General features: G+C 40.9%; 45 protein-coding genes and 1 riboswitch. Of the genes, 6 read left to right on the top strand and 39 right to left on the bottom strand.

The genetic code is table 11. The features are described from left to right. Positions 1-156: 156 nt before the first annotated feature. From K6V48_RS07410 to miaA, 14 genes are all read right to left on the bottom strand, one after another. Positions 157-981 (bottom strand): ZIP family metal transporter, encoded by an 825-nt coding sequence (locus tag K6V48_RS07410; RefSeq protein WP_105126640.1) that lies wholly within the window; start codon positions 979-981, stop codon positions 157-159. A gap of 148 nt (positions 982-1,129) precedes the next feature. Beyond that, positions 1,130-1,924, bottom strand: coding sequence for a Nif3-like dinuclear metal center hexameric protein (locus tag K6V48_RS07405; protein ID WP_105126641.1), 795 nt, complete (start codon positions 1,922-1,924; stop codon positions 1,130-1,132). Further along, complete coding sequence (locus K6V48_RS07400) at positions 1,914-2,597, bottom strand: tRNA (adenine(22)-N(1))-methyltransferase (protein WP_105126642.1); 684 nt, start codon at positions 2,595-2,597, stop codon at positions 1,914-1,916. Before K6V48_RS07400 ends, K6V48_RS07405 begins: the two co-directional genes overlap by 11 nt. Position 2,598: 1 nt before the next feature. Further along, positions 2,599-3,273, bottom strand: coding sequence for a DnaD domain-containing protein (locus K6V48_RS07395; protein WP_105126643.1), 675 nt, complete (start codon positions 3,271-3,273; stop codon positions 2,599-2,601). 9 nt (positions 3,274-3,282) lie between these two features. Beyond that, positions 3,283-4,224 (bottom strand): homoserine O-acetyltransferase MetA, encoded by a 942-nt coding sequence (gene metA, locus K6V48_RS07390; protein ID WP_222368814.1) that lies wholly within the window; start codon positions 4,222-4,224, stop codon positions 3,283-3,285. Between the two features lie 134 nt (positions 4,225-4,358). Continuing rightward, on the bottom strand, positions 4,359-4,871 hold the full coding sequence (locus K6V48_RS07385; RefSeq protein WP_024392061.1) for an adenine phosphoribosyltransferase: 513 nt from the start codon (positions 4,869-4,871) through the stop codon (positions 4,359-4,361). Between the two features lie 184 nt (positions 4,872-5,055). Beyond that, positions 5,056-6,177, bottom strand: a complete 1,122-nt coding sequence (locus K6V48_RS07380) for a DUF3114 domain-containing protein (protein WP_261311075.1) — start codon at positions 6,175-6,177, stop codon at positions 5,056-5,058. Further along, positions 6,162-8,375 carry a single-stranded-DNA-specific exonuclease RecJ gene (gene recJ / locus K6V48_RS07375; RefSeq protein ID WP_222368809.1) on the bottom strand — a complete coding sequence of 738 codons (2,214 nt, stop codon included), beginning with the start codon at positions 8,373-8,375 and terminating at the stop codon, positions 6,162-6,164. Before recJ ends, K6V48_RS07380 begins: the two co-directional genes overlap by 16 nt. Positions 8,376-8,827: 452 nt before the next feature. Beyond that, on the bottom strand, positions 8,828-10,375 hold the full coding sequence (gene cls / locus K6V48_RS07370) for a cardiolipin synthase (protein WP_222368807.1): 1,548 nt from the start codon (positions 10,373-10,375) through the stop codon (positions 8,828-8,830). Positions 10,376-10,651: 276 nt separating this feature from the next. After that, on the bottom strand, positions 10,652-11,407 hold the full coding sequence (locus tag K6V48_RS07365) for an SDR family NAD(P)-dependent oxidoreductase (protein ID WP_222368806.1): 756 nt from the start codon (positions 11,405-11,407) through the stop codon (positions 10,652-10,654). After that, positions 11,404-12,333 carry a ribonuclease Z gene (gene rnz, locus K6V48_RS07360; protein WP_172006601.1) on the bottom strand — a complete coding sequence of 310 codons (930 nt, stop codon included), beginning with the start codon at positions 12,331-12,333 and terminating at the stop codon, positions 11,404-11,406. Before rnz ends, K6V48_RS07365 begins: the two co-directional genes overlap by 4 nt. Beyond that, positions 12,333-12,968, bottom strand: coding sequence for a cystathionine beta-lyase (locus K6V48_RS07355; protein WP_024392632.1), 636 nt, complete (start codon positions 12,966-12,968; stop codon positions 12,333-12,335). The genes rnz and K6V48_RS07355 overlap by 1 nt, the downstream gene beginning before the upstream one ends. Beyond that, positions 12,952-14,202, bottom strand: coding sequence for a GTPase HflX (hflX, locus tag K6V48_RS07350; protein WP_024392633.1), 1,251 nt, complete (start codon positions 14,200-14,202; stop codon positions 12,952-12,954). The genes K6V48_RS07355 and hflX overlap by 17 nt, the downstream gene beginning before the upstream one ends. Further along, positions 14,195-15,079, bottom strand: a complete 885-nt coding sequence (miaA, locus tag K6V48_RS07345; RefSeq protein WP_222368805.1) for a tRNA (adenosine(37)-N6)-dimethylallyltransferase MiaA — start codon at positions 15,077-15,079, stop codon at positions 14,195-14,197. The genes hflX and miaA overlap by 8 nt, the downstream gene beginning before the upstream one ends. A gap of 68 nt (positions 15,080-15,147) precedes the next feature. Between miaA and K6V48_RS07340 the strand changes: the two genes are divergently transcribed. Beyond that, positions 15,148-15,318, top strand: a complete 171-nt coding sequence (locus K6V48_RS07340; protein ID WP_002941416.1) for a DUF3042 family protein — start codon at positions 15,148-15,150, stop codon at positions 15,316-15,318. A 75-nt stretch (positions 15,319-15,393) separates the two neighbouring features. Here K6V48_RS07340 and K6V48_RS07335 read toward each other — a convergent pair whose 3' ends face one another. Next, positions 15,394-16,560 carry an MFS transporter gene (locus K6V48_RS07335; protein ID WP_172084225.1) on the bottom strand — a complete coding sequence of 389 codons (1,167 nt, stop codon included), beginning with the start codon at positions 16,558-16,560 and terminating at the stop codon, positions 15,394-15,396. A 202-nt stretch (positions 16,561-16,762) separates the two neighbouring features. Between K6V48_RS07335 and K6V48_RS07330 the strand changes: the two genes are divergently transcribed. Continuing rightward, a complete protein-coding gene (locus K6V48_RS07330; RefSeq protein WP_024392636.1) occupies positions 16,763-17,911 on the top strand; it encodes a cobalamin-independent methionine synthase II family protein in 1,149 nt (382 codons plus the stop codon). 62 nt (positions 17,912-17,973) lie between these two features. On the opposite strand, the gene K6V48_RS07325 is transcribed toward K6V48_RS07330, so the two are convergent. From K6V48_RS07325 to K6V48_RS07280, 10 genes are all read right to left on the bottom strand, one after another. Continuing rightward, positions 17,974-19,544, bottom strand: a protein-coding gene (locus tag K6V48_RS07325) for an IS3 family transposase (RefSeq protein ID WP_222368804.1) whose coding sequence is annotated in 2 segments (ribosomal slippage) — positions 17,974-18,899 and positions 18,899-19,544 — 1,572 coding nt in all. Because the reading frame shifts where the segments join, the coding sequence is not laid out codon by codon here. A gap of 279 nt (positions 19,545-19,823) precedes the next feature. Continuing rightward, on the bottom strand, positions 19,824-20,585 hold the full coding sequence (locus K6V48_RS07320) for a CPBP family intramembrane glutamic endopeptidase (RefSeq protein WP_222368803.1): 762 nt from the start codon (positions 20,583-20,585) through the stop codon (positions 19,824-19,826). Between the two features lie 52 nt (positions 20,586-20,637). Further along, on the bottom strand, positions 20,638-21,321 hold the full coding sequence (gene pynA, locus K6V48_RS07315; protein WP_222368802.1) for a pyrimidine 5'-nucleotidase PynA: 684 nt from the start codon (positions 21,319-21,321) through the stop codon (positions 20,638-20,640). A gap of 370 nt (positions 21,322-21,691) precedes the next feature. Continuing rightward, on the bottom strand, positions 21,692-22,336 hold the full coding sequence (gene thiE, locus K6V48_RS07310; RefSeq protein ID WP_222368801.1) for a thiamine phosphate synthase: 645 nt from the start codon (positions 22,334-22,336) through the stop codon (positions 21,692-21,694). Continuing rightward, positions 22,329-23,114 carry a hydroxyethylthiazole kinase gene (gene thiM, locus K6V48_RS07305; RefSeq protein WP_222368799.1) on the bottom strand — a complete coding sequence of 262 codons (786 nt, stop codon included), beginning with the start codon at positions 23,112-23,114 and terminating at the stop codon, positions 22,329-22,331. The genes thiE and thiM overlap by 8 nt, the downstream gene beginning before the upstream one ends. A 4-nt stretch (positions 23,115-23,118) precedes the next feature. Beyond that, complete coding sequence (gene thiD, locus K6V48_RS07300) at positions 23,119-23,916, bottom strand: bifunctional hydroxymethylpyrimidine kinase/phosphomethylpyrimidine kinase (protein ID WP_222368795.1); 798 nt, start codon at positions 23,914-23,916, stop codon at positions 23,119-23,121. Beyond that, a complete protein-coding gene (locus tag K6V48_RS07295) occupies positions 23,913-24,560 on the bottom strand; it encodes an HAD family hydrolase (RefSeq protein WP_222368792.1) in 648 nt (215 codons plus the stop codon). The genes thiD and K6V48_RS07295 overlap by 4 nt, the downstream gene beginning before the upstream one ends. A gap of 333 nt (positions 24,561-24,893) precedes the next feature. Then, positions 24,894-24,983, bottom strand: a riboswitch (TPP riboswitch). A 62-nt stretch (positions 24,984-25,045) separates the two neighbouring features. Continuing rightward, the gene (pcrA, locus tag K6V48_RS07290) at positions 25,046-27,325 is read right to left on the bottom strand and encodes a DNA helicase PcrA (RefSeq protein WP_222368789.1); all 2,280 of its coding nucleotides are present in this window, start codon (positions 27,323-27,325) and stop codon (positions 25,046-25,048) included. A gap of 296 nt (positions 27,326-27,621) precedes the next feature. After that, a complete protein-coding gene (gene nox / locus K6V48_RS07285) occupies positions 27,622-28,989 on the bottom strand; it encodes a H2O-forming NADH oxidase (RefSeq protein ID WP_172084191.1) in 1,368 nt (455 codons plus the stop codon). A gap of 172 nt (positions 28,990-29,161) precedes the next feature. Continuing rightward, a complete protein-coding gene (locus K6V48_RS07280; RefSeq protein ID WP_024391680.1) occupies positions 29,162-29,500 on the bottom strand; it encodes an ATP cone domain-containing protein in 339 nt (112 codons plus the stop codon). A 127-nt stretch (positions 29,501-29,627) separates the two neighbouring features. Here K6V48_RS07280 and pepF point away from each other — a divergent pair, with 127 nt between their 5' ends. Next, positions 29,628-31,418 (top strand): oligoendopeptidase F, encoded by a 1,791-nt coding sequence (gene pepF / locus K6V48_RS07275; RefSeq protein ID WP_222368787.1) that lies wholly within the window; start codon positions 29,628-29,630, stop codon positions 31,416-31,418. 26 nt (positions 31,419-31,444) lie between these two features. On the opposite strand, the gene K6V48_RS07270 is transcribed toward pepF, so the two are convergent. From K6V48_RS07270 to K6V48_RS07210, 13 genes are all read right to left on the bottom strand, one after another. Further along, positions 31,445-32,047, bottom strand: a complete 603-nt coding sequence (locus K6V48_RS07270; RefSeq protein WP_261311073.1) for an alpha/beta hydrolase — start codon at positions 32,045-32,047, stop codon at positions 31,445-31,447. Positions 32,048-32,059: 12 nt separating this feature from the next. Then, positions 32,060-33,010 (bottom strand): VOC family protein, encoded by a 951-nt coding sequence (locus K6V48_RS07265; RefSeq protein WP_222368785.1) that lies wholly within the window; start codon positions 33,008-33,010, stop codon positions 32,060-32,062. 131 nt (positions 33,011-33,141) lie between these two features. Then, positions 33,142-33,849, bottom strand: coding sequence for an MIP/aquaporin family protein (locus K6V48_RS07260; protein ID WP_222368783.1), 708 nt, complete (start codon positions 33,847-33,849; stop codon positions 33,142-33,144). A 13-nt stretch (positions 33,850-33,862) separates the two neighbouring features. Then, entirely contained in the window at positions 33,863-35,692 is a 1,830-nt protein-coding gene (glpO, locus tag K6V48_RS07255) for a type 1 glycerol-3-phosphate oxidase (protein ID WP_222368781.1), read from the bottom strand. A 75-nt stretch (positions 35,693-35,767) separates the two neighbouring features. Further along, positions 35,768-37,282 (bottom strand): glycerol kinase GlpK, encoded by a 1,515-nt coding sequence (gene glpK, locus K6V48_RS07250; protein WP_222368779.1) that lies wholly within the window; start codon positions 37,280-37,282, stop codon positions 35,768-35,770. Between the two features lie 210 nt (positions 37,283-37,492). Beyond that, a complete protein-coding gene (locus tag K6V48_RS07245; protein ID WP_222368777.1) occupies positions 37,493-38,959 on the bottom strand; it encodes a helix-turn-helix domain-containing protein in 1,467 nt (488 codons plus the stop codon). Then, on the bottom strand, positions 38,949-40,298 hold the full coding sequence (locus K6V48_RS07240; protein ID WP_222368774.1) for an NAD(P)/FAD-dependent oxidoreductase: 1,350 nt from the start codon (positions 40,296-40,298) through the stop codon (positions 38,949-38,951). Before K6V48_RS07240 ends, K6V48_RS07245 begins: the two co-directional genes overlap by 11 nt. Before the next feature lie 743 nt (positions 40,299-41,041). Continuing rightward, positions 41,042-41,977: a 4-hydroxy-tetrahydrodipicolinate synthase gene (gene dapA / locus K6V48_RS07235; RefSeq protein ID WP_024392817.1), complete on the bottom strand. Its 936-nt coding sequence runs from the start codon at positions 41,975-41,977 to the stop codon at positions 41,042-41,044. Between the two features lie 70 nt (positions 41,978-42,047). After that, entirely contained in the window at positions 42,048-43,124 is a 1,077-nt protein-coding gene (locus tag K6V48_RS07230) for an aspartate-semialdehyde dehydrogenase (protein WP_172016173.1), read from the bottom strand. A 287-nt stretch (positions 43,125-43,411) separates the two neighbouring features. Next, on the bottom strand, positions 43,412-43,699 hold the full coding sequence (locus tag K6V48_RS07225; protein WP_172039649.1) for a DUF1905 domain-containing protein: 288 nt from the start codon (positions 43,697-43,699) through the stop codon (positions 43,412-43,414). Between the two features lie 8 nt (positions 43,700-43,707). Further along, a complete protein-coding gene (locus K6V48_RS07220; protein ID WP_222368771.1) occupies positions 43,708-44,361 on the bottom strand; it encodes a DNA alkylation repair protein in 654 nt (217 codons plus the stop codon). 1 nt (position 44,362) lies between these two features. Further along, a complete protein-coding gene (locus K6V48_RS07215; RefSeq protein ID WP_222368768.1) occupies positions 44,363-44,860 on the bottom strand; it encodes a GNAT family N-acetyltransferase in 498 nt (165 codons plus the stop codon). Continuing rightward, positions 44,861-45,478, bottom strand: a complete 618-nt coding sequence (locus K6V48_RS07210) for a DUF5052 family protein (RefSeq protein ID WP_222368765.1) — start codon at positions 45,476-45,478, stop codon at positions 44,861-44,863. Positions 45,479-45,769: 291 nt separating this feature from the next. Here K6V48_RS07210 and K6V48_RS07205 point away from each other — a divergent pair, with 291 nt between their 5' ends. Continuing rightward, the gene (locus K6V48_RS07205) at positions 45,770-46,735 is read left to right on the top strand and encodes a peptidoglycan recognition protein family protein (protein WP_261311072.1); all 966 of its coding nucleotides are present in this window, start codon (positions 45,770-45,772) and stop codon (positions 46,733-46,735) included. Between the two features lie 113 nt (positions 46,736-46,848). On the opposite strand, the gene K6V48_RS07200 is transcribed toward K6V48_RS07205, so the two are convergent. Beyond that, a complete protein-coding gene (locus K6V48_RS07200) occupies positions 46,849-48,165 on the bottom strand; it encodes an FAD-containing oxidoreductase (protein WP_222368762.1) in 1,317 nt (438 codons plus the stop codon). Positions 48,166-48,357: 192 nt separating this feature from the next. Here K6V48_RS07200 and K6V48_RS07195 point away from each other — a divergent pair, with 192 nt between their 5' ends. Together K6V48_RS07195 and K6V48_RS07190 are read left to right on the top strand one after the other, a co-directional pair. Next, entirely contained in the window at positions 48,358-49,182 is an 825-nt protein-coding gene (locus K6V48_RS07195; RefSeq protein ID WP_222368760.1) for a PrsW family glutamic-type intramembrane protease, read from the top strand. Between the two features lie 387 nt (positions 49,183-49,569). Continuing rightward, positions 49,570-50,975: IS1182 family transposase (locus K6V48_RS07190; protein ID WP_222368816.1), on the top strand; the 1,406-nt coding region annotated here is incomplete at its 3' end.

The raw sequence follows: 50,975 nt of genomic DNA, 5'->3' as shown, positions 1-50,975 counted from the left end.
TGTTACAATAGTCATAGGTTCTATATCCTTCTAGGTTATTTACGCATTTCCTAGGATATAGGACTTTTTTTGTTTTGAAAACCTGTAAACGTTTTTCCGAGAATTATTTTACACTAACAAAGCCTGATAGCCAGACTCTTCTCAAATATATTTTATTCACCCCAACGCAACATCTAAAATCATCATGATAATAAATCCAGCCATGAGTCCTAGAGTAGCAATATCCGTATTGCCATTTGTCTGCGATTCTGGAATAAGCTCCTCTACGACAACGAAGATCATTGCACCGGCTGCAAAGGAAAGGGCGTAAGGTAAAATAGGGGTCATAAAGGTAACTGCAAAGGCGCCAAGTACAGCTGCGATTGGTTCAACAATAGCAGACATTGAACCCCAATAAAAGGCCTTCCAACGAGATGCACCGTCTGTACGAATCGGAATAGCCAAAGCTGCTCCCTCCGGAATATTTTGTATACCAATACCAAGAGCCAATCCCAAAGCTCCAATAAATGCTGCTGAGCTATTATTAGCTGCGAGGGCACCAAAAGTGACACCAACTGCTAAGCCTTCTGGGATATTGTGAATGGTAATGGCCAAAAATAAGAGGGCAGTCTTTGATAATTTTTTCCGCTCACGCTCATCTCCACCCTCAGCTTCCTCTTTGTCATTACCTAAATGCAAATGTGGAACACCTGCGTCAATCAAACGTAAAAAGATTCCACCTGCTGCAAATCCAACTGCTGCAGGAATCCATGCGAGATTGCCATAAGACTGCTCGGCATAACTAATTGAGGGAGCAAGCAAAGACCAAAATGAGGCAGCAATCATAACACCTGCTGCAAAGCCTAGCATGGTATCCAACAAGCGCCGACTGACCGTTCTAAAGAAAAAGACAACAGCAGAGCCGACAATGGTGCAAAACCAAGTAAATAAACCTGCCAAGAGAGCCTGTAGAACCACAGGCTGGTGTGTAAACCAATTCATAATTAAATTCCATTCTAAATTAACCTAACATATTACAATAATTAGGATACCCTAATTTTCAAAAAAACACAAGCTTTTTTCAAAAAAAGCCACGTAAAAACGTAGCTTGGCTGTCTATTTTGGATATGAGCCAATGTCAGGACACTGATTACAAATGTCTGAATGGATTGGTCGACACTGTCGATGCAAAGATATCCACTTCCCAACCTTCTTCCTTTTTCCAAGTTTCCAATAAATCAGCAACTCGCTTGATAAATAAGGCTTCGATATGATGCCCTGGATCAATAGCCAGCAACCCTTTTGTTAACATGTCTTGACCTGTGTGGTAGTAGATATCACCGGTGATGTAGACCTCAGCACCCTTATCAAGAGCTGTCTGATAATAAGAGCCTCCGCTCCCACCACAGATTGCAACTCGACTGACATATTGTTGTGCCTGATGGCCATAAGTCACTAGACGTACAGCATCAAGACCAAAGACAGATTTTACTTTCAAGGCCAATTCTTCTAGTGTCTGCTCTGCTATTGTTCCAACACGACCAATCCCTTGACCCTCTGATGTCTCCAGTAAATAGGTTGTATCATGGATACCTAACAACTCGCAAAACCAATCGTTAAGCCCACCATTCACTACATCAATATCAGTGTGGCTAACATAGACCGCAATATCATGTTTAATCAAGTCCAGATACATCTTGGTCTGTGGATTGTCAGCCACTAAATCCTTTATTGGTCGAAAAATTGGAGCATGCTTGACGATAATCAGGTCTATCTGTTTATCGATAGCCTCTGCCACAGTCGTCTCACGGATATCCAAGGTGACCATTACTCGCTGGATTTCCTTGTTCAATGTTCCAATCTGCAAACCAGTTACGTCACCCTCCATGGCCAAAGATGGCGGACAAAAGGATTGGTAACGCTCAATGACGTGCTTAGCTAACATGAAGAACCTCCTTTATTTGATCCATTTTTTGGGAAATAGCGGAGCGATCACCTTGGCGTTCAAAAGGTACTTGTTCAAAAGCTAAACTCAGCTTATCCAACTCCTTAAGCCACTTTTTCTGAAAAGCAGGGGAATGTTTGGTTGATAAGAAAGGACCAAAGCGCAATTGAGTAGCTGTCAAGTCCATTGAACCTTTTTCTGCTACCAGAATCTCATAAATCTTATCGTTCTCTTCTACAATCTCCTCAGCGATGAGCTTAAATTGATTCTGAACCAACCAATTCCGAACATCATCTTCTCGATTGTTCGGTTGTAAAATGAGCCGTTCAACCGAACCCAACTTTTCTTTTCCAGCTTCTAAAATATCGGCAATTAAACGCCCTCCCATACCAGCTATTGTCACCGCTGAAATCTGGTCTTGTTCTTCTACGGCAGCAAGTCCATTAGCCAGTCGTACCTGAATCACATCAGATTGACCTGCCAGCTCGACATTCTGGAGCGCTGACTGGTAGGGACCTTGAACGACCTCGCCAGCAATGGCAAAATCAATGCGCTTCTGCTCTACCAAAAAAAGAGGGAGATAAGCATGGTCACTCCCTACATCAACTAATCGTGCCCCTTGTGGCACAAAATCTGCGACTGTTTCCAGTCTTTTTGACAATTTTGTTTCCATATTACTCTTTCCAGAGGTTCATTGCATCAAGAAAATCACTGGAGACAGTTACATTCTTAGGATTCTGGATGTCTCTTTCTATATTTTTAGCTTCAACCTGTGCCACTGTGGTTATTCCTTCACGTCGCCAGTTTCGCAAAATAGCCTGGATATATTTCCAATTGGTTTTGTTGTTAAAAACAGCTTCTTTCAAAGCAGCTCGAACCAAGTCAACAGAAGTTTTATCATCTTCAACCGTCTTTTGTAAATCTTCAATTTCAAATGGGGATAGGAATCGACCCAACTCCCTTTCAAAATCTCCAACCAAGGTTTTCAAATCATTTTCAGTCCGAACTATTTCAACAGCTTGTTTTGGTTCTAATAGCACATCTAGTTTCTCGAGTGCAGGTAGTGCATCAAAAATCATTTCGATTTCTCCTGCGATACTGATCGTTTTAAATTCTAATAGCCCAGCTTCTTGCAGGTTTTCAATTGCTTGATTGACTTGTGCCACTGTTTTTCCTGTGGCCTGAGCAACTTCACTAGGGGCTAAAGATTCCAAATGTGAGGTATTTTGATAAAAGAAAAACTGCCAGATGAGAAAATCATCTGCTGATGAAAATAATTCTTTGTAGTGTAATAAAAGAGCTGCAGGAATGACTACATTCCCTTGTCGAAATTGCTGTGAATAATTCATATATCCTCTTTATAGACTCGCTGAAAGGGCAGAATCTTCAAATAGTTTCCAGTCATACGGTGTTTCTTGATAGACCGCGTAGTTTATCCAGTTAGTAAAAAATTGAGCAGCAGGCAAATTCCATGAAAGGGCAGGTCTGGTTGATGGGTCATCATTTCTGAAATAATTCTCAGGGATATGTGGATTTTTTCCAGCTAAACAGTCTCGCTGGTATTCTTTTGCAAGGGTATCGCGATCATATTCCAGATGACCAAAACTATAGACTTCACGCAAGTTCTTACTTGCCAAAATCGATAAGCCGACTTCCTCACCACATGAAAGAATTTCAAGGTCATTCAAATGAGAAATATCAGCAGCTTTCACCTCTGTGTATCGCGAATGCGGCGATTGAAAATCATCGTCAAATCCACGCATCAATGGATTTGTATTGTTGACAACATCCTGTCTATAAACCCCTGAAAGCTTGCGATTCATACTATGTTTTTGTACTCCGTATCGAGCATAGAGTCCAGCCTGCGCTCCCCAACAGATATGCAAGGTTGAAAAAACATGATTTTTCGACCATTCTAATACAGATACAAGTTCAGACCAATAATCAACCGCTTCGAATGGCATATTTTCTACTGGTGCTCCAGTTACAATCAAGCCATCAAAATAGGAATCTTTGACCTGATCAAACGTTTTGTAAAATTGTTCTAAATGGTCTGAATGTGTATTTTTCGACTCATGACTTGCCATGTAGAGGAATTCAACTTCCAATTGCAATGGCGTATTAGCCAAAAGACGGAGCAACTGAGTCTCCGTCACAATTTTCTGAGGCATGAGATTTAGAATCAATATCTTTATGGGACGGATATCCTGATGGCTAGCACGGTCGCTATCCATTACAAAAATATTCTCTTTCCTTAAAATATCTACTGCCGGTAATGATTTTTCGATTTTAATTGGCATACTCAAACCTCCTGAACGATCTTATCTCTATTATAGAACAGGAAGAACAGCATTTCAATTAGAATAAAACTAGGCTTAGTTATAAGTTTTAACTATAAGGTCTTAAAAATATTCAATCAATCTACGTTTATGACTTAATAGTGCATCAAGACCTTGTAGTCGTAATTTCCGATGGCTTCACGACCTTTAAGATCATCAAGTTCAATCAAGAAGGCACAACCAGCAACAATCCCACCAAGTCTTTCAATCATTTCAATCGTCGCTTTAACAGTACCACCAGTAGCCAACAAATCATCTACGATCAACACGCGCTGACCTGGTTTGATGGCGTCAGCATGCATGGTCAATGTATCTACACCATACTCTTTTTCATAATCCGCTGAGATAACTTCGCGTGGTAATTTACCTGGTTTACGAACCGGTGCAAAACCAATTCCCAATTCAAAGGCAACTGGACAACCAACGATAAAGCCACGCGCCTCTGGACCAACAATCATATCAATCTGTTTATCAGTTGCGTATTGAACGATTTCACGTACAGCATAGCTGTAAGCATTTCCATCCGCCATCAATGGGCTAATATCACGAAATTCAATCCCCTCTTTTGGATAATCAGGAATGGTTGCGATGTAATCTTTTAAGTTCATTTCTTTCTCTCTTTAAAAAAATAATTTTTACTCTTCATTATACCATGAAATTGTCATTTGGTATATTTTCTGCCCTGACTAAGACCCTTGCTTTACTCATTGCGAATCTTTCTTTGAGCTAGACTCGTTTTTCTAAGAAACTGTTTTCAGTGTCAATGGCTTTTAATCCGGTTAATAGTACAGACTAGGAATCCAGCTTATGAATATCTGCCCTTAGTTGTCTACTCAACTGAGACACCAATCTCGCTCTGCTATTTCCAGCAAAAGAAAAATCGCCATCTGGATTAAAATAAGATGTTTCCCAGCCGGCAGGTGTCTTTCCTCGCTGATAATGTCGAAAACGGGTGGGAGATAGATAGCTGGCTGTCTTTGCGCGTAGGACTTTCTTCCGAAACTGTGGATCGTGAGGACCAACTGGTGCAATATCGAGCTGAGTATGACGCTTATTATTAGCATTGGCGTAGTTAAATGATGCCCCATTTACTATGCCATTTCGATGAGATGTCTTATCCAAAATCAAGGCGAACTGCCCCTGCTGACTGAGGATAAACTCACTGTGAAAACCAATGAGTACCTTTATGTTGACTGGTAATGGTTCCACCTTATGGTTGCCAAAGCCCCGTTTATTATGCAAACGTGCAGACTCATTTAGACGATACGACCAGCGAGGTAAATGATTCAAATAAGCCACCATAGCCTGCCAATCCGTATGTCCCTGTCCAAAATGCTTTCGAACCCAACAAGCCTGCTGATAGGAAATTAAATAGCGCAATTGATGAACTTGCTTGTTTAATAACTCAGTTCGCGAAAGCTGTTGACCTGGAAAAGCTCGGTCAACCATTCTAGCAAAGTATCGCCAAAAGGGATGGTGGGGAGGGCAATCACAATCCATTTTTTCCACCAAATCTGACAAATGGCTCTGGTGTAATTCCTCAGGAAAGTCTAACATCCTCACACTCTGGGCAATAATCTTTACTGCCCTCTCTCGGTCAAACGTGCGACTTTCAGCCCTCAGCAAACTATAGTAGCTTTTGGAAGCAAAGAGAGCCGATTCTGTTACGAACTGTTGAACATATTCAGGAATTTCTGCTTGGGGTAACTGAAGGATGGGCTTTAAAAAAGCAGTTGCCAAAGCCTTTTCCGACCACCCTCTTCCGCTCAATTCCATCAATCCAGCGTGGACTTGCTCCAATTGCTTTATACGATGTAACAAGCGATTTCGCCTATTATTCCATGCAACAAAAGTCAGTATCCCTATCAGACTGATGATCAACAGTATCCAAATAGTGATTAATTCTGTCCACATAGCCACTCATAGATTTCCTGAACAGTACCAAGCGCCATCAACTCTTGCTGCATCACGGTTTGTTTTAAGTCTTGATAAATCTGACTTTCTGAAATTTCCCGTTTCTGTGCCTCTTTGTTGACCCGCATGACCCCATCCGTAATGGTAACGAATTCTAATTCTTGGAAAATCTGAATCATTTTGACCAAGAGACTGTCCTTAATTTTTAAGTAACCAGCCAAATCTTTCAGTTTGTAGCGAACATCAAACTCATCAAATTGGTAAATGGTCTTATACAATTTAGCGAATTGTTCTCGGTTACCATACCCATCTAAATAGTATGGTTTGGCAATTTCATTTTTAAAATAAATGGCTTCAAATTCTCTTTCCTGAAAATAGCTACGCAGACTACTGATATCTTCTGGCAAAGTCGCAAGGACAATAGCAGATTCACTAGTCACAGGATGATTAATGTCCAAAATTGGGACTCCTGCAGGAATGGGATGTTGCTTACCACGAATATTATAAAGTTGAACACCATTGACCCGAGCATCAACCAACATGAGCTGAAGACTAGTATTGCCATTCCATTGATTGACAGACAAGGTAACAGCTAGTTCTAATTCCTTAGCCTGTGAAAATTCCAAGGCTTGATTGCCTTTACCAAACGCAACCACATCAAATCCAGCAGCCCCTTTTGTAATCCGTACTTTCAGGTGAGCATTATTTTGCCCCATGGTTCTTGCTGATTCCACCTGAAAATCCTTGAGATAGAAGACGGGCTTTTTATTGTCCATGCCATAAGGCGCAAGCTTCTCGAAAGATTTTAGGGTATCTAAGGTTAATTCCTCTAAATCCAATTCTTCATCCAAAACCAGCGAAGACTTGCTAGATAGATCCAACTTATTTTTGATAATGTAGTCAGCCAAGGTTTGAGCAAGCTCTTCAAGTTTGTCAACTTCCAAGGTCATCCCTGCTGCACCAGCATGGCCACCAAAGGCGATAAATAGGTCCTGATGATCTTTAAGGGCCTTGAAAATATCAACCGCTTCAACCGAACGAGCCGAACCCTTTGCCTTACCATCTTCAATCGACAAAACAATAACAGGCTGGTGCAATTCTTCTAGTAGGCGTCCTGCCACAATCCCTAAAACACCTGGGTTCCAACCTTCTTTAGCCAGAACTTGAACAGGTCTATCTCGGCGCAACATGGTTTTTGCTTCATCGTAAATTGCTTGGACGACGTCTTTGCGTTCTACATTTTTACTGTCAATCATGAGGGCAATTTGATGAGCCTCTTCGTCATCAAAACCAGTCAGTAATTCGATGGCTGGATTTGGATCATCGAGTCGACCAAGGGCATTCAACCTCGGAGCAAGTTGGAATCCAACTGTTTCTTCATCAAGGTTATCCATATCAATGCCAGCTATTTTCATCAATTCTTGGAGGCCTGCACGTTCGGTCTGTTTGAGAAGCGAGAGACCATATTTGACCATGACACGATTCTCATCGGTCAAGCTAACCATATCAGCGATGGTGCCAATTGCGACCAAATCCAGCAAGTCTGCATGAATAGTTTCAAGAAGAGCACAGGCCAATTTAAAAGCCACGCCGCAGCCCGCCAAATGTTTGAAAGGATAATTTCCCTCTGGATGCTCTGGATGTACAATCGCGTAGGCATTGGGAAGGGTTTCCTGCATGGAATGGTGGTCAGTCACGACTACATCGACACCCATCTCCTGGGCATAGGCAATCGCTTCATGACCCGCTACGCCATTGTCCACCGTCACAATAAGAGAAATCCCCTGCTGCTCGATAAAATACTTGTAAACTGACTGATTCGGCCCATAGCCATCTGTGAAACGATTGGGAAGATAAACTTGGACTTCTGCCCCCATTTCCTCCAGAGTTTCTTTCAGAATCGATGCTGAGGTCATACCATCAGCATCATAATCTCCATAAATCAAAATCTGTTCGTAATCTTCGATTGCTCGGCGAATCCGCTCTACCGCCTTGTCCATATCGTGAAGCAGGTATGGGTCATGGAGATCTTCTAAACTTGGTTGGATAAAGGAATGCAGTTCTTCTTGCGAATGAATACCCCGCTCATACAACAATTTGGCCGCTACTGGATCCAGCCCTTCTTTTTTAGCTAATTTGATAAAGTGTTCATCAGAAAAACCGGTCAATAATTGCCAGTCATAATTGGGTTTGATCACGTTATTAACTCCTTTAATACTCATACTCAATGAAAATCAAAGTAACCTAGCTTTAACAATCTTGGGGAAAGTTGAAAACTAGAAAAATAAAAAACTGAGTTCGCATCATAAAGCCGAAGATAGAACTCTATCACAATCACATTTCAAGGTAACAGGCTAAAAGCTCTTGAAAAGGGACAATTTTGATTTTCGAAGAATATAGTCATTTGAATTAGCTTTGATACATCGTCACTTTCGCCTTGCCGTACTCTAGTACAGCCTGCGTCTCAGTTCCTTGTCTGAAAGCTAATTCATTCGACTATATCTAATAATTGCAACAATGTCCACACTGGTAAACATTGATTTTTTCGAGTATAAACTATCTTACTATTATACCATTTCCCAAGAAAAAAAGGAGCAGAGGAACTCAACGATTGATTTGAGTCGCCCTGCTTCTTTCTTTGAAACAATTATTATAGTAAAGGTGACAAGATATTTAACAACGCTCCTGCCAAACGCTTATACCACGGGTAATTATTTTCAAAACCAAGGAAAGTAATCCGTTCAGATTGTTCAAAAGAATGCATGAAATCTTTGTGAATATCTTCTAAAACTTGGCGATGGTTATATACATAAAGCCCGCATTCAAAATTGAGATAAAAAGATCGAAAATCCATGTTTACTGTACCAACTGTCGCCTTTTTATCGTCAACTAAAACCACTTTCGAATGAACAAACCCAGGAGTAAATTCATAGATTTCAATACCGGATTCTAAATAGGTTCTAAAATCTGTTCGTGCTGCCAGATAAGCCGTCTGCTTATCGTAAATATGAGGAAGAAGGATACGAACATTGACCCCACGTTTCGCTGCATAGGTGAGATTATCAATCATTTCATCATCTAGAACCAAATAAGGAGTCATAATATAGATGTAGTCAGTTGCAGACTGGATCATATCCAAGTAAACCCGTTTCGCAACCTCATCCCCATCATATGGACTTTCACCGTAAGCTAAGAAATAGCCTTCTGTATCTGTAGTCTCTGTCTCAGCATCATGCGCTTCCTTCAAGTATTTCAAATCATCATTTGACTTTTTCTCATCATGATTCCACATTTGCAAAAACATCAAGGTAAAGTTTGAGACGGCCTCACCTCGTATCATAATCGCTGCATCTTTCCAGTAGCCAAATCGTTCCTTTTTATTGATGTATTCATCAGCAATATTGACACCACCTGTAAAAGCAACTTTTCCATCGATTACTGCAATCTTTCTGTGATCACGATTATTCTGAATAGTTGACAGAGCAGGGATTATTTGAGAGAAGACCTTTGTCTTGATACCAAATTGACGTAGGGATTTATAATAATTATAAGGTAGAGTGCTTAGCGAGTTCATTCCATCATACATAAACCGAACCTCTACACCCTGAGCAGCTTTTTCTTTTAAGATATCTAAAATAGAATCCCACATATAGCCAAAATCGACAATGAAGTATTCCATAAAAATATATTTCTCAGCTTTTTTTAATTCTTCTAATAACGCCTCAAATTTCGCTTCTCCAGATGGAAAATAGACTGCGTCTGTGTTGGTGTGTAAAGGGTAACCCACATATTCACTCATATAATGAGCTAACTTAAGTTGTTCGCGGTCTTCCTTAGCCAAACCTCTCATTACTTTTTCAGAAGTCTTCCCATACAATCTCAATATTTCAGCTTGACGTTGAAAAGTCTTGCGATACCGTCTAGTTTCAAAATTTGACTGTAAAATAAAGTAAAACAGAGCTCCAAATACTGGGATTCCAACAACAAAGACAATCCAGGTTAACTTAAAACTAGCATTCATCGGCCGATTAATAATCGAAACTGCTACAACTAGAGAAAAAAGTTGCATAACCGTCAAAAACGCTGGAAAATAAGTTGCCGCTGAACCAACTGTCCACAAAATAACAAAAATTGTTAAGGCAATCAAACTAAGAACAATAAATGTTCGACTATAAATAATCTTCCAAATCTTTTCCATGTCATCCCCCTTGCAAATTTCAACTATTATATCAAATTTTAGTCAAATATCCCACTAAAACGATGCATTCTTCCTACACAATTTATGTTTTTTTATTTACACCAACCTATTGTATCTAGGTTTTGGAAATAAAAAACAGATACTTTATACAGATTTTGCTGATAAAGAAGAAATCTTTTTATCTAGTGCTCATCAGGTATAATATGTAAAGAATATGACTTCACGATTTGAAAGATGGTTAAAACGCCGAACAAGAATTCAGCGTTTTTTCTATGCTTATTTTAAATTAAATACTGTACTGGCCAAGTAATCTGATATTCTTGGGAAAAGAGTATAGAGTTTATGAGCTGCAGCTAGTGACCACGGTAAATTGATATCACGCTTCTTCGTCCCCATGGCAGCCACAATTTTCTTAGCAACATAGTCAGGCTGCAAGAGAAAGGCTTTGACACTTTCTTGATAGCTTCCATCAGGATCTGCTTGATCGAAAAAGCCAGTCGCAATAGGTCCTGGGTTAACAGTTGTTACTGTCACACCATACTGGGCCAACTCCAAGCGAATGGTATTTGAAAATCCCATAGCCGCAAACTTGGTCGCCGAATAAACCGATGACTTGCTTGAAGCGATTAGACCTGACATCGAAACAATATTAATGATTTGCCCGCTCCTTCTAGCCTTCATCCGTTTACCTACTAAACGGCACATGGTCATCAGAGCAAAAGTATTGATGTCAAACATAGCTTGAACCTGCTGACTTGAAAAATTTTCAAAGTCATCATAAATTGCATAGCCTGCATTATTGACTAAAATATCGATTTGACCAAACTGGCTATCTAATCCTTCAAAAAATGCAATTAATGCAGCTTCGTCTCGAATATCCACATTAAAAACTGCCTTTTTTTCATGATAGGCATAGAGCTGCTCTATCTTCTCTACATCTCGCCCCAACAAAATCAAGAAATCATCTTTCAGCAAAGGAATCATTTCCTGTACTAGACCACCAGATGCCCCAGTTATTAAAATGGTTCTCATAGTTCTATTTCCTCTAAATCTTTAACGATATGGACCTGTTCAAATATAGTTCTCGCATCATTGCGCAATTGGCTGATATCCTTGGACAAAAAGCGCGGACTGATATGATTGAGTAAGAGTCGCTTGACACCAGCGTCCTTAGCTACTTGAGCCGCTTCCATATTGGTTGAATGCCCATGCTTACGAGCAATCTGCTCATCACCTTTACCATAGGTTGACTCATGCACCAGCACATCAGCATTAACCGCTAGACGCACACTGGCATGACACTTACGCGTATCCCCTAAAATCGTCACTACCTTACCAGGCCTTGGAGGGGAAATATAGTCACTAGCGATAATTTCAGTCCCATCCTCAAGTGTCACATTCTGACCATTTTTTATTTTTCCAAAGAGGGGGCCAAATGGTACACCCGCCGCGCGCAGAGCCTCTGCATCCAAGGTCCCATCCAAATCCTTTTGGATGACACGGTAGCCGACACAAGGAATGGTATGGTCCAGCTTTTCGGCGAATACCGTGAATTTGTCTGATTCTAGAACCTGACCGACTGTATCAACATCAAACTCATGAAAATGAATGCGATAAGGTAAGCGTGAACCAGACGCTTTCAGACTAGCCAAAACAAAGGATCGAATACCCACAGGACCGTAAATATCAATATCTGTTTGTTCCTCACTCGATTGAAACGAACGGCTGGATAAAAAACCTGGCAAACCAAAAATGTGATCACCATGTAAATGTGTTATGAAAATTTTAGCAACTTTTCGAGGACGAATAGTCGTTTCCAAAATCTGATTTTGAGTTCCTTCGCCACAATCAAAAAGCCAAATCTGATTGATTTCGTCCAAAAGTTTTAAGGCCAAACTGGACACATTACGGGCCTTCGAGGGCTGACCAGCCCCTGTACCTAAAAATTGAATTTGCATTATTTACTTTCTAATCGATAAATTATAGCTGAGCGACCCGACCAGGCAAAATAGCGCTGACCTGAATAACCATCCGCTACTTCTACAACTTCCTCCTGATTGAGACCCGAAATTTTGACCAAGTCAGCCGAGCTAGCCACCTCTGTTAGCAGAAAATCTGTTTCCTCATCTTGCAACTGACGCTCATCAAAGGCATTGGTCTCCATGAAAATCTTGCCGTCTTCTACAAAAACGACATAATGGGGAAAGACCTGAGCTATCTCAAAGAGCAGACCTTCAGTGATCTCCACTTCTCCTTCCGAAAAAACTTGAGCCAGACCGTCTGCTGACACATAGGCAAATCCGAAAGACTTGCCTGATAAATTCAGGCGGACAAAAGGCTTGTCTTCTTCAAAGCTGGGTTCTTTTGGAAAAAGGCAGAGCTGCTGAGAAAGTGTCAGATAGTAGTCCGTCGCCTCTTCTGCTCCTTGTTTCTGGTAGATTTCCGCAAAATAAGCGTTGATAACTGAAGGCGGTGGCGTGATAAAATCTAGTTTTTGTTGGTCAGTCATACCAGCTAATTTTTTCGCCAGATAGACCTTGTCCAGACTGGTAAAACCACCGTATTTGGTTGCCAAATCAAGATAATCCGTCATAAAATTCTTCCAACTTCCATTTATTAGCGGAAGCGATATAGCCTGATACCACTTCCACATCCTCTTCATAGGTCCGATTTTCTATCAGGGCAAGTGTTGCTAAATCATGCAATTTATAAGATTCAGCAAGTGGAACCCTGACCTCAAATCGTTCAAACATAGTCTTAATCTTGGCCAAGACCATCATCTGAATATGGCCTTTGGCATTTTCATCTTTAGCGGACAGCATGACATGCGGAAACTGACTAGGGGTAAAGCTGTCATCGGTCTTGTCCAGCTTGTTGTAAAGGGCCAGACGAGGAATGTCCAGCATATCCAAGTCCTTGAGAATATCTAAGACCACCTGCTCCTGCTCACTGTGATTGGGGTCAGAGGCGTCGATGACATGGAGCAGGAGGTCCACATTCATGGACTCCTCCAAGGTGGACTTGAATGCTGAAATCAACTCAGTCGGCAGATCCTGAATAAAACCAACCGTGTCAGTCAGGGTCACGTTGAACTTGTCCGCCAAGTTTATCTGCTTGGTCGTGGCATCAAGTGTGGCAAAGAGTTCGTCCGCCTCGTACTGTCGCTTATCCGTCATGGCATTCATAATCGTGGACTTGCCAGCGTTGGTGTAGCCAATCAAACCGATTTTGAAGACGCCTGATTGCAGACGGCGTTCACGGACAGTCGCTCGGTTCTTCTCCACCGTTTTGAGTTGGCGTTCGATGTCATGAATTTGATTGCGGATACTCCGACGGTTAAGCTCCAACTGGCTTTCACCTGGTCCACGAGAGCCGATACCACCTGCCTGACGGCTAAGCATGATACCTTGTCCAACCAAGCGTGGCAACATGTACTTGAGCTGGGCCAAGTGGACCTGCAGTTTTCCCTCGTGACTCCGTGCCCGCATGGCAAAAATATCCAAGATCAACTGCATCCGGTCGATGACCTTAACCCCCAGAATCTCCTCCAAATTGACATTCTGACGGGGCGTCAGTCGGTTATTGACAATGACGGTATCAATCTCGTCAGCTTCGACCATCTGGGCAATTTCATCCAATTTCCCTGAGCCAACAAAGGTCTTGCTGTCGTATTTTTCACGTTTTTGAGTGTAGACTCCCTTTACCAGAGCGCCAGCCGTCTTGGCAAGACTTGCCAACTCCTCCATGGACATGTCAAAATTATCTGTCTGCTGTAATTCCACTCCAACCAGGAGGGCGCGTTCTTGTTCTTTCTGCGTTTCAATCATTTAAAAATTCCTCCACGGCAGTGAAAATCTGCGACTTGTAATCTGGCTCGCCTACTGAATAAAAGGGAACCTGCATCCGATTTCTGAACCAGGTCAATTGGCGTTTGGCAAAGCGGCGGCTATTTTGCTTGACCTTATCAACTGCTTCTTCTAGGCTGATTTGACCTGCTAAGTAGGGGAAAAACTCCTTGTAGCCAATTCCCATAGCAGCTTGGGCTTCTGGGTGTTCTTGGTAGAGCCAGCTAACTTCATCTAGTAAGCCCGCCGCCATCATCTTATCCACTCGCTGATTGATGCGGTCGTAAAGAACCTGTCTGTCATCCGTCAGGCAGATGTAAAGAGGCTCATATTCTGACTCTGTATTTTCTAAGTTTTTGCCAAATTTTTTCAACTCCAACCCACGAATGATTCTCCGTCGACTGTTTCCCTCGACCATCAAACCTGCCTGCTCTGCCATTGTTTCCAAATCCTCGTCAGACAAGCAGTCGAGTTCCGCCCGATAAGCAAGAACTTGCTCTTGGTCAACCAGCCCGCCTAGATGGTAGCCTTCAAGCAAGCTCTGAATGTAAAGCCCAGTTCCTCCAACGATAATAGGCAACTTACCACGACTGGTAATGTCTGCAATCAAAGCCTTGGCTTCTGCTACAAATTCATAAGCCGAATAGCCATCGGTCACCTCTCGGACATCAATCAAGTGATGAACCGCAGCAGCCTGCTCTTCAGGGCTAGCTTTTGCTGTACCGATATCCAGTTTGCGATAGACTTGCTGGCTATCACCGCTGATAATTTCTCCATTGTAGCGCTGGGCCAAGTCTATGCCAAGGGCAGTTTTTCCTACCGCTGTCGGTCCAATGACCACAATAACTTTAGTTTTCATCTTTTTCCTTGAAAATATTTTGTTTTTTCGCTAAAATCTATTATAACACAAGTAAAGGAGAATTCACTATGGCTAAAGGTTTTGGCAAAGGTTTCTTGACAGGTGTTCTTTCTACAGTCGCTCTTGCAGCAGGCGCAGTCTTCACCGTTCATAAAACAATCATTGAACCAGAAGAAAAGAAAGAAGCTTTCATTGAGGAAAATCGTAAAAAAGCTGCACGTCGCCGTGTGGCACATTAAAAAGCTGGCAAATGTCCAGCTTTTTTTGTTTTTATTAAATCCCCAAATAATCAAGAGACTTGTGGGAAGTTGTGACTAAATGATGATATCTTCTTTTTCAATCAATACAATCGTCCACATCATCAACAAGGTTACAGTAGCCAATGATAGAATTAAGGGTAACCAACTACCAAAAATTGGAAAACTGTAGCCTAAGAGACCTGGACCAAATGCTGCAATTAAGTAGCCACCTGTTTGTACCATACCTGATAAGCGAGCTGTTGCCTGACTGTTACTGGTTTTCATGGTAAAGCTGAGCATCATATATGGAAAGAGTGATGCATTGGAAACACTGAGTACGATATGAATAATTGTCCAAGCAAAAAAGTTTTTTGGAGTGATTACCATAAGGGCCAAGCCCACTAATGTAATCAAAGAGATGAGGAGCATGATGTTCCTGCGAGATTCTTTCGTCTGACGCGAAAGTAGAGTTGTAATGATTGAAGACATTGGTATGGCGGCCAAGTTATAAATCCCAGACATCAATCCTGCTTCTGCTTTTGAAAATCCAATAGATTGCGAAATGGTTGGTAACCAAGTGACTTCTGTGTAGAACAAGACGGATTGCAACCCACCAAAAATAAGAAAGGCAATGGCAGCCTTATTTTTCCATAGAGAACTTGTTTTCTCTGATTGGTTGCCAGTCACAAACATATGATTGTTCTTCACATTTGGTAACCAGATAAGTAAAGCTAAGAGGATGACTCCAGTGATCAAATAAATAAAAAATTTCCAAGAAGTAGCTGAAACAATTGGTACTGCAACCATTGACGCGACTGTTCCGGCAATCCCCATCAGAGTAATGTAGATGGTTGTATAAAGCCCAATCTTATGCGGGAAATTAGCAGCAACCAAGCTAGGCAACAAGACATTAATAAATGCGATACTAGCTCCGATCATCATGGTACCGATGAAAAGTGTTTGGAGGTTGAAGACCCTCAATCCAGAACCAATAACCATAACCACAAGTACAATGGCCATTAAACGTTCCAAGCCAAATTTTGCCGCCATACGTGGCGCTATTGATGAACATAGTGCAAACATGATCAAGGGAATCGAAGTTAAAATGCCGAGTGAACTCACTTCAACACCCAACCCAGAGGCAATATCTGTGAGGACTGCTGGCAAGGCTGTAAAGGGTGCCCTCATTACCACACCTAACATCATAATCCCTAATAAAATAAAACTGAAGTGTTTTTTCATTTTTCTCCCCTAAACTTTTTCCAAACGTTCGGTTTTCTGCAAAGAAAATTATACCATAGTTCTGCCCCCAGAAAAAGCATTTTAGAAATCTAAAAATGAGATATAGCGAACAACTATATCTTTTGACTCAAAATAACTATTTTTCAAATAAAGCAAACTGGGGTAGAATTAGTTCAGTAATAAGTGAAAGAGAGATTTACAAATGACAACATCAAGATTTCAACTAGTGGGTTCCCTTCTACGTCCAGCAGAATTGCGTGACTACAAGACACAAATCGAACATAGAGATGATATCCATTATCCTTTTTATAGTGACTTCTCTGGATATCAAGAAACTGAAACAGTAGCCATCGAATCAATCGTAAAGGAACAAAAAGAAAAAGGAATTGATATCCTAACTGACGGAGAATATTCTAAATCTATGTGGCACCTTGACTTTGTATGGGGCTTGAAAGGTATTGAACGGTATATTGCTGATCATGGATATACCTTTAAAGACCATGATGGCGGTCACTTTGAAACAAGAAAAGACATAGGTATCCGCATCACTGAAGAATTATCTGGTAAGAACCACCACTTTATTGAAATCTTTAAAAAAGTGAGTGAGCTAGCTGAAGATACGCAAACAAAATTGACTGTATGGGGCCCAGCTCATGCCTACACTGAACTTGCTGTTTTTGATGGATTGTATGGCGAAGGTCAAGTATATGCAACTGCCGATGATTTAAAAAACGGTCTCATTCAAGCTTATAAAGAATTCCTTGATGACTATAAAACTGCTGGTGGCACCATTATTCAGTTCGACGACTGTCTCTGGGAACTTTTTGATGAAAGTAATCCTGCAAGTTTCTTTGCTGAAGGCAATGCAGGACTAGCTGATTTAGCAGATGCCTTTGTCAATATAAATAATGAAGTCGTTGACTATGCACATTCACTTGGTCTTACTGTCTGGACTCACAACTGCCGTGGTAACTACGAAAGTCGTCATGCCGCTGGTGGGACTTATGAGGCAATCGCTGAAAAATTCTTGCGTGATCAGCACTACGACCGCTTCTTCCTTGAATGGGATGATGAGCGTGCAGGTGATTTGAAAGCCTTAGAAAGCTTACGCGATAAAAATGCAGAAGTTGTTCTTGGTCTTCTGTCAAGTAAGACAACCGATTTAGATGATGAAGAGCGTGTCTATAAACTATTAGAAGAAGCTAGTAAAATCATCCCTAAAGAACGTCTTTACCTCTCTCACCAATGCGGTTTTGCTTCATGTGACTCTGGTAATGAATTGGCCATTCCACAACAATGGGCTAAAATCAAACAAGGTCAAGATATTGCAAGCAAATTCTGGAACGAATAATAAAAATCCCATGGAACAAAGTGAACAGCTCCCTGTCAAGTGGACAATGAAATAATAAATGATTAGGCGACGGCCTTGTTCCTCATTTCAAGAGGGGCAAGGCCGTTGTTGCGTTCTTGAAATCGTTGATGATTATAAAAATAGATGTAGGCATCAATATCTGACACCAGCTCCTCAAAAGTCTTATACTTCTTCAAATCATAGCACTCCGTCTTAAAGTGCCCAAAGAAGCTCTCAATTGGTGCGTTGTCAATACACTTACCAACACGAGACATGGAGCGGGTCATCTGATACTTGGTCGTTAAACGGTAATAATCTTTCGAAGTATATTGCGAACCTCGGTCGCTGTGAATCAATGGTGTCGCTTCAGGATTAGCTTTTCGGGCTTTACGAAGTGTTTCTAATACCAATTCATTATCATTCAACTGACCGACCACATAAGCGACAATTGAGCCGTCGTAGAGGTCCTTAATAGCACTCAAATAGGCCTTACAACTGAGACCGTACTTCAAGAAAGTCACATCTGTACACCATTTCTGATTGGGGGCAGTAGCTGTAAAATCACGGTTGAGAATGTTGTATTCTACATTGACAAAGCTGGTCTTGGTACAGTAGCCCTTAGCTCTTCTGATAATGGAACGAATGCCTAAAATGTGCATCAATCGTCGAATCCGTTTCTTGTTGCAGCTTGTTCCAAGCTTGCGATTGACAAATAGCGTCATACGACGATAACCAAGAATACCATTATGTTGGCTATGAAGTTCCTTGATGACATTCATCAATCCTAAATTTTCCTGTTCAGAAGCTGTTTCCTGGTGTTGTAACCACTTATAGTAGCCTGAGCGAGATACCTTTAGAATACGGCACAAGTGGCTGATAGAAGCCTCTTTCTGTTCTTCCGCATATTCTTTAATCGCTTGGAAGGATTCCAAGTGGCGACCTAGTCTTACCATCGGTTTCGTCGCTTGATTTCTTCTAACTTTTTTAGCAGGCCGTTCTCCATTTCAAGATACTTAATCCGTTCTTCCTGTTGCTTGATTTTTAGGCGTAACTCTTCTTCTGGAGTCAGATTAGGCTTGCTTTCCAGACCTTTTCCACGACGGTCTAGGAGGCCGTTAGAACCCTCCTTTTCGAACTTTCTGACCCAAGAATATACCTGTTGGTAGGAAACACCATACTTCTCAACAGCCCCTTGGTAATCTTTCTCGTGGGCAAGGGTAAAATTGACAATCTCAACCCGTTCGTCAAATGTTGTCTTGCGTCCTTGTTTCATGCGACTCATTCCTCTACTAGTAGCTTTCAATTCTTTACCACTAGTATAACTTTTTATCCATGATCTGAGAACACGAGGGTCAGAAATTCCATATTTTTTGGTCAGATCTTTGAGACTTCCCAAACCATCAAGATAGTCGGAAACAGCTTGTTCCTTTAGTTCCTTACTATACTTCATCCAGCGACGGCTTTCCTCTAGCCCCTCAACACCAGCTTCTTTGTATTTCCGAACCCAGTTTGATAGAGTGTCGTTAGACACACCATGGCGCCTAGCTAACCAACTAATTGATTTCCCTTCTTCCGAGTGAAGTAGAACAAGTTCTAGTTTCTCAGAGACAGATTTTGGACTTCTTTTGGACATGATAAAACTCCCTTTATAGTTTCTAGTGAAAATTTTTGTTTTTTCACTGTCCACTATAAGGGGAGTATATCAAAGAGGAATTCCATGGGATTTTCATTATTCGAAGAATGCTATTTATAGTCGAATGAATTAGCTTTCAGACAAGGAACCGAGGCGCAGGTTGCTAGAACAGCCTAAAGGCTGTTCTAGGTTGGAAATGAGACTTGAGAAACAAGTCACTTTCGTAGAGTACGGCAAGACGAAAGTGACGAAGTATCAAAGCTAATTCAAATGACTATACTACCCAATAAATAGGGACAGGAAGCTAGTGCCAACCATATCTGCCAGAGCATGTCCTAGGAAGTAAGGCATGAGATTATCATTTTTCTTTCTATACATATAATAGTAAAACAAACCAAAAGGCACACCTATTACTAAGGCTGAAACCAATCCTTGATAGGTATGGAATGAAGTTCGGACAATGGTTGAAAAAAGCAATACGAGAGAGCGTTTCTTTGTGTCAGTACTCAACAATAAACCTAGGAAAAAGAATTCTTCGTAAAAGCCATTAAACAAAGCATAAACAACTGTACTATAATCAACCGCTAAGAAGCGATTTATCACCGTCATGATATCCCAATTATAATAAGGGAGATATCCGAGATAGTTATATCCTCCAGAAATCCCTGGAAGGTAAGAAAAGGCTGTAAATGCCAAGTCACTAATCAAACCAGCACCGATAAAAATCAGTGGTCCCCAGAGTAAAACGGTCCATTCTAATTTTACCTTTAGTTGCTTGAAATCATAATTCCGAATCAGCAAATAAACCAAGGCAAACAAAAACAGTTTTCCTTGATTGGTCAATGCCCACCAATTGTCTGCTGCGGTAAAGCTTTGTACTCCATTTTCCACTACTTCTGTCGCAGAAAAAGATGCAATCCATTGCATGGTCGAGGTATAAATTGCATTGCCAAATAAGATTGCAGTCAGGACAAACACATCTAGCCAGTTTAATACTTTCAGTGATTTTTGGGGTCGAATAGCTTTCAATATTCTCTTCACACTTTCTCCTTTGCTACACTTTTCTCAACCATTTAGATGGAAATAGTCGATTTTATAACATTTCTAGTAATTCTTGATAACTGTGAATTGTATAGGTCGGAATGGCCTTACTATTGTTTATCAGGTTAGAAGGATTATACCAAACAGTATCCATACCAGCATTATTCCCACCTTGGATATCTGCAGTTAAGCTGTCTCCAATCATCAATGCTTGTTCAAATTGAAAACCTGCAATCTGCTCTGCTATTTTTTCATAAAAATCCGCCGAAGGCTTTTGCGTCCCCATCTGTTCTGAAATAAATACTTCTTTAAAATAAGGTTGGATGGGCGAGTGAAGCAAGCGATTTTCCTGAATATAGGTCACACCGTTGGTCGCCGCATAAATCTGATACCCACGCTCGGTCAGCTCTTGCAATAGCTTATCCGCTCCTGCAAAAATTTGTCCCTGCCGTCCTATAAACTCTTGGTATCGCAAAGCCATCTCCGTCCCATCAACCTGACGACCAAAGTGAGCAAAGGTCCGTGAAAAACGAGTGTTGATCAACTCTTTCTTTGTGATCAAGCCTTTTTCTAAATCCTTCCACATGCCCCGATTGAGCGGACGATAGACTTCTTTAAAAGCTTGAATATCCTCAACCTCCATCGAAGTCAAAAACTGTGTCAGAGCCACCTCCTCCCCCCGACTAAAATCAAGAAGAGTATGGTCAAGATCGAATAATAAATGTTTGTAGTGCAATTGTGAACTCCTTTTACTTATTGAGCATATTATATCACAGAATTGTAACATTTTTAGGAAATAAAAAATTCTATATAGATTCAGTTCAACTGGTTTGACTCAAGTTTATCAGTTTAAAAATAAAAAGCTCTATAAATGCTGAAAAATCAACGTTTTAGAGCTTTTCTTAACTAATAAATTGTGTTGTGTATGAAGTTTTTTCCTAACTTTTTAATATCTTCATATCTGCTGTTCAACAGTTCCATATTATACCTAAAAATTTAGCAACTTTACACAGTAAATCACTCGTCCATGTTCGCAAGTAACACAAAAAGAGGATTCAACTCCCCATTTTAATCTCACTGCCCCATAATATATTTTTTTCAATAATTTAGACAGACATTGCTTGCATCCCATCCACCAATATCTTGGTCGCTTTGTAGGGGTCTTCAGCATGGGAAATGACTGAGATAACAGCTATGCCATCTGCACCTGCTTGGAGAACTTCCTTGCAATCTTTAGCAGATAACCCTCCTATCGCAACCATGGGAATATCGGAATTGAGTTTCCTTAGTTGCTTTAATCCATCCATTCCAATGGCTGGGCTAGCATCATCTTTAGATAGAGTAGGAAAAACAGGTCCACTTCCGATATAATCTACTAGTTCAATAGGCGAATTGAGGTATTCTTCTTTTGTTCCAACTGATAGTCCAATTATTTTCCCTGGGAAGAGCTGTCTCGCTGCTACTACTGACAAATCTGCCTGACCAAGGTGTATTCCATCAGCATCAATGGCACGTGCTAACTCAACGTCATCATTAATGATTAATGGAACCTGATAGCGGTGACACAGGTATTGAACTTGTTTTGCCAACAGTAGTTTATCAGCCCCTGTTAAACCTTGCTCACCTTTTTCACGAAATTGAAAACAAGTGATTCCTGCCTGCAATGCCTTTTCCAGTACATCCAAAAATTTGCCTTTTGGACAATCTGTCGTGCCACAAATAAAGTAAACTTGAAGGATTTTTCTATTCATACTGAATGACCTTTTTATTTTCTTCAACCTCTTCGGATTGGATTGCATAGAGGCTATTTATAAACTCAATCTGGAAGGTTCCTGGTAGTGAGGTTTTCTGCTCTGCCATTTCTCCAGCGATCGAATAAGCCGATAGGACCTCTTCCAAACAATCCAATAATGAATCCTCATCAGCCAGGTGAATAGAGGCAGCCAGAACTGCTCCCAGTAGGCATCCTGTCCCTGTCACTAGTGGCATTAACTCACTACCATTTTCTAAAATCCGAACCTGATGATTCACAGCGACAGCATCTTTTTTTCCTGTAATCACAACAGGAATTCCTAATTGTTGGTTGGCTCTGAGAGCTAGTTCAGCAACATTGTCAATCTGAGCAGAATCTACCCCTTTCGTTTCAATACTTTCACCAATCAAGGCTGCAATTTCTCCTGCATTCCCACGAACGAGTGAAATAGTATGATGATGTAACAGATCCAAGGAAACTTTCTTGCGATAGGCACCAGCACCTGCCGCGACAGGATCTAAGACAGTAGGTACACCATATTTCTCAGCAATATCCAAGGCAGATTTGTATAGTTCCCAAGTTTCATTGGTCAAGGTCCCTGTATTAATCAATAAGCCTTTTGCATAGGGAAGTAGATCCTCCAAATCTTCTGGATACTCGCTCATCGCAGGGGAGGCACCGAGAGCAAGTAAGCCATTGGCTGTAAAATTTTTGACTACATCATTCGTAATACAAATGGTCAAGGGATTTTGACTACGTAATTTTTCCAAATACATCTAGTTACTCTCCTCTGTAGGTGGTATGATTGACAGGACCATTTCCATGACCCAGTTCTGGAGCAGTCTGAATTGCTTCTGTAATAAATCGTTTGGCGGTTTCGACTGCTTGTGCTACTGTCCGACCTTTCGCTAACTCTGCAGTAATGACTGCCGCGTAGGTACAACCTGTACCATGGGTATGGTTCGTAGAAATACGTGCTGCACTGATGACACTAATCTCACCATCTTCTAAAAATAAGTAGTCAGATGCCACCTTTGCCAGATGTCCACCCTTAATGACCACATTTTTTACCCCAAGTTCTTTCCGAATCCAACGGCCCGCATTCATGATGTCATTTTCACTTTTCAGTGTTCTACCGACTAGAACTTCTGCTTCCGGTAGATTCGGTGTAATGATGGTAGCAAGGGGCAGTAATTTTGTTTTCAGCGCTTGGATTGCATCCTCTTCAATCAAACGGTCTCCACTCGTTGCGACCATAACAGGATCCAAGATATATGGACACTTCTGTTTTGCAAGATAGCTTGCGACGAGCTCTATGGTCTCGACTTGGGCTAACATTCCAGTTTTTATTGCATCTGGAACAATGTCCTGAGAGACACTTTTCAATTGTTCTTCTAAAATTTCCTGATCAAGATGACGAATTAGTTGCACCCCTTTGGTATTTTGAGCAACGACACTCGTTACGACTGCCATACCATAAACTGATCTAGCCTGAAAGCTCTTCAAATCAGCCATAATACCTGCTCCGCCTGTCGGATCTGTTCCTGCTATTGATAATGCTACATGTAAAGATGTCATTTTCTATCCTCCAAAATTGGTATTAATTCACTTAATTGCTTGATGCTAACTATACCTGTATTCTCATCAGAAAAAGGGGAATTTGGATGTTCTATATAAACTCCCGCTATTCCTAACTCGTGTCCAATACGAAGATTGTTCATATTATCCTCAACCATTACAATATTGGCTGGATCTATCCGTTCCTGATGTAGGATGAATTGGTAAAACTCCCTATTTTTATCGCTTCCAAACAGATCCAAACTGCTAAATAGTTTCACAAAATAGTTAGATAGATGATGGGATGACAATCCTAGTTCAGCCAGCTCCAGATAGTTTGAAGTGACTGCGTACATGACTGCACCTTTTGCCTTCAATGTATATAAAAGTTCATGCACACCATCCATCAAGGAAATATCTCTATATAGTGATTGCAGTTGATTCAGTTTTTGCCTTTCAAGTTCATTCTCATCTAAGGAATTCTCCACAAGTTGCAATAAATACGCGTTAACATCTTCCATTGGAATCCGCCAAAGTTCTTCCCTTATCTGCTGGGTATACGCAACTCCGTGATGTTTCAAAATCCCTTGAACCACCAGGTCCCAGACCTCATAGGAATCAAAAATAACGCCATCAAGGTCAAACCAAATGACCATTTTGTTCATCTATATCTCCTTTCTCTTTTTCTCGTTGAAAATGTAAATTGAAAGGGCTAAGGGTATTTGTGAAAATACTATTAATTGTATTAGCTTTATCATCAGTTTCGCCTTGCCGAACTCTACGAAAGTGACTTGTTGCGCATGTCATATTTCCAACGTACTATAGCCTCTAGGCTGGTCAAGCTACCTGCACTCAGTTCCTTTTTCTGAAAGCTCTTCATTCGACTATAGAAAAAACTCCATCTGATGGTTTATCAAATGGAGTTACACCTACGATGATTGATGACCAGTAAATATAGTATTCTATACTAGAATACAAATATAGTACTCGTCAACAAAATTTGTTGATACACATTTCCCTTCGGCAGTCCTAACTGCATCAGGTTCGATGGGTATAATCTCAGCCTCTTGGCACCCCAAATGTTCTATTCAATTTTACAAAAATACTTTATCATATTTTCGAGCTTACTGCAATTATTTTTTAACTATATTTAATCTTCTTTACTTATCGGCGCTAAGCTTGCCAAGACTTTTTTGAGTCCCATATCCGGGAAATTGATTTTGAGTTCTTGATTGCTGCCTGAACCTGATACTTCAAGGACTGTTCCGCGACCCCATTTCTTATGTACTGCGATGTCACCAACTGACCAGTTGGTGCCTGAGCTTGACGATTGGTTGCTTGATGCGAAGGGCATAGTGCCTCCGAGCTTGGCTGATGGTTGTACGGATGCTTTTCGACTTTGTAGGGCTTGTTGCAAGCTCATGCCTTGTCCAAACTGTGTCGCTCTGCCATTGACATAAGAAGCCTTAAAGCTAGTATTGGCTGGACGAGCGAGGCCTTGGTAGTCAAGGAGATCACTGGAAATTTCACGTATAAAGCGGCTAGGTTGGTTGTAATTACTGCGACCAAAAAGGAGGCGTGAATTAGCATTTGTCAAGTAGAGAATCTGTTCTGCCCGTGTGATACCTACGTAAGCCAAACGACGTTCTTCTTCCAATTCATCCTCTTCTTCTGCTGCACGACTAAGTGGGAAGACATTTTCCTCCATACCAATCAGGAATACGACTGGAAATTCCAGACCTTTGGCTGCATGGAGGGTCATAAGAGTCACTTCTGAAGATTCTGTATCGCCATCATCTGTGTCAGCAATCAGTGCCAAATCAAGCAGGAAGCGTGTCAAGCGATCCAGACCTGTCTCTTCTTCCTCAGCATCCTTTTCGTCAAAGTTTTTGGTAACAGAAAGGAATTCCTGGATGTTTTCAATTCGAGCATTTGCTTCCAACGTGTTTTGTGCTGCAAGGGCATCGACATAGCCTGTTTGATTCAATACTGTCTCGACTACTTGGGTAACCGTCAAGTTGTCTAATTGATTACGAAGATTATAGAGGAGATTGGCTAGGTCAAAGACTGCCTGCGCTGCCTTGCCCTTGACTGGTGACAACATAATATCCTGAGAAGCTTCTAGCAAGGACATGCTATGGCTGGTCGCAAAATCACGGAGTTTGTCAACCGTACCAGGTCCAACGCCACGTTTTGGCTCATTGACAATGCGTTCATAGGAAATATTATCCGATGGATTTGCGATGATATTCAAATAAGAAATCACATCTCGGATTTCCTTACGGCTGTAGAACTTGGTGCCACCAACCATGGTATAAGGGATATTAGATTTGAGCAGGGCTTCTTCAATGGTACGGGATTGGGCATTGGTACGGTAGAGAACTGCAAAATCCTTATAAGCCTTGCCTTCTCGGTGCAACTGGTCAATCTGCCCTGCGACAAAAATCGCCTCGTCATTCTCATCTCTGGCACGATAGTAAGTAATCAAATCCCCTTGGGCATTCTGTGTCCAGAGTTTTTTCGGACGGCGATTGCGGTTGTTTTCGATGACCTCATTGGCAGCCTGCAAGACGTTCTTGGTCGAACGATAGTTTTCCTCCAAAAGCACAACCTTGCTCTCTGGATAGTCCTTTTCAAAGTCCAGGATATTTTGCATATCCGCACCTCGCCAACCATAGATAGACTGGTCCGCATCTCCGACCACGCAGATATTCTTAAAACGTGATGCCAGGAGCTTGACCAATTGGTACTGGGCATGGTTGGTATCCTGATACTCATCGACATGGATGTACTGGAATTTCTGCTGGTAATAGGTCAGTACCTCTGGATTTTGGTCAAAAAGGCGGAGCGTCAACATGATCAAATCATCAAAGTCAACGGCCTCTGACTGTCTTAGTTCCTTTTGGTAAGCCGTGTAGCATTTAGCAACAATCTGCGTGTATAGGTCGCCTGCCTGGGCTTCAAACGCCTTGTCATCAATCAAATCATTTTTGGCATTGGAAATGGTTCCTAAAATAGAACGCTCACTCCACTTTTTCGGATCTAAATTAAGATTTTTCAAAATCCGTTTCATAAGGGTGCGTTGTTCACCTGGGTCGACAATCGTAAAATTGCGATTATAGCCTATATGGTCAGCATCACGACGCAAAATCCGCACACACATGGAGTGGAAGGTAGCTATCAAACAATCTTGCGTAGCAGGATTGAGGGCGTAGGCCCGCTCCTTCATCTCACGCGCCGCTTTATTCGTAAAGGTAATAGCTAAGATATTCCAAGGATTGACCATTTTTTCATCAATCAAATAAGCGATACGGTGGGTCAGAACTCGCGTCTTACCCGAACCAGCCCCTGCCATAATCAAAAGCGGTCCTTCAGTCGTCTGCACCGCTTCTGCCTGTCTGTCATTCATTCCGTTTAATAATGGGTTCATTTTCTCATACTTTCCTAGAACATGTATTTACAAGTAATTCACTTTCAAATAGGAGATCGTTTATAGCTAATCAAGGTAATTTTTTTAGGAAATACTGACTGTATTTTGAAAAAAGCTAACGATAAATAGCTGGAAAACTAGGCTTAGATGAAAGTGCTACACTGTGAATGCAGGTTCTTAATAATCATTCTCTCCATTATACCAAAAAAACTCTTGATAGGCAGGTGCAAAATGATGGAGAACAGCCAAAAAAGCCCAGAGAACATCTCTGAGCCATATTTATCAACATTAATTGATTATTTAGCACCCAAGGCAGCTACTGTGATGTAGTTGTAAGGTTTGTTGAAGTGTGGCAAGAAGAACAAGTCTGTCAATGCCAATTTTTCGATTGTTACACCTTCTTGGATTGCCAATGAGAAGAGGTGGATACCCAATGAAATATCTTCACGAGCAGCCATTTGTGCACCAAGAACACGACGTGAATCTTTATCGTAAACAATTTTAAGAGTTACAGGGAAGTTACCATGTTCCATGAATTCTGGTTTTTGGTTGTCTGTAACTTCTGTAACTGCTGCGTTAAAGCCAAGACGAGTAGCTTTTTCAAGTGTCAAACCAGTTGATACAAGGTTTAATCCGTAGATAGAGATACCGTTAGAACCTTGTACACCGATACCTTCAAGGTCAGTGCCACAGATGTTGTGAGCTGCTACGATACCAGTACGGACCGCGTTTGAAGCCAATGCGATGTAGCTTGTATCGCCAGTAGCGTTATCGTAGATTGTTGCACAGTCACCAATAGCATAAACACCTGGGATTGAAGTTTCTTGGCGTTTGTTTACAAGGAAGGCACCATTGCGGAAACGCTCAATTCCTTCACCAGCAAATGCAGTGTTTGGACGGAAACCAACAGCCAAGATAACCATGTCAACATCGTATTCGTTCTTGTCAGTGATAATTTTTTCAACTTTACCATTACCAGCAACTTCTTTAACAGTTTCGCCAAAGGCAAGTTGAATACCATTGTCTTCCATGTTTTTAGCCATAAGGTCTGACAAGTCGCGGTCATAGTAACCAGCTAAACATGTATCAACAACATCGATAAGGACTACTTCTTTACCTTTACGTTGGAATGCTTCCGCAAGTTCAACACCGATGTAACCAGCACCAACAACTGCTACGCGGTTGATGTCTTTGTTTTTCAATTTTTCGATAACATCAGCTGAGTTTTGGTACAATTTAACAAATTGCAAGTTTTCAAGAGTTGCTTCAAATTCAAGAGAACCTTCTTTAATTTCAGCGCCTTTGATTGGTGGCAAGATAGGTTGTGAACCTGTTGCGAAAAGAAGTTTGTCAAATGATTCAACATGTTCTTGACCATTTACAAGCGCAGTAACAGTTTTAGCATCATAGTCAATGTTTGTAACAGGTGACTCCATGTAAACTGTTGCGCCCAAGCTTTCTAACTCTTCTTTGTTTGAGTAGAAAAGTCCTTCAGGACCAGCAATTTGCTCACCAATCCATAGAGCCATTCCACAACCCAAGAATGAAATGTTTGAGTTTTGGTCAAATACAACGATTTCATTTTCTTGACCATAATTTGTTAACATAGTTTTGATTGCGGCAGTACCAGCATGGTTAGCGCCGACAACAACGATTTTAGACATAGTAAAATCTCACTTTCGAAAATATATTTTTTTACAAATTATATTATACAATATGAATGTTACCGATTTCAAAAAATATGCTCAGAATATCACATTTTTTAAATTTAATTGATTTTTGCAAAAATATGTATCGATTGATACGCAAAAAACCTAGATTCCTCTAGGTCTTAGCTTAACGTACTTGTTCAAAACGCAAATGCACAATAATCTTATCAGCATAACCATTACGTTCCAAATCACGTTGCAAGCGATAAGAAATATAATGTTCTGCAATTGAGATATAACCCGCATCAAGCAAACGATGTTCAACTTGAGATTGAACCATACTAATGGTAGGTCGCTCTGTATGAGCTTCTTCCAAGTCAAGCACAACTTTCTTGGTTACCTGAGCAAGATTCTTCCGCCAAGTGTCATCAATAACATAAACTGTTTGGGCTGCCTTGAGAATAGCTTGATAAATTTTTTCTGGATCAAATTCAACAATTTCTCCGCTACGTTTAATGACTTGCATAAAAGCTCCTTTCTGGTTTTCAGTAAACCCTTTCATACTTCTATTATCTAGGTTTTTCACGGTTTTGTCAAGTTTCTTTTTTCATTCTGTGATATAATGTCAATATTACAATATAAAGGAGAATACCATGTCTAATGCAATGCCAAAGCGTCATGAAATTGACGTTCAACTTACTTGGAATACCAATCTGATTTTTCCAGATAATCTGGCCTATAAAGATGCCTTGGCAACCTATAAAAAACAAGTTGAGAATTTTGAAGTAAGTTACAAAGGAAAATTAACAACACTTGAGACCATTGTGGCAGCTCTAAAAGAATACGAAGGCTTAGCTATTTTAGAGAGTAAATTATCACACTACGCTTTCCTACCGCTTGAAGTTGATAAAATGAACACCGAATTAGCCAGTTTGTCAAATGACTTTGACTTGACAATTGCCTACACAATTCCAAAATTGTCTTTCTTACAGACAGAACTGAGTTTATTAGATCAAGATGTATTGGAAAGTGTGATTGCTGACCAACCTCAGTGGAAATCATACATCCAAAATATTATTCGTCAAAAACCATACCAGCTTCATCCTTTACAAGAAGAGCTTCTTGCAAACTTTGCACCAACATTTGGTCAGCCTTATAACAATTACGGTGTGACCAAGTTTGAAGATATGACCTTTGATAGTTTTGAAGCCAATGGTGAAACACTTGGAAACAGCTATGTGCTCTTTGAAAATGATTATGAACTCAGCCATGATACTGAAATCCGACGCAATTCAGCTGCTGGCTTCTATTCAACCTTGAAGAAATACAAAAATACAACTGCTGCGACTTATTTGTCTCATATCAAAAACGAACAAATCGAAGCTCGCTTACGTGGTTTTGACAATACGATCGACTTCCTCTTGCACAGTCAAAATGTCTCCCGCGACCTCTTCGACCGTCAGATTGATGTCATCATGAAAGAATTGGCCCCTCACATGCGTCGCTATGTGAAATTGGTTGCTAAGGCTCATGGTTTGGATAAAATCACACACGCTGACTTGAAAATCAGTCTGCCTTCTGAATATAACCAACGCATTACTCCTGAAGAATCCAAACAATTCTTGATTGACTGCTTGGGTATTCTTGGTGAAGATTATGTGAAAATGATTGAACAATCATTTGATGAGCGTTGGATTGACTTTGCTCAAAACGAAGGCAAGGCAACAGGAGGCTTCTGTGCAACCTTATATGATGGACCATCTTACATCTTACTTTCATGGACAGGTTTGATGAATGAGGTCTTGGTATTGGCTCACGAATTAGGACATGCTGGTCATTTCCAATTGGCTAAGAAACAAAGTGTGCTAAGCTATGAACCATCACTATACTTCATCGAAGCGCCATCTACTGCAAATGAGGTCTTGACATGTAATACCCTTTTGAAAAACAATCAAGATCCTGGTTTCCAAGCCTATTTGATTAGTGAATTGATTAGTCGTACCTACTTCCACAACATGGTGACTCACTTGCTTGAAGCTGCCTTCCAACGCGAAGTCTACACTCGCCTTGATAATGATGAATATCTAAATGGGGACATTCTCTGTCAAATCAAGCTAGACATCATCAAGGAATTCTGGGGTGAAGACTTTGAAATCGGTGACGATGCAGGTCTTATCTGGATGCGTCAACCGCACTACTACATTGGTTTGTATCCATATACCTACTCAGCTGGTTTGACCATTGGTACAGCCATGGCAAAACAATTGGAAGAACATCCTGAAGAAGTTGTTGAAAAATGGTTGGAAACCTTGTCACTCGGTGCAAGTCTTTCTGCCCAAGACCTTGCGCAACACGCTGGTGTTGACGTTTCAACAGATCAACCTCTCAAAGAAACCATCGCCTATGTTGGTTCATTGGTTGACAAATTAGAATCCTTAATCTAATAACTTTTAAAGGCTTGAACATTTGTTCAGGTCTTTTCATTTGTTTTTTCCTGATACCAATTTTTGATATAGGTCAATTCATCCTGACTTAAAAAATGTCCCTTGTCAAAACGAGCTAGGTTGGCTCTGGGAAAAGCTGACGCTTGCCAATCATCTACAAGATTTTCAAGAGCGACTTGGTCGACGATTTGGTCATTCTGCCCCATTGTAAATAAAATCTCGGCTCTGCTATTTTCCATAGGAAAAGCATAATCTAAGGCCGAAGGGTGGAGCAAGATATAATTGTCCGCCAGGTTTGACTGTTTGGTCAACAAGCCCATGATGAAGTTGGCACCGTTTGAAAAGCCAACGAAGGTAATCTGCTGGTAGGGCTGAATGTCTAAGTCCTGCCAAAAATCCAGAAAAGCCGACAAGCGCATTTCAACATCGACAAGATCCAGTTGACCATCGATCAGCGGGGCAAAGAAACGCCTTTCCCTGCCTTGACCCCAACTTCCATCCAAGGAAAGGACAAAAGCTTCTGGATCTAGCTGTTGGCGGAGAAAGAGCATTGATTCCTTGTTGACGCCCGTACCATGGAAAAAGACCAATAGACGGGGACTGGTCCCTTTGATAAAGCGATATTCCATACAAATTTTCTCCTAATAACGTTGGGAGAGAGTTTTTTCAATTTCCTGTCTGTCTTCTTCAAAGAAACTTGGCAAGAATAACTCGACTTCATCTAATTTGGATGATTGATTTGGCATTGGAGCTTTCCGTTCTCCTGTCATCGTTGCAACCTCAAACATGAGATAATTGGGCGCTCGGAAGTACAAGGAATGAATGAAATCTCGATTGATAATACCAGAATGTGGACGATTTTGAAGGTTCAAATGGTCAACCATTTCTTCTAAATCAGATTCATCTAGCACGCCGAAAGCTACATGATGTATGCCACCAACACCGATTACACTGATTTTTGATTCCTTATCGACAATTACCTGCACTCGGTGTTGAAACTCGTTATCAAATACCAGTGAAATCACTTCTTGTCCTTGGTATTTATATCGATATTCTTCCACAAAACCAAAACGGTCCTCAAGTAATTCAATTAGAGCTTTTTCTTCACGAACCCGCATTTGTATGCCAGCTATGCCTACAATTGCTGCAGCCGCAGGAATGTCCTTGGTCTCAACCGGTAGCATCTCTCCTATGGATTCATGGTAGGTCAAACCAAGCAACTGGCCATCCTCATCTTGAAAATTCAAGATATGCCCGTTTCCAAAGGCCTGAATTCCTTCGTTTTCCACTTCAAACTCTGTCAATCTTTTCTGCCAAAATTCCAAGGCAGCAAAATCTTTAACTAGAAAAATGGTTCTTTCCAATCGATTTGCTCCCTCCCGTTGTCGAGCTAGTGTCGGCATATCAAAAATGGTGAATTCCGTTCCAAATCGACCTTCTGCATCTCCAAAAAACAAATGATACATAGAAGAATCGTCCTGATTCACCGTCTTTAAGGTTAATTTCAAACCTAGAATATGATGATAAAAATGATAGGCTTGATGAATATTTCCAACCAAGCTTGAAATGTGATGAATACCTGTATTGTTCATAAGAATACCTCTTTGATTATGATACAAGTATTTTATCACTAGTTATTGATATTTTAAACTATTTTGCTCACAATTGACAGCCAAGTAATAAAAAACTTCCCTAATCATTGCTGATTAGAGAAGGATACTTCTTAAAAAATGAGACTATATAGGACAGCCGCAAGCAAGCCTCCGATGATTGGACCAACTACTGGTACCCAAGCATAACCCCAATCCGAATCTCCCTTGTGCTTCAATGGAAGAATGGCATGCATGATACGAGGACCAAGGTCACGCGCAGGGTTTAGGGCATATCCTGTCGGACCACCAAGTGAAACTCCGAGTGAAACAATCAAACCGCCGACGATTAAAGTGCCAAGCCCTGTTGGAAAATCATACTGTCCAAAAGCCAATAATCCCAAGACCAAAACAAAGGTTCCGATTGCTTCGCTAATGGTATTGGAAACAAGGTTGCGGATGGCAGGACCAGTAGAGAAAGTTGCCAATACAGCACTTCTGTCCTCAGTAGCGTCGTAGTGATCCTTGTACATGAGGTAGACCAAGATACTTCCGATAAAGGCTCCGATAAATTGAACAAGGATGTAAGGAACTACAGAAGCCCATGGGAGATTTCCTGCAAAGGCCATGGCAATTGATACAGCTGGATTGAGGTGGGCAGGTCCCAATAAACCACTCACAAAAGCTGCCATGGCTACTGCTAGACCCCAACCAATTGTGATGACAATCCAACCAGCATCCTTGGCCTTACTCTTATCTAGTACTACTCCTGCTACCACACCATTACCTAGTAAGACAAGTAAGGCGGTTCCCAACACTTCACTGATTAATTCATTTGTCATCATGCACCTCTTTCTATTTTTCTTTCAAATAAGTCAAATCATTCTTAACAAGCGTATCTGCCAACAATTGTTCCTGTTGAGCAACTTCTTCTTCTGACCATCCATAGTAAGCCGCCATTTCTTTCAAAACGTCTGGTGCTACTGCATCCAACTGCTCACGCATAAAGAGCATGTAGTTGGTACGACGGAGAAGATAGTCAACTGCGGTCAAGGTCATCTCTTCCTTCATAGCATAGTGAAGGGAAAGCAAGTCACGCTTGTTCAAGCCAGAAACAGCTTCAACTTTATGGTTCAAAGCAAAAACTTTTGGCGCATTTGAGCCGTACAAGTTTGCCAAGTAAAGCGCATCATTATAGACAAGACCTTTCTTCACACCTAGTTGAGCCAGATGTTCGATTTCTTCTGCAACATTAGCCGGGTTCAATTCACCACCAGAGACTGGATAGGTCTTAGAATTGATGAGTTTGAAACTACGACCATGTTCTTCTTTGAGGATGTCTGCAACCTTTTCCATTGCTCCTTCAGCCATCTTACGGTAGTCCGTAATTTTACCACCTGCAAGAGTCAGCAAACCATTGTCATCGCGATCAAGGGCAGAACCGCGTGATACAGCAGATGGGTCCAAATGTTTCTCAGAAACGCTACCTTCCAAATGTGTCAAATCTTGCTCCACATCGTCACGTGTCTTTTCGTTGTTCAAATAGCCTTTAACCGTTTCAATCAAGTTATTAAAGCTGTCATCACTGAGTTTACCATTATTTCCTCCGTTGTAGTCAGAAGCTCCATTTCCTGACAAGAGGGGACGAAGACCTGCCCAACCGCTCTCAATGTCATCCAAGGTCAAGTTTGCTTCTGGGAAGCGATTGTTGACAATATCAAGCAGGTAGTCAACATCTTCTTGGGTTACCATTGGATTCGCCAAATCGCCAGTGTAGTCTGTATCTGTCGTACCAAAATAGGTTTTATTTTCACGTGGAAGGACAAAGACCATTCGACCATCTGCGTGACCTGTATCAAAGTAAGTCGGCTGTGGTACAGACAAGCGAGAGCTATCGACAACTAGGTGCACACCCTTGGTCGGACGCATCTGGAGAACGCCTGAACCTTCGCCACCCAGATTACGCACTTCATCACTCCATGGTCCTGTTGTATTGATGACCAAACGCGCACGGATTTCAAAGGTTCTATCTGTCAGCAAATCACGAGTAACAATGCCGATAACTTTACCTGACTCATCCTTGATAAATTTCTCAGCTTTGACACGGCTGGCAATCAAAGCTCCATCTTTGGCTGCACGTTTGATGTTCTCAATGACCAAGCGGGCATCATTGTTACGGAAGTCGAGGTAGACACCGCCTCCAATCAATCCTTCTTGCTTCAAGTTTGGTTCACGTCCAAGGACTTCCTCCTTGGTCAAGACCTTATTGGCCATATCGGTATTATTGACGCCAGCCAAGAGATCATAGAGGTCCATAGCCACTTTCAAACGGAAAAGACTGAAGGTTGAACCTGGCTCGTCGTAGACTGGCAAGAGCATCGGGTCTGGTTTTGGAATGTGAGGGGCAATATTTTGTACTACAGCACGTTCAGATACGGTATCGGATACCACTTCCACGTCAAATTGTTTCAAATAACGTAATCCACCATGCACCAATTTTGTTGAGCGACTGGAAGTTCCTTCTGCAAAGTCTTGCATTTCAATTAAGGCTGTTTCCATGCCACTTGCTGCTGCCTGTAAAGCCACACCAGCACCCGTAATACCACCACCGATAATGAGGAGATCTAGTTGACGTTCCTGCATTCGTTCAATGGCTAAGCGTCTTGTTTCTTTTGAAAATTCCATACGATTCACTTCCTAACTTTCGAATAGGACTGTCTAGCAAGCGGTAATCCTACTTTCCCCTCGCTAACTAGTCTTTTATTGCTCTTCATCCACTTCTGCAAATAGTTGAGTTGCTGCGACAGCTTTTTTCCATCCCTTGTAAAGTTGTTCTTTACGAGCTTCGTTCATGGTTGGTTGGAAGGATTGGCCGACAGCGTTGAGTTCTTTCAATTCATCCAAATCTTTCCAGAAACCAACTGCTAAACCAGCCAAGAATGCTGCTCCAAGAGCTGTAGTTTCAAGGTTTTGAGCGCGTGCGATTTCGATACCCAAGATATCTGCTTGGAATTGCATGAGGAGGCTATTCATAGCTGCACCACCGTCAACCTTCAAGACAGAAATATCAATATCTGTGTCTATTTGCATGGTATCAATGACATCACGAACCTGGTAAGCAATGGATTGAAGCGTTGCTTTGACGAAGTCTTCTTTTGTTGTACCACGTGTCAATCCAAAGACTGATCCACGCGCATCTGAGTTCCAATACGGAGCTCCAAGTCCTGTAAAGGCTGGAACAACATAGACTTCATCATTGCTGGTAGACTTCCGAGCAAGCTCTTCTGACTCAGGTGATGTAGTCACCATTCGCATGCTGTCACGGAGCCATTGAACCGCCGAACCAGCGATAAAGATAGAGCCTTCCAAAGCATAGTATACTTTACCATTGATACCATAGCCAATTGTTGTGAGAAGGTTGTTCTGTGACAACTGCATCTCTTCACCTGTATTCATCACAATGAAGGAACCAGTTCCGTAAGTATTTTTCACCATACCTGGCTCAAATGCCAATTGTCCAAATAGGGCAGCCTGTTGGTCACCTGCCATGCCAGAGATTGGCACCTCTGCGCCATAGAAATGGAATGGAGCTGTTGTTCCGTAAACTTCAGAGTTTGAACGAACTTCCGGCAACATGGCTTTTGGAATGTTGAGAAGAGATAAAATTTCGTCATCCCATTTCAACTCTTCAATATTGTAGAGCATGGTACGAGCTGCGTTTGAATAATCTGTCACATGCTGTTTCCCATCTGTTAACTTCCACACTAACCAAGTATCAATGGTTCCAAAAAGAATCTCACCTTTTTCAGCACGTTCCTGCGCTCCAGGGACTTGGTCCAAAATCCAGCGAACTTTGGTTGCTGAGAAGTAAGCATCCACTACAAGGCCTGTTTTTTTATGAATCATATCTGCGTGACCATCCGCCTTCTGCTGGTCAGCAATGTGAGCAGTTTGACGAGATTGCCAGACAATCGCATTGTAAATCGGAAGGCCTGTTTCCTTATCCCAAACAACTGTTGTTTCACGTTGGTTGGTAATACCAATTCCTTCGATTTGATCAGGACGAACACCGCTTTCGATAAAGGACCCTGCAATCACAGACTGAACAGAATTCCAAATTTCATTGGCATTATGTTCAACCCAACCTGGTTTCGGGAAAATTTGCGTAAACTCTTTTTGGTAACTGCCAACTTTTTCACCTTTTTTATTGAAGATAATGGCACGTGAACTAGTAGTTCCCTGGTCAATGGCCATGATGTATTTTTCTGTAGACATAGGTCTTCCTCCTGTTTATTTACTTTTGTTGAAAACGCTTCCGTTTTCTTGGTAACTCTATTCTAACTCATTAACGGCAATGTAACCTATCAATTTTTTTAAAAAAATAAAAAAATTTGATATAAGTGAGCTAGAGAGTCCAGCAAATCAACATATATCAAATTTTTTCAAGCAACACTTTTGTTCCTGCTAAAGATTTTTTTCAATCAGTTACCGATGTTCTATTGGAAAAGGTGTTTGAGTTGCAATTTTTTCTGATTGTCTAGCCTTTTGATTGTACAGGTCTTGTATAATAGCTTTCAATTGTACAACATCATGCATTTTTAATTGAGTTCCCAAATAATAAATTGGGCATGGCGATTCGTTTAGGTAGTCAGTAATAATGAAATCATAAGATTCTCCATTCTGATAGGGGTCTATAAGCACCTGACGATTGCCTTCAAGCTTTTCTCTCAACTGCATTAATAATGGATAGGATAGAACCTCATGCAAAGAAGATACGAAACCAATTTTGACCTGTATCGGTTGTACCTGACTAAAATATACAAATAAGGCTATGATTTTTGGAGAATAGCCAGCCATTACCTGGTCAGCATCAAGACTTCTATGAAAAGCTGTTTTAAAGACATTTTTTAATAATTGGGCTGCCTCGTCTTCAAATGAAAGTTCTTGTACCACTTCAAGTTCAAGCGTAGATTGAAAGAAATACAATTGACTCATGGTCTGATTCAAATGATAAAGGGCCTCTTCTGAAATAGACAAGGACTCTCCTAGGTGTGAACGAAAAACGTGCAAAGCAAGTGACGTTGCTTCCATAATTGGACCCCCAAAGCCCAGAACCTGTTCCAACTGATGTGGTTCTAAAATAAAATGACTAAACAAAAATGCAAATAAAGCCATGATTTCCGCTTCCTGAAAGGAAGTAGATTGTTGTTGTCCCACTGTCAGATACATCTTCCGCAATTGTCGATAAAATTTATGATCCTGATAAGGTCTCATGAGGGTATACAGTTCCTTATAATCCAACTGTTGTAACTTAGACCGTTGTTGTGAAATCATCAACCATAATAAAAGACGATAGGCCTGTTTAGGATTGAGTTTTGACTGATAAAAGCGTTCAAATAAGGGTAATAAGGAGTCCAAATGGCGTGTGGCAAATTCCTCTTGGTATTTGGAGCTAACAGTTGTCAAGAGGAGGATTTGGTGTAAAAAATACCGGATTTGGAGCTCGCTTCCTTTTAACCGGCCGCTTTTAATGGCGATGCCGAATTCAGCCAATAATTGGTTTAGTGATGCAAGATGGCGATTGAGCGTTGCCTCACTAATTAGTAATTCTTGAGACAATGTCTGTAAAGAAACATCTTCTTTATCTAATAAAAATACAATGATCTGATACTTGATACTTGGCTGAAAAAGATAAGATAATATTTGTTCCTGACTTAGTTGAGTATCCTTTTGTAATGAAACCTTTTCTTCCTCAAGGTGAAATAAAAGACCCAATTCAATCGCATTCGTCTCTTCATTAAATGATTCGATATAGCGCAATAAAGTTGATTTTGATAGATCTAAATAGCGACACACTTCTTTCAGCAAGGGAGCATCTTTTCTGTTTTCCACAAACAGGAGCAACTGATAAATAGCTCGTTCGCGTTTTTCCAATAGGGAATCAATCTGCATAGTCAACCTCCGTATGTGCTAGGTTTTCTTGCCGAATAAATTCCTGAGCTGCTTCTACCATCATTGGCACCAATGGAGTCTTACCTGGATGACATAACCATGATTGTTGGACTAGATCAAATACTGTTAAACCCTTTGAAATAGCAAGTGACAAGGCATCCATTTGTTCAATATGATCAACAACCGAAACGAGTTGACCTCCTACGATTCGTCCATTTTCATCTACAATCAATTTAAAATCAGCCATTTCTGATTCCCATTGACTGTATGGGCTCCTCATCCGAATCGACTTACACTTCAGCCATAAATTTGCTTCACTTTCTGTTAACCCAATACTAGTCACATAATAGCCAAACAAGCGACTCGATACAATCCGTTGGGTTTTCTTCAATGGAAAACTCTGCATCACTAAGTTCTGAGCAGCTAGTCTACCAGTTCGGATAGCATGATGAATCATTGGAAGATAAGCTTGGCCAAAATATTCTACTGGTAAACTAATCAAATCTCCCACAGCAAAAATATTTTTCTGGCTGCTTTCAAGATACTCATTTACCCACACAGTACCTTCAACGTTTATTCTCAGGAGATTTTTTACCAACTGAATATTGGGTATCAAATTCGTTGATGGAAGAACAAAATCAGCTCGATAATTTCCATTTACAGTCTGACAAATAAGTTGCTTTTCCTTCTCATCTATCTCGATCTGATTCACAGTTTCGGATAAATGTACCTGAATTCCTCTTTGTTCCATTTCCAGACGAATGGGCTCAACCATCTCCTCATCAAGGTACTTCGCCAACAGGGAATCTTGCGCCTCAAACACATGTAACTCCAGATTCTTTTGACTCAGTGCATCTAAGCTTGCTAATCCAATCTGACCCGCCCCAATTACTGCAATGGTTTTTGCTTGCTTTATTTTTTCTAGACTACTTTGCGCTTGAGTAAGGGTCTTAGACCGGATCAAGTAGTCTTGAAGTTCTTCCTGGCCCCATTCCCACGTTTGACTGGCACCCATAGCTAAGATCAGACGATCATAGCTTATTTCACTGATGACATTTTGCTGTCTTAATTTAAGCCGACTCGTTTCAGGATTAATGGCTAAACACTCAGTTTCAAAGAGACAGGTAATGGTGGTCTGCAATAGTTCCTTGTACAAAGAAATCCTTGCTTCTTCCCACTCAGTCATGCGATCTGACAATTTCCAGTTTAAGGCATTTGGAAAAAAGGCCACATCCTTTTCTCGATCAATCAATGTAATCTGAGCATCTTTATACAATTTGCTACACTCCAAAGCTGCACTCAATCCAGCAAATGAAGCTCCGATAATAACAATTTTCATACTTGCTCCTTCATCCTTTTTTTGTCATTATAACAAGAAATCAACAAGAATGGAAAGGCTTGCAACTGGAAAATGGAGAATAGAAAATGATTTTTAGAAATGTTGTGCTTTCTAATATTTGTTTATCTAAGAAAAAAAATAAGAACACGGATTTTCAAATTACTGATTTAAAAATCTGTGTTCTTTCTTATTATTTCAGAAAACAAACAGTCATTGTTTATTTATTGTTTTTAGGCTCAGGTCTCTGTGGTCACTTTCGTATTTCTTGGTGACCAGCTGAAATGCTTCGCTTTTGGGTTTTCAGGCTCAGGTACGAATAGTCCACTGGACTATTCGTATCCCCCAAACAAGCCTCACTTTTATATTCATTAGTTCGGGTTAAAACAGTCACTCCCCTGACTGTTTTAATCCACTCTACTGGACTATTCGTATTCCCTGACTATCCTCGCTTTCGTTTTTTTAGGCTCGGGTTAAAAACGTCCACTGGACTAGCTCGCTTTCTTGTTTTTAGGCTCGGGTTAAAAACGTCCACTGGACTAGCTCGCTTTCTTGTTTTTAGGCTCGCGTTAAAATACTTCGCTTTTGGGTTTTCAGGCTCAGGTCTCTGTGGTCACTTTTGTATTTCTTGGTGACCAGCTGAAACAGTTCCCCGAACTGTTTCACTCCACTGAACTATTCGTATGCCCTGACTATCCTCGCTTTTGAATTTCTAGGCTCGGGTTAAAAACGTCCACTGGACGTTTTTAATAATCCGGTCTGACTACTCCTGTGACGGTGGCTTTTGTTGCTTCGTAATCGCCGTCTACAACGACCTTGATGATGCGTTTTGCATCTTCAACAGGACATGGTACGAGTGGTAGGCGAAGCGGTCCAACTTCAAATCCTAGATAATTTAATACTGCTTTCACCGGTGCAGGGCTTGGATATGAGAATAAGGCATTGACTTTCGGAATAAATTTCCGTTGAATGGCTGCTGCCGTTTTGATATCTTGCTGAGCGATAGCGGAAATCATTTCGTACATCTCATCACCATTAGTATGGGACGCGACAGAGATGACCCCATCAGCTCCCAGATTCATTGCATGGAAAGCATCACCATCTTCACCAGTGTAGACTAAGAAATCTTCTGGTTTGTGCTCAATCAAATAAGCCATATTGGCAAGGCTAGTACACTCCTTGACACCGATAATATTAGGATGTTCAGCCAAACGCAACATGGTTTCAGGAGTCATTTCCACCACTACGCGTCCAGGAATATTGTAAATAATGATTGGTAAATCAGAAGCGTCGGCAATAGCCTTAAAGTGCTGATACATTCCCTCTTGAGATGGCTTATTGTAATAAGGGACAATCGCCAAACCAGCTGCAAAACCGCCAAAAGCTGCAACTTCTTTGGCAAACTCAATTGAGTCACGGGTATCGTTGGTACCAATACCAGCAATTAGAGGAACACGGCCATTGACAATTTTTTGAACTGCGCCAAACAACTCCAATTCTTCTTCGTGTGTCAATGTCGGACTTTCGGCTGTTGTACCTGCTAATAAAATACCTTCCGTATGATGTGCCAACAAATGCTCAATTAATTCTGGTAAAACGTCAAAATTGATAGAACCATCTTCTTTGAAAGGGGTAATCATCGCTGTGATAATTTTTACATCACGTAAATCTTGAATAGACATCGTACTTCCTCTCTTCTTGTTGCTAAAAAAGGCTGAGCGCAGCCTTTTGTGTACTTCTGTTAATAAGTTCTTATTTCAATTCAAATTTCAGCTCTGCTGTTGGACGAACAAGACCACGTTCATGAAGTGTTTCTGCGATTTGAACTGAGTTCCACGCAGCACCCTTCAGCAAGTTATCTGAAACAACCCACATATGGATACCATTTTCCTTGTCCAAATCCTTACGAATACGACCAACAAAGGTATCACGACTTCCAACAGCATTGACTGCTTGAGGATAAATTTGGTTTGCAACATCATCTTCGAGAACAGCACCTGGGAAATCAGCGATTGCTGCTTTGACTTCATCAATCGGAGCAATCTCTTTTGTCTCAATGTAAACAGATTCTGAGTGAGCTGACAAAACTGGAATACGAACACAGGTTGCAGAAACGGCAATACTATCATCTTCCATGATTTTCTTCGTTTCCTTCGTCATTTTCATCTCTTCGTAAGTATAGTCATTTTCAGTGAAGAGGTCAATTTGAGGAAGTGCATTGAATCCAATTGGGTAATGTTTCTTATCACCACCAGAAGGAAGAATGTTTGCTTCAACAGCTTTTGGCTCAACACCATCATTCAATACAGCTCGAAGTTGAGCCTGCGTTTCTAGGATTGCACCCATACCTGCACCAGACACAGCTTGATAAGTTGAAACGATAATCCGTTCCAAGCCCCACTTCTGACGAATTGGTTCCAAAGCAACCATCATTTGAATAGTTGAACAGTTTGGACAAGAGATAATTCCATTATGTGCATCCAATGCATGTGCATTAACCTCAGGAACAACCAAAGGAACATCAGGATTTTGACGGAAATAAGATGTATTATCTACAACAACTGCACCCGCCTTAACAGCGTATGGAGCAAACTTAGCAGATGTAGAACCACCAGCTGAGAAAAGCGCAATATCAACACCTTCAAAGGCAGTTTCAGTTGTTTCTTCGATAACAATCTCTTGTCCTTTAAATTGAAGGGTTTTTCCCGCAGAACGAGCAGAAGCTAATAAACGTACTTTTTCGATTGGAAGAGTTGATTCTTCCAACATTTTAATCATTTGCGCACCAACTGCACCTGTCGCGCCAACGACAGCCACTACATATGCCATAAGTATCTCCTTTAGATCAATTCTTCAAAATTTTCTAAAAATTTATTATTTCTTAATTATACCACATTTTATTCAAATGAAAAGTATAAAAATGAAAAAAAGCCCACCATAAATGGTGGGTAAGGGCATCATTGCTGATGAGAATAGAAGGTTCACAACAACTATTCAAGGTCCGCTCCTGCGTTTCAATTAAATGAAGACCTCCCTAGCGTCGAATGTGACTAAGTCACTACTCGGCTCATCGCATGAACCTATTCTATCATAATTTGACAGTTTTGCAAGTCTAACTACTCAAATCGCTCTCGAATGGTTACGAACACCGTATCTCCAGGTTGCTTACCGATTGCAGCTCTAATAGCCTTTTGGATACCGAGGATATAACAAATATTGCCCACTTCATCCTTCATTCCCATATTGACAATAGAGCCATCATAGGGATGCCCATCAAAAGTCGCATGTACTTTTACTCTCCCCTTCCCAAATTCCTGACGGATATCATATGGGAAAATAATATATGCTCCACCCTTATCTGGGACAGGATGGATAACTGCTTGAAATTCATATACTTTTATCATCATTCAACCTATAAATACTTACTTGCTTCACGAATCGATAAACTTGCCATTTGATGTTGGTATTTTCCCAGAAAGTCTCGAACCCATTGAGGGTTAGTCTTCGAATAATCACGCAAACTCCAACCAATCGCTTTATTGATAAAAAATTCAGTCTGATTGAGATTATTGACGAGGATCTTCTCTAACAGTACTGTATCTGTCTTTTCCTTTTGCAAAAGCTGATGGTCAATAGCAATTCGTCTCAACCAGAAATCCTCATCCAAACTCCAGTCAATCATCACCTGCTTGGCCTCTGGATTGTCCAAAACAATTTTACCAATGAGTTTGTCCAATCCGTCAATACTATCCCACCAGGACTTCGTCTGGGCAAGTTTTTTCAAGCGAGGTAAATCAGCTAATACCAAGTCTTTTTTCTTGGTAACCAGATAATCAATAGCGATATATTGAAATTCACGGTAGGGTTTGCCCCAACAAGCCTCTACAAAATCCCAGTCAAGTTCTGGCGTTTTGAAGTCTTTGAAAAATTGTTTGGCAGCTTTTCTACGATCTGGACTACGAACACCTAAAAACTCAAAGTTGTTTTTCATATAGGCTTTCATTGGCTGTGCCTGCTCTTTTTCTGCTAGGGCCAACAATCGTTTTTCCAATTCTACAATATCCATTTTAGTCACCTACAAGAGATTTTTGAAGCCAGACGATATCATGCCAAGTGCCAAATTTAAATCCAACTTTTTTAAAATGAGCCACCTGCTGATATCCTCTCTTTTCATGCAAGGCAATGGAAGCAGGATTTGGTAAGGCAATGCAGGCTAAAAAGTTTTTGAACCCACGCGCTGTCAATTCCTCCTCCAAAGCAGTGTAGAGCAAGTTCCCAATCCCTTTTCCACGCGCTTCTTTTTGAACATAGACCGACATTTCTACCGTCCAATCATAGGCTGCACGTGCATAATAGGTCGATGCATAGGCATATCCCACTATCTTTCCCTCTTCGACAGCGACCAGATAAGGAAACTTCTCCAAGGTCTTTTCAATTCGACTTGCAAAGGCTTCGACAGTCGGTACTTCTGTTTCAAAGGTAATAGCGGTTTTTTCAACATATGGGGCATAAATGGCCACCAAATTTGCCGCATCTTCAACCTGCGCATTCCGAATCTCTATCATTTAATTCTCCAATAGCTCTCTGTCATAAATGGTATAGTCACAACGATAGATAATCAACCGTTTGCCATCAATCAAGAGTTCAGAAGTCTTAGGTGCATCAGATGCATAAAGAGACACTTTATCACCTACATAAGTAGCAAGCGGGGTTCCGTTTTGCGAACGAATCAAAACCACCTTTGCCTTACCTGTAAAATCATTTTTGAGACTAGATACCATACGGTTAACAAGCGGAATTGCACGATCGTAATTTGCAATATCTACTGTGGCCTGATATTTCGCATACAAGTCTTCCAAACCTTCTTCTGCTGCAATCAAGGATGAACCGACATGGTCAATTTCATAATTACCAAGTGTGACTTTCAAAACAGACGAATCCGCATTAGAATAGCCTTCAGCATCCACAGAGTCAAACTCTTGGTTGCGAGAAATAGACAAGGATTTCCCAGACATTTCATCAATTAATTGAGAATTTTCATCAAAAGTTCGAACGGTCATTTCTAGACCAATCCATTCTTCCTTGGTGTTCTTCCACCAGTTCGTAATCGATTGACAGGCTGACAAAGTAAACAAACTTGCGACTAAGATAGCACTAAGTGCTAGTTTTTTATTCCATTTCATATAACACCTCCAAAGTGTGATACCTTATTGTAACATGGAAAGGGCTGTGGTACTAAAAATTCAACTATATTTTGTTCAATCATCAGTAAAAAAATATTTCTTTCTAACCCATTCGGAAACAAATAAGTGAACAAATTGGAATCTGAGTAAGTTTATTATGATCATATCACACCTACCCCCACATGTGTCTACAAATATGAATACACCTGCTTATCACTCTACCTGTTCTTTCAGGCCATCTTCTACTCATTTTTAAGACTTTATTAATGTTCAATTGGTATTCTATTAACCATGTCATACCAAAGAAAAAATAGAAAAAAAACAGTTACTACAAAGCAAGTTACTATCACACTAGCTATTTCTGTTATAGCCATCACTACTCTAGTGATTCTCTTCAATAAAATCCAACCTACAAATGCTGCTGTAGTTATGTTAAATAATCAAGTCACCAACCAAACTGCACTAGTGGCTGATGAATCTTCTATTCGTGTTTATACAGATCTTCAAAGTATGGAGGAACAGAACTTACCTGCAAATAGTCAGGCAACTATTTTAGAATACTTTACATTGGAATCAGAAAATGAATCAAGCTTATTTGCTACAATTGATGTTGATGGTGAAACATTTTATATCCCAGCTACTCATTTGGAACTAGTACAAACCAACGATATCAATCAGTATATTGCTCAGTTAGGTTATCCTCACGTTGATCTTACAGCAGATATTGTGGAAACTTTTGAACAAGAATCCTACGCAACGGAATCTGGTGACCCAATCGGCGTAATCATTCATGATACTGGGGTCGAATATTCAACCATCGATAGTGAAGTGACATATATGATCGATAATTATGATGAATTGGGTGTTTTTGTTCATAGTTTCATTGACAATGACACAATTCTAGAAATTGCTGATGCTTCATACAAGGCGCAGGGAGCCGGACCAAATGGCAACTCTAGCTATATTCAATTTGAAATGACTCATGTTTATTCGCAAGATGATTTTGCAATGCAACTGGCAAATGCTGCATATTATACTGCTTATATGTTACACGAATATCAACTTCCAGTGACAGTTGGGGAAGTAGACGGAAGCGGGACTGTTTGGACACATGAAATGGTTTCAGAATATCTAGGAGGCACTGACCATATTGACCCAACAGATTATTGGGATTCCTCTGCGGCAGAATTATTTGACACTACCTATGATGTTGACGATTTTGTTCAGTTGGTCCAAGCGTATTACAACATAATGTAAATAATAGCTGAAAATTTAATTTACTTGCTAGATAATTTCAACACAAAAACAGATGTTCACCAAGCAGCGAGCATCTGTTTTTTTATTGTTCAGTATCTAATAGACCCGACTATTTAAAAATTAAAGACATCATTCAAATTCTCAGCCATAGTCGGATGGGTGAAAATCTGCGTTTTGAAGTAGGTATATGGAATCTTATTGTCAATTGCCATAGCAATCAAGTTAATCAGCTCCTCAGAATTACGACCAAAGAGAGTCGCACCCAGAACAAGCTTACTTTCCTTATCCACGATAACCTTGAAAATACCTTTGAAGTCATTATTGACATGGGCACGAGGCATATTTGCAACAGGCAATTCGTTGGCAATGTAGTCGTAACCTGCTTCCTTGGCTTCCTTCTCGGTCAGACCAACACGAGAAAGCACAGGCGTGATAAAGACACTGGTTGGAATAGACTTGCGTTGGCTCAAGCTATAAGTTCCAGTCCCAGTCAACCTGCCGAAGACGATACGGAAGTCATCTAGAGATGTATAAGTGAATTGTGGACCGCCATTGACATCACCCACTGCGTAGACACCTGGAACCGTGGTTTCACAGTAGTCATCCACCTTAACAGCACCATTTTCCAAACGCTCAATCGCCGTATTTTCCAAGCCCAAGTCAGCAGTGTTCGGCACACGACCTGTCGCATAGAGGACAGCGTCGAAAATTGCTGTTTGACCATTGACTGTCACAGCAACTTGCTCGCCCGCAGCTGCTACTTGCTCGATTTTCGCACCCAAGACAAAGGTCACGCCAGCTTCTTCCATATACTCCTTAGCTAACTGAGCCACCACTTCCTCTTCTCTTGGTAAAATAGCAGAGCTGGCTTCATATACCGTCACCTGACTACCGAGTTTGCTGTAAAGTCCAGCAAATTCAAGTCCGATGTTACCACCACCAATAATTGCCAACTTGTCAGGACGTACCTCCAAATTCTGAATGCCAGTACTGTCATAAACGTGTGGCGTGTCCAACAAACCTGGAATTGGAAGCACGCGCGACTGAGCACCTGTATTGATGACGATGGTTTCCGCAGTCAGCGGGATGGATTCCTCACCTGCTGATACTTCCACAACCTTATCCGCCACAAAACGCGCGTGTCCTTGATACAAACTAGCACCGCTGCCCTTCAAGACTGCCTCGTTTTTATTCCGCAAGCGAGTAGTGACGGTTTCTTTTTGTTCCATGACCTGCTCGAAAGTCCAGTTTTTATCTGCTGCAACTAAAAGAGTCTTGGTTGGAATACAACCAATATTGATACAAGTCCCACCAAACATAGCAGGATTTTCCTCTACTAAGGCAACCTTCCTCCCAGCTGCTGACATCTTACCTGCCAAGGTCTTACCAGCCTTTCCAAAACCAATAACTACTAAATCATATTGTTCCATAGGATGCTCCTTTTTTTCTGTTTACTCTTAGTCTATCAAAAATGAATCAATTTTGCATAAAACTGCTACGCTGTGAAAAATGATAAAACATAGTAAAAAATGTTCGGAAAAACCGATAATTACTAGACAAAACTTTTTTTCTTTGTTACAATGTACTCATGCATTAGTTGATTAATACAGAAAGGACACAACATGAAACAATTACTTCATTCTTGTAAAACCTACATTCCTATCTTGCTGGCAGCGATTGGATTTGCCAGTGGATGTAAAATTGTCTTCGGAGAATTTGGAAAACCCAATGGTATGGAGGATAAATACCCTCTCTTCTTCCTAACGATATCATTAGTTACAATTTATCTACTTCCCCTTCTCTTACTCACTCGCTACTTGGCTAAACGTTATCATATTTCCAAAAAAGTTACAAATCTATCTTGGCTACTTGGTTTAACTGCTGGTATGGCATTCTCAGAGCTTGGTCACATGGCAGTAGGCTACTTTTGGATTGAGATTGTTAAAGCAAGTGATAACTTTAAAGCAGATTGGGGAGCTGCTGTCTCCGCCCCATTTGCCGAGGAGTTTGGTAAAGGTTTAGTGGTTCTACTTGTCTTACTGATTTGTAGAAAACTAACCCTAAAACATGCTTTAGTCAGCGGAATCATTGCTGGACTTGGTTTCCAACTCATAGAGGACTGCATGTTTACCTTCCGTGATATGTTCATGGGTAAATTAGATGGATTCGAAACCATCATCGAGCGCGTTGGTCAAGCTGGTTGGACCCATTGGGTATTTACAATGCTCTTTGCAATTGGTCTAGTTGCCCTATTGACTAAAGATTCAGGTATGTCAAAAGCACAAGGATCAGGTTGGCTATTTGCTAGCATGGGACTCCACTTCCTATTTAATTCTCCCTTCAATACAGGTATCCTCAGTACAGTGTTCCCAGTAATGAGTATCTTACTTGGTTTGCTTGCCTATCACACGGTAGACAAACTCCCTGAAGATAGTTATTTGAATTAGCTTTGACATATTGTCACTTTCGGCTTGACCTACTTTAGTACTTCTGCAACCCATACTCTTCAAAATTCAAAAGTAAACGTTGTTGATTTGATGAACTTCAGTTCTATCTATATCATATCGATACGAACTATGTTCGCTCAATTGACAACCTCCAAAGGTTCCCCGAACCTTTGGAGCGAGTCTGATTATGATTCTAAATGAAGACAGTTCCTTATCTGAACTCTCTTCATTCGAGTATAGAAGTAAAAGTATGAATATAGAAAAGAGGCTGGGCAAAAACTAGCTTCTCACAATAAAAAAAACGAGCAGTTCCAATTAGGAGTTGCTCGTTTTCCACTTCATGCTTTATAATTATAATAACGACAAAACAACTAGAAAGGCATGAAAATGTATAAACAGTATAACACAAATCAGCTTAGTTTGGAATTAAATATTGCTTGGGACTTACCTACTACACATGAGGCACGTCTGATTAGTCAGTTTGTGGATACTATTCCTCAATCCATTCTATTGGAAGAAACTTCCTATACTGGTCGTCCAGCCTTTCATCCAGCTATGTTGCTTAAAATGACCCTGTTTGCCTATGCTCGTCAGGTATTCTCTGGTCGGAAAATCGTTCAAATGAATGAAGAAGTTATTCCTATGAAATGGCTGAGTCAGGATACCTATGTCTGTTATCGGACCATAAATAGCTTTCGGGCTAGCACACATGCCAATCAGCTCATCAAAACTGCCTTCATCTACTTCACTCTCCTCCTCAGAGAGAATGGATTGATTGAAGATGAGGCTCTCTTCATTGACGGAACGAAGGTAGAAGCTGATGCCAATAAGTATTCCTTCACGTGGAAAAAGGCCGTTGAACGCTATGAAGATGCCTTAAATGGAAACATTTCTGCCCTTTATGACAAGCTAGTTCAAGAAGGGGTGAATACTGCCTTGTCCAAGGAAGAATGCCTCACTAGCGAGGGGCTCAAACAACTCCTACAAGAAACCGAACAAGTATTGGACGAGGTGGAAGAAGCTATCTCACAAGAGCCTAAAGTCATCAAAGGTGGCTCTGCCAACAAACAGAAACGAAGAAGAATTAAAAAACTAAAGAGAAAGTTGAAAGAGGATTTTCTTGTTCGGAAACAGAAGTACGAACGAGATAAACAGATTCTACAAGAGCGAAATTCCTATTCTAAAACGGATCACGATGCAACATTCATGCGAATGAAAGAAGATCATATGAAGAACGGTCAGCTCAAGCCTGGTTACAACCTACAACTTGGCACAAACAGCCAGTTTGCCTTAGCTTACGGATTGTATCCGAATCCAACTGACACTCGTACACTCAAGCCTTTTCTTCAATCCATCCAAACCCTAGAACTCTTTCAACACATTGTCGCGGATGCAGGTTATGGAAGTGAAGAAAATTATAGCTTTATCGTTGATGACCTAGAGAAAACACCTCTGATTCCCTACGGAACATATCAGAAAGAGCAGAAGAAAAGCTATAAGAAGAGTGATGCCAATCCTGAAAACTGGACCTATCTAGAAGATTCTGATCAGTGGATAAAGCCAGATGGAGTTGTGTATTCGTTCAAGTATTATTCACGAAGAACGGATAAGTATGGATTTGAGAGAGATATTAAGATTTACGAAGCTGATCCAGTACAAGCTAGTGAGGAATTGGACCAATTAGCACGGACGGAAAAAGGAAATCTCAAACAAATTCAGTATAATCCTACGTGGAACTATTTCAAGAACTTAGTCAAAGATGAATTGACAAGTAAAGTGGGAACCCGCATTTA

The sequence above is a fragment of the Streptococcus suis genome (assembly GCF_019794555.1).
Taxonomy (GTDB): domain Bacteria; phylum Bacillota; class Bacilli; order Lactobacillales; family Streptococcaceae; genus Streptococcus; species Streptococcus suis_AB.
Note: the sequence above shows the minus strand (reverse complement) of the source record. Positions and strands in the feature narration are given on the sequence as shown.

Excerpts from the sequence above, each read along its gene's own strand:
- K6V48_RS07355 (WP_024392632.1), bottom strand. The coding sequence starts at position 12,968 with ATGACGGATTATCTTGATTTGGCAACCAAATACGGTGGTTTTACCAGT.
- miaA (WP_222368805.1), bottom strand. The coding sequence starts at position 15,079 with ATGAAAACTAAAGTTATTGTGGTCATTGGACCGACAGCGGTAGGAAAA.
- pepF (WP_222368787.1), top strand. The coding sequence starts at position 29,628 with ATGTCTAATGCAATGCCAAAGCGTCATGAAATTGACGTTCAACTTACT.
- K6V48_RS07265 (WP_222368785.1), bottom strand. The coding sequence starts at position 33,010 with ATGAACAATACAGGTATTCATCACATTTCAAGCTTGGTTGGAAATATT.
- K6V48_RS07410 (WP_105126640.1), bottom strand. The coding sequence starts at position 981 with ATGAATTGGTTTACACACCAGCCTGTGGTTCTACAGGCTCTCTTGGCA.
- K6V48_RS07385 (WP_024392061.1), bottom strand. The coding sequence starts at position 4,871 with ATGAACTTAAAAGATTACATCGCAACCATTCCTGATTATCCAAAAGAG.
- pcrA (WP_222368789.1), bottom strand. The coding sequence starts at position 27,325 with ATGAACCCATTATTAAACGGAATGAATGACAGACAGGCAGAAGCGGTG.
- K6V48_RS07200 (WP_222368762.1), bottom strand. The coding sequence starts at position 48,165 with ATGGAACAATATGATTTAGTAGTTATTGGTTTTGGAAAGGCTGGTAAG.
- K6V48_RS07245 (WP_222368777.1), bottom strand. The coding sequence starts at position 38,959 with ATGCAGATTGATTCCCTATTGGAAAAACGCGAACGAGCTATTTATCAG.
- K6V48_RS07400 (WP_105126642.1), bottom strand. The coding sequence starts at position 2,597 with ATGGAAACAAAATTGTCAAAAAGACTGGAAACAGTCGCAGATTTTGTG.
- K6V48_RS07295 (WP_222368792.1), bottom strand. The coding sequence starts at position 24,560 with ATGAACAAAATGGTCATTTGGTTTGACCTTGATGGCGTTATTTTTGAT.
- thiD (WP_222368795.1), bottom strand. The coding sequence starts at position 23,916 with ATGACATCTTTACATGTAGCATTATCAATAGCAGGAACAGATCCGACA.
- nox (WP_172084191.1), bottom strand. The coding sequence starts at position 28,989 with ATGTCTAAAATCGTTGTTGTCGGCGCTAACCATGCTGGTACTGCCGCA.
- glpK (WP_222368779.1), bottom strand. The coding sequence starts at position 37,282 with ATGTCTACAGAAAAATACATCATGGCCATTGACCAGGGAACTACTAGT.
- dapA (WP_024392817.1), bottom strand. The coding sequence starts at position 41,977 with ATGTCTATTCAAGATTTACGTGATGTAAAAATTATCACAGCGATGATT.
- thiM (WP_222368799.1), bottom strand. The coding sequence starts at position 23,114 with ATGTATTTGGAAAAATTACGTAGTCAAAATCCCTTGACCATTTGTATT.
- K6V48_RS07215 (WP_222368768.1), bottom strand. The coding sequence starts at position 44,860 with ATGATAGAGATTCGGAATGCGCAGGTTGAAGATGCGGCAAATTTGGTG.
- K6V48_RS07225 (WP_172039649.1), bottom strand. The coding sequence starts at position 43,699 with ATGATAAAAGTATATGAATTTCAAGCAGTTATCCATCCTGTCCCAGAT.
- K6V48_RS07240 (WP_222368774.1), bottom strand. The coding sequence starts at position 40,298 with ATGAAAATTGTTATTATCGGAGCTTCATTTGCTGGATTGAGTGCAGCT.
- K6V48_RS07230 (WP_172016173.1), bottom strand. The coding sequence starts at position 43,124 with ATGGCATATGTAGTGGCTGTCGTTGGCGCGACAGGTGCAGTTGGTGCG.
- K6V48_RS07210 (WP_222368765.1), bottom strand. The coding sequence starts at position 45,478 with ATGAAATGGAATAAAAAACTAGCACTTAGTGCTATCTTAGTCGCAAGT.
- K6V48_RS07205 (WP_261311072.1), top strand. The coding sequence starts at position 45,770 with ATGTCATACCAAAGAAAAAATAGAAAAAAAACAGTTACTACAAAGCAA.
- thiE (WP_222368801.1), bottom strand. The coding sequence starts at position 22,336 with ATGAATAGAAAAATCCTTCAAGTTTACTTTATTTGTGGCACGACAGAT.
- K6V48_RS07280 (WP_024391680.1), bottom strand. The coding sequence starts at position 29,500 with ATGCAAGTCATTAAACGTAGCGGAGAAATTGTTGAATTTGATCCAGAA.
- metA (WP_222368814.1), bottom strand. The coding sequence starts at position 4,224 with ATGCCAATTAAAATCGAAAAATCATTACCGGCAGTAGATATTTTAAGG.
- K6V48_RS07330 (WP_024392636.1), top strand. The coding sequence starts at position 16,763 with ATGACAACATCAAGATTTCAACTAGTGGGTTCCCTTCTACGTCCAGCA.
- K6V48_RS07380 (WP_261311075.1), bottom strand. The coding sequence starts at position 6,177 with ATGTGGACAGAATTAATCACTATTTGGATACTGTTGATCATCAGTCTG.
- K6V48_RS07335 (WP_172084225.1), bottom strand. The coding sequence starts at position 16,560 with ATGAAAAAACACTTCAGTTTTATTTTATTAGGGATTATGATGTTAGGT.
- glpO (WP_222368781.1), bottom strand. The coding sequence starts at position 35,692 with ATGGAATTTTCAAAAGAAACAAGACGCTTAGCCATTGAACGAATGCAG.
- rnz (WP_172006601.1), bottom strand. The coding sequence starts at position 12,333 with ATGCAAATTCAATTTTTAGGTACAGGGGCTGGTCAGCCCTCGAAGGCC.
- K6V48_RS07405 (WP_105126641.1), bottom strand. The coding sequence starts at position 1,924 with ATGTTAGCTAAGCACGTCATTGAGCGTTACCAATCCTTTTGTCCGCCA.
- hflX (WP_024392633.1), bottom strand. The coding sequence starts at position 14,202 with ATGATTGAAACGCAGAAAGAACAAGAACGCGCCCTCCTGGTTGGAGTG.
- K6V48_RS07260 (WP_222368783.1), bottom strand. The coding sequence starts at position 33,849 with ATGACAAATGAATTAATCAGTGAAGTGTTGGGAACCGCCTTACTTGTC.
- K6V48_RS07270 (WP_261311073.1), bottom strand. The coding sequence starts at position 32,047 with ATGGAATATCGCTTTATCAAAGGGACCAGTCCCCGTCTATTGGTCTTT.
- K6V48_RS07195 (WP_222368760.1), top strand. The coding sequence starts at position 48,358 with ATGAAACAATTACTTCATTCTTGTAAAACCTACATTCCTATCTTGCTG.
- K6V48_RS07395 (WP_105126643.1), bottom strand. The coding sequence starts at position 3,273 with ATGAATTATTCACAGCAATTTCGACAAGGGAATGTAGTCATTCCTGCA.
- K6V48_RS07220 (WP_222368771.1), bottom strand. The coding sequence starts at position 44,361 with ATGGATATTGTAGAATTGGAAAAACGATTGTTGGCCCTAGCAGAAAAA.
- cls (WP_222368807.1), bottom strand. The coding sequence starts at position 10,375 with ATGGAAAAGATTTGGAAGATTATTTATAGTCGAACATTTATTGTTCTT.
- K6V48_RS07340 (WP_002941416.1), top strand. The coding sequence starts at position 15,148 with ATGGCTAAAGGTTTTGGCAAAGGTTTCTTGACAGGTGTTCTTTCTACA.
- K6V48_RS07365 (WP_222368806.1), bottom strand. The coding sequence starts at position 11,407 with ATGAGAACCATTTTAATAACTGGGGCATCTGGTGGTCTAGTACAGGAA.